58 protein-coding genes (1 of these 58 only partly in view) are annotated in these 54,459 nt (G+C 66.7%); 39 read left to right on the forward strand and 19 right to left on the reverse strand.

The genetic code is table 11. From position 1 onward, the window contains the following. The 4 genes from odhB to AC1DNF_RS25985 form a co-directional block, all read left to right on the forward strand. The coding region (gene odhB / locus AC1DNF_RS25970) for a 2-oxoglutarate dehydrogenase complex dihydrolipoyllysine-residue succinyltransferase (protein WP_478151528.1) at positions 1 to 986 on the forward strand (986 nt) is incomplete at its 5' end. A gap of 10 nt (positions 987 to 996) precedes the next feature. Further along, positions 997 to 2,427, forward strand: a complete 1,431-nt coding sequence (gene lpdA / locus AC1DNF_RS25975) for a dihydrolipoyl dehydrogenase (protein WP_478151529.1) — start codon at positions 997 to 999, stop codon at positions 2,425 to 2,427. A gap of 4 nt (positions 2,428 to 2,431) precedes the next feature. Next, on the forward strand, positions 2,432 to 3,529 hold the full coding sequence (zapE, locus tag AC1DNF_RS25980; RefSeq protein ID WP_478151530.1) for a cell division protein ZapE: 1,098 nt from the start codon (positions 2,432 to 2,434) through the stop codon (positions 3,527 to 3,529). Next, entirely contained in the window at positions 3,526 to 4,170 is a 645-nt protein-coding gene (locus tag AC1DNF_RS25985) for a hypothetical protein (RefSeq protein WP_478151531.1), read from the forward strand. Before zapE ends, AC1DNF_RS25985 begins: the two co-directional genes overlap by 4 nt. Positions 4,171 to 4,215: 45 nt before the next feature. On the opposite strand, the gene AC1DNF_RS25990 is transcribed toward AC1DNF_RS25985, so the two are convergent. Then, entirely contained in the window at positions 4,216 to 4,986 is a 771-nt protein-coding gene (locus AC1DNF_RS25990; protein WP_478151532.1) for a PP2C family protein-serine/threonine phosphatase, read from the reverse strand. Positions 4,987 to 5,111: 125 nt separating this feature from the next. Here AC1DNF_RS25990 and AC1DNF_RS25995 point away from each other — a divergent pair, with 125 nt between their 5' ends. Beyond that, on the forward strand, positions 5,112 to 5,315 hold the full coding sequence (locus tag AC1DNF_RS25995; RefSeq protein WP_478151533.1) for a DUF465 domain-containing protein: 204 nt from the start codon (positions 5,112 to 5,114) through the stop codon (positions 5,313 to 5,315). Then, positions 5,315 to 7,315, forward strand: a complete 2,001-nt coding sequence (locus AC1DNF_RS26000; protein ID WP_478151534.1) for an ATP-dependent DNA helicase — start codon at positions 5,315 to 5,317, stop codon at positions 7,313 to 7,315. Before AC1DNF_RS25995 ends, AC1DNF_RS26000 begins: the two co-directional genes overlap by 1 nt. A 23-nt stretch (positions 7,316 to 7,338) precedes the next feature. Here the strand turns inward: AC1DNF_RS26000 and AC1DNF_RS26005 are convergent, their stop codons facing one another. Beyond that, the gene (locus tag AC1DNF_RS26005; protein WP_478151535.1) at positions 7,339 to 8,148 is read right to left on the reverse strand and encodes an outer membrane protein assembly factor BamD; all 810 of its coding nucleotides are present in this window, start codon (positions 8,146 to 8,148) and stop codon (positions 7,339 to 7,341) included. 23 nt (positions 8,149 to 8,171) lie between these two features. Here AC1DNF_RS26005 and AC1DNF_RS26010 point away from each other — a divergent pair, with 23 nt between their 5' ends. The 22 genes from AC1DNF_RS26010 to AC1DNF_RS26115 all read left to right on the forward strand — a co-directional run bounded on the left by AC1DNF_RS26010 (position 8,172) and on the right by AC1DNF_RS26115 (position 30,244). Further along, a complete protein-coding gene (locus AC1DNF_RS26010; RefSeq protein ID WP_478151589.1) occupies positions 8,172 to 9,188 on the forward strand; it encodes an RluA family pseudouridine synthase in 1,017 nt (338 codons plus the stop codon). A gap of 126 nt (positions 9,189 to 9,314) precedes the next feature. After that, positions 9,315 to 10,127, forward strand: coding sequence for an SMC-Scp complex subunit ScpB (gene scpB, locus AC1DNF_RS26015; protein WP_478151536.1), 813 nt, complete (start codon positions 9,315 to 9,317; stop codon positions 10,125 to 10,127). Continuing rightward, complete coding sequence (locus AC1DNF_RS26020) at positions 10,124 to 11,863, forward strand: pseudouridine synthase (RefSeq protein ID WP_478151537.1); 1,740 nt, start codon at positions 10,124 to 10,126, stop codon at positions 11,861 to 11,863. The genes scpB and AC1DNF_RS26020 overlap by 4 nt, the downstream gene beginning before the upstream one ends. A gap of 150 nt (positions 11,864 to 12,013) precedes the next feature. Further along, entirely contained in the window at positions 12,014 to 12,439 is a 426-nt protein-coding gene (gene ndk, locus AC1DNF_RS26025; protein WP_478151538.1) for a nucleoside-diphosphate kinase, read from the forward strand. A gap of 19 nt (positions 12,440 to 12,458) precedes the next feature. Further along, entirely contained in the window at positions 12,459 to 13,607 is a 1,149-nt protein-coding gene (gene rlmN, locus AC1DNF_RS26030; RefSeq protein ID WP_478151539.1) for a dual-specificity RNA methyltransferase RlmN, read from the forward strand. A gap of 4 nt (positions 13,608 to 13,611) precedes the next feature. Then, positions 13,612 to 14,454 (forward strand): type IV pilus biogenesis/stability protein PilW, encoded by an 843-nt coding sequence (pilW, locus tag AC1DNF_RS26035; RefSeq protein ID WP_478151540.1) that lies wholly within the window; start codon positions 13,612 to 13,614, stop codon positions 14,452 to 14,454. Then, on the forward strand, positions 14,447 to 15,427 hold the full coding sequence (locus AC1DNF_RS26040) for a helix-turn-helix domain-containing protein (protein WP_478151541.1): 981 nt from the start codon (positions 14,447 to 14,449) through the stop codon (positions 15,425 to 15,427). The genes pilW and AC1DNF_RS26040 overlap by 8 nt, the downstream gene beginning before the upstream one ends. A gap of 14 nt (positions 15,428 to 15,441) precedes the next feature. Next, on the forward strand, positions 15,442 to 16,716 hold the full coding sequence (ispG, locus tag AC1DNF_RS26045) for a flavodoxin-dependent (E)-4-hydroxy-3-methylbut-2-enyl-diphosphate synthase (RefSeq protein WP_478151590.1): 1,275 nt from the start codon (positions 15,442 to 15,444) through the stop codon (positions 16,714 to 16,716). A gap of 11 nt (positions 16,717 to 16,727) precedes the next feature. After that, entirely contained in the window at positions 16,728 to 18,026 is a 1,299-nt protein-coding gene (hisS, locus tag AC1DNF_RS26050) for a histidine--tRNA ligase (RefSeq protein ID WP_478151542.1), read from the forward strand. 6 nt (positions 18,027 to 18,032) lie between these two features. After that, a complete protein-coding gene (locus tag AC1DNF_RS26055) occupies positions 18,033 to 18,728 on the forward strand; it encodes a YfgM family protein (RefSeq protein ID WP_478151543.1) in 696 nt (231 codons plus the stop codon). After that, positions 18,725 to 19,867, forward strand: coding sequence for an outer membrane protein assembly factor BamB (gene bamB, locus AC1DNF_RS26060; protein WP_478151544.1), 1,143 nt, complete (start codon positions 18,725 to 18,727; stop codon positions 19,865 to 19,867). Before AC1DNF_RS26055 ends, bamB begins: the two co-directional genes overlap by 4 nt. A 21-nt stretch (positions 19,868 to 19,888) precedes the next feature. Beyond that, the gene (der, locus tag AC1DNF_RS26065; protein ID WP_478151545.1) at positions 19,889 to 21,229 is read left to right on the forward strand and encodes a ribosome biogenesis GTPase Der; all 1,341 of its coding nucleotides are present in this window, start codon (positions 19,889 to 19,891) and stop codon (positions 21,227 to 21,229) included. Positions 21,230 to 21,422: 193 nt separating this feature from the next. Next, positions 21,423 to 21,668, forward strand: coding sequence for an RNA chaperone Hfq (hfq, locus tag AC1DNF_RS26070; RefSeq protein WP_478151546.1), 246 nt, complete (start codon positions 21,423 to 21,425; stop codon positions 21,666 to 21,668). A gap of 54 nt (positions 21,669 to 21,722) precedes the next feature. Beyond that, complete coding sequence (gene hflX / locus AC1DNF_RS26075; RefSeq protein ID WP_478151547.1) at positions 21,723 to 22,892, forward strand: GTPase HflX; 1,170 nt, start codon at positions 21,723 to 21,725, stop codon at positions 22,890 to 22,892. 74 nt (positions 22,893 to 22,966) lie between these two features. Continuing rightward, the gene (gene hflK, locus AC1DNF_RS26080) at positions 22,967 to 24,307 is read left to right on the forward strand and encodes an FtsH protease activity modulator HflK (RefSeq protein ID WP_478151591.1); all 1,341 of its coding nucleotides are present in this window, start codon (positions 22,967 to 22,969) and stop codon (positions 24,305 to 24,307) included. 93 nt (positions 24,308 to 24,400) lie between these two features. Then, complete coding sequence (gene hflC, locus AC1DNF_RS26085; RefSeq protein ID WP_478151548.1) at positions 24,401 to 25,306, forward strand: protease modulator HflC; 906 nt, start codon at positions 24,401 to 24,403, stop codon at positions 25,304 to 25,306. A 13-nt stretch (positions 25,307 to 25,319) separates the two neighbouring features. After that, complete coding sequence (locus AC1DNF_RS26090) at positions 25,320 to 25,508, forward strand: DUF2065 domain-containing protein (RefSeq protein WP_478151549.1); 189 nt, start codon at positions 25,320 to 25,322, stop codon at positions 25,506 to 25,508. Positions 25,509 to 25,552: 44 nt separating this feature from the next. Continuing rightward, positions 25,553 to 26,716 carry an ATP phosphoribosyltransferase regulatory subunit gene (locus tag AC1DNF_RS26095; RefSeq protein ID WP_478151550.1) on the forward strand — a complete coding sequence of 388 codons (1,164 nt, stop codon included), beginning with the start codon at positions 25,553 to 25,555 and terminating at the stop codon, positions 26,714 to 26,716. 20 nt (positions 26,717 to 26,736) lie between these two features. After that, positions 26,737 to 28,068 carry an adenylosuccinate synthase gene (locus AC1DNF_RS26100; protein ID WP_478151551.1) on the forward strand — a complete coding sequence of 444 codons (1,332 nt, stop codon included), beginning with the start codon at positions 26,737 to 26,739 and terminating at the stop codon, positions 28,066 to 28,068. 131 nt (positions 28,069 to 28,199) lie between these two features. Then, a complete protein-coding gene (locus tag AC1DNF_RS26105) occupies positions 28,200 to 28,724 on the forward strand; it encodes a phosphoribosyltransferase (RefSeq protein ID WP_478151552.1) in 525 nt (174 codons plus the stop codon). Between the two features lie 52 nt (positions 28,725 to 28,776). Next, a complete protein-coding gene (locus AC1DNF_RS26110; RefSeq protein ID WP_478151553.1) occupies positions 28,777 to 29,970 on the forward strand; it encodes a PLP-dependent transferase in 1,194 nt (397 codons plus the stop codon). A gap of 70 nt (positions 29,971 to 30,040) precedes the next feature. After that, on the forward strand, positions 30,041 to 30,244 hold the full coding sequence (locus AC1DNF_RS26115) for a hypothetical protein (protein ID WP_478151554.1): 204 nt from the start codon (positions 30,041 to 30,043) through the stop codon (positions 30,242 to 30,244). Positions 30,245 to 30,331: 87 nt separating this feature from the next. On the opposite strand, the gene AC1DNF_RS26120 is transcribed toward AC1DNF_RS26115, so the two are convergent. Beyond that, on the reverse strand, positions 30,332 to 30,982 hold the full coding sequence (locus AC1DNF_RS26120) for an arylesterase (RefSeq protein WP_478151555.1): 651 nt from the start codon (positions 30,980 to 30,982) through the stop codon (positions 30,332 to 30,334). 16 nt (positions 30,983 to 30,998) lie between these two features. On the opposite strand from AC1DNF_RS26120, the gene AC1DNF_RS26125 reads away from it, so the two are divergent. Together AC1DNF_RS26125 and rlmB are read left to right on the forward strand one after the other, a co-directional pair. After that, positions 30,999 to 31,709, forward strand: coding sequence for an ABC transporter ATP-binding protein (locus AC1DNF_RS26125; protein ID WP_478151556.1), 711 nt, complete (start codon positions 30,999 to 31,001; stop codon positions 31,707 to 31,709). A 21-nt stretch (positions 31,710 to 31,730) separates the two neighbouring features. Next, a complete protein-coding gene (gene rlmB / locus AC1DNF_RS26130; RefSeq protein ID WP_478151557.1) occupies positions 31,731 to 32,480 on the forward strand; it encodes a 23S rRNA (guanosine(2251)-2'-O)-methyltransferase RlmB in 750 nt (249 codons plus the stop codon). Between the two features lie 27 nt (positions 32,481 to 32,507). Here the strand turns inward: rlmB and AC1DNF_RS26135 are convergent, their stop codons facing one another. The 6 genes from AC1DNF_RS26135 to AC1DNF_RS26160 form a co-directional block, all read right to left on the reverse strand. After that, the gene (locus AC1DNF_RS26135; protein WP_478151558.1) at positions 32,508 to 32,810 is read right to left on the reverse strand and encodes a hypothetical protein; all 303 of its coding nucleotides are present in this window, start codon (positions 32,808 to 32,810) and stop codon (positions 32,508 to 32,510) included. A 37-nt stretch (positions 32,811 to 32,847) separates the two neighbouring features. Next, positions 32,848 to 33,324, reverse strand: coding sequence for a DUF3237 domain-containing protein (locus AC1DNF_RS26140; RefSeq protein WP_478151559.1), 477 nt, complete (start codon positions 33,322 to 33,324; stop codon positions 32,848 to 32,850). Between the two features lie 58 nt (positions 33,325 to 33,382). Beyond that, entirely contained in the window at positions 33,383 to 33,553 is a 171-nt protein-coding gene (locus tag AC1DNF_RS26145; protein WP_478151560.1) for a hypothetical protein, read from the reverse strand. A 91-nt stretch (positions 33,554 to 33,644) separates the two neighbouring features. After that, complete coding sequence (locus tag AC1DNF_RS26150) at positions 33,645 to 34,607, reverse strand: aldo/keto reductase (RefSeq protein ID WP_478151561.1); 963 nt, start codon at positions 34,605 to 34,607, stop codon at positions 33,645 to 33,647. 21 nt (positions 34,608 to 34,628) lie between these two features. Further along, positions 34,629 to 35,228: a chromate transporter gene (locus AC1DNF_RS26155; RefSeq protein WP_478151562.1), complete on the reverse strand. Its 600-nt coding sequence runs from the start codon at positions 35,226 to 35,228 to the stop codon at positions 34,629 to 34,631. Then, positions 35,225 to 35,815, reverse strand: a complete 591-nt coding sequence (locus tag AC1DNF_RS26160) for a chromate transporter (protein WP_478151563.1) — start codon at positions 35,813 to 35,815, stop codon at positions 35,225 to 35,227. Before AC1DNF_RS26160 ends, AC1DNF_RS26155 begins: the two co-directional genes overlap by 4 nt. 87 nt (positions 35,816 to 35,902) lie before the next feature. Here AC1DNF_RS26160 and AC1DNF_RS26165 point away from each other — a divergent pair, with 87 nt between their 5' ends. Then, positions 35,903 to 36,799 carry a YihY/virulence factor BrkB family protein gene (locus tag AC1DNF_RS26165; RefSeq protein WP_478151564.1) on the forward strand — a complete coding sequence of 299 codons (897 nt, stop codon included), beginning with the start codon at positions 35,903 to 35,905 and terminating at the stop codon, positions 36,797 to 36,799. Here the strand turns inward: AC1DNF_RS26165 and AC1DNF_RS26170 are convergent. Next, a complete protein-coding gene (locus AC1DNF_RS26170) occupies positions 36,750 to 38,189 on the reverse strand; it encodes a hypothetical protein (RefSeq protein ID WP_478151565.1) in 1,440 nt (479 codons plus the stop codon). The genes AC1DNF_RS26165 and AC1DNF_RS26170 overlap by 50 nt on opposite strands. 190 nt (positions 38,190 to 38,379) lie before the next feature. After that, positions 38,380 to 38,925 carry a DUF924 family protein gene (locus tag AC1DNF_RS26175; RefSeq protein ID WP_478151566.1) on the reverse strand — a complete coding sequence of 182 codons (546 nt, stop codon included), beginning with the start codon at positions 38,923 to 38,925 and terminating at the stop codon, positions 38,380 to 38,382. A 105-nt stretch (positions 38,926 to 39,030) separates the two neighbouring features. Here AC1DNF_RS26175 and AC1DNF_RS26180 point away from each other — a divergent pair, with 105 nt between their 5' ends. From AC1DNF_RS26180 to AC1DNF_RS26190, 3 genes are read left to right on the forward strand one after another with little or no spacing between them, the layout of a single operon-like run. Further along, entirely contained in the window at positions 39,031 to 39,480 is a 450-nt protein-coding gene (locus AC1DNF_RS26180; RefSeq protein ID WP_478151567.1) for a CHRD domain-containing protein, read from the forward strand. Positions 39,481 to 39,538: 58 nt separating this feature from the next. Next, on the forward strand, positions 39,539 to 40,774 hold the full coding sequence (locus AC1DNF_RS26185; RefSeq protein ID WP_478151568.1) for a patatin-like phospholipase family protein: 1,236 nt from the start codon (positions 39,539 to 39,541) through the stop codon (positions 40,772 to 40,774). A gap of 53 nt (positions 40,775 to 40,827) precedes the next feature. Further along, positions 40,828 to 41,610 carry a 3-hydroxybutyrate dehydrogenase gene (locus tag AC1DNF_RS26190; RefSeq protein ID WP_478151569.1) on the forward strand — a complete coding sequence of 261 codons (783 nt, stop codon included), beginning with the start codon at positions 40,828 to 40,830 and terminating at the stop codon, positions 41,608 to 41,610. A gap of 10 nt (positions 41,611 to 41,620) precedes the next feature. On the opposite strand, the gene AC1DNF_RS26195 is transcribed toward AC1DNF_RS26190, so the two are convergent. Further along, positions 41,621 to 42,565, reverse strand: a complete 945-nt coding sequence (locus tag AC1DNF_RS26195; protein WP_478151570.1) for a bifunctional helix-turn-helix transcriptional regulator/GNAT family N-acetyltransferase — start codon at positions 42,563 to 42,565, stop codon at positions 41,621 to 41,623. Between the two features lie 176 nt (positions 42,566 to 42,741). Here AC1DNF_RS26195 and AC1DNF_RS26200 point away from each other — a divergent pair, with 176 nt between their 5' ends. Further along, a complete protein-coding gene (locus AC1DNF_RS26200; protein ID WP_478151571.1) occupies positions 42,742 to 45,099 on the forward strand; it encodes a YgiQ family radical SAM protein in 2,358 nt (785 codons plus the stop codon). Positions 45,100 to 45,151: 52 nt separating this feature from the next. Then, complete coding sequence (locus AC1DNF_RS26205) at positions 45,152 to 46,093, forward strand: hypothetical protein (protein WP_478151572.1); 942 nt, start codon at positions 45,152 to 45,154, stop codon at positions 46,091 to 46,093. A gap of 4 nt (positions 46,094 to 46,097) precedes the next feature. Here the strand turns inward: AC1DNF_RS26205 and AC1DNF_RS26210 are convergent, their stop codons facing one another. Continuing rightward, entirely contained in the window at positions 46,098 to 46,544 is a 447-nt protein-coding gene (locus tag AC1DNF_RS26210; RefSeq protein ID WP_478151573.1) for a universal stress protein, read from the reverse strand. A gap of 253 nt (positions 46,545 to 46,797) precedes the next feature. Between AC1DNF_RS26210 and AC1DNF_RS26215 the strand changes: the two genes are divergently transcribed. Beyond that, on the forward strand, positions 46,798 to 47,547 hold the full coding sequence (locus AC1DNF_RS26215; RefSeq protein WP_478151574.1) for a hemerythrin domain-containing protein: 750 nt from the start codon (positions 46,798 to 46,800) through the stop codon (positions 47,545 to 47,547). Here the strand turns inward: AC1DNF_RS26215 and AC1DNF_RS26220 are convergent. The 4 genes from AC1DNF_RS26220 to AC1DNF_RS26235 all read right to left on the reverse strand — a co-directional run bounded on the left by AC1DNF_RS26220 (position 47,544) and on the right by AC1DNF_RS26235 (position 51,604). Beyond that, complete coding sequence (locus AC1DNF_RS26220; protein ID WP_478151575.1) at positions 47,544 to 48,905, reverse strand: GAF domain-containing protein; 1,362 nt, start codon at positions 48,903 to 48,905, stop codon at positions 47,544 to 47,546. The two genes, AC1DNF_RS26215 and AC1DNF_RS26220, sit on opposite strands and share 4 nt — an antisense overlap. A 10-nt stretch (positions 48,906 to 48,915) precedes the next feature. Then, on the reverse strand, positions 48,916 to 49,464 hold the full coding sequence (locus AC1DNF_RS26225) for a hypothetical protein (RefSeq protein WP_478151576.1): 549 nt from the start codon (positions 49,462 to 49,464) through the stop codon (positions 48,916 to 48,918). Positions 49,465 to 49,532: 68 nt separating this feature from the next. Beyond that, on the reverse strand, positions 49,533 to 50,507 hold the full coding sequence (locus AC1DNF_RS26230) for a LysR family transcriptional regulator (RefSeq protein WP_478151577.1): 975 nt from the start codon (positions 50,505 to 50,507) through the stop codon (positions 49,533 to 49,535). 215 nt (positions 50,508 to 50,722) lie between these two features. After that, positions 50,723 to 51,604, reverse strand: coding sequence for a CoA transferase (locus tag AC1DNF_RS26235; protein WP_478151578.1), 882 nt, complete (start codon positions 51,602 to 51,604; stop codon positions 50,723 to 50,725). 121 nt (positions 51,605 to 51,725) lie between these two features. Here AC1DNF_RS26235 and AC1DNF_RS26240 point away from each other — a divergent pair, with 121 nt between their 5' ends. Next, positions 51,726 to 52,628, forward strand: a complete 903-nt coding sequence (locus tag AC1DNF_RS26240; protein ID WP_478151579.1) for an SDR family oxidoreductase — start codon at positions 51,726 to 51,728, stop codon at positions 52,626 to 52,628. Between the two features lie 39 nt (positions 52,629 to 52,667). Here AC1DNF_RS26240 and AC1DNF_RS26245 read toward each other — a convergent pair whose 3' ends face one another. After that, the gene (locus AC1DNF_RS26245) at positions 52,668 to 53,057 is read right to left on the reverse strand and encodes a DUF488 domain-containing protein (protein ID WP_478151580.1); all 390 of its coding nucleotides are present in this window, start codon (positions 53,055 to 53,057) and stop codon (positions 52,668 to 52,670) included. A 29-nt stretch (positions 53,058 to 53,086) separates the two neighbouring features. Then, positions 53,087 to 54,124, reverse strand: coding sequence for a hypothetical protein (locus AC1DNF_RS26250; protein WP_478151581.1), 1,038 nt, complete (start codon positions 54,122 to 54,124; stop codon positions 53,087 to 53,089). A 77-nt stretch (positions 54,125 to 54,201) separates the two neighbouring features. Here AC1DNF_RS26250 and AC1DNF_RS26255 point away from each other — a divergent pair, with 77 nt between their 5' ends. Further along, positions 54,202 to 54,459, forward strand: the start of a protein-coding gene (locus AC1DNF_RS26255) for a crotonase/enoyl-CoA hydratase family protein (protein ID WP_478151582.1). 573 nt of this gene lie beyond the right edge of the window; only the first 258 of its 831 coding nucleotides appear in the window; the start codon lies at positions 54,202 to 54,204; its stop codon lies off the right edge, out of view.

Here is a 54,459-nt window from a genome sequence, read left to right on the forward strand (position 1 = left end):
CCCCCGCGGCTGCCGCGCCGGCCGCTGCCGCGGCGGCAACCGCCGGGGGGGCGAAGTCCGACGTCGCGATGCCCGCGGCGGCCAAGCTGCTCGCCGACAACAAGCTGACGACCGGCGACGTGGCCGGCACCGGCAAGGATGGCCGCGTGACCAAGGGCGATGTGCTGGGGGCGGTCGCCGCCGGCACGACGGCCAAGGTCGCAGCGCCTGTCGCCATCCCGACCGGCGCTCCCAAGGCGGCGCTGCCGCAGGTCGCCGCCTCGGCCGGCGCGCCGGATCTGGGCGAGCGCCCGGAGCAGCGCGTGCCGATGAGCCGCCTGCGCGCCCGCATCGCCGAGCGCCTGCTGCAGTCGCAGTCCACCAACGCCATCCTGACCACGTTCAACGAAGTGAACATGGCGCCCGTGATGGAAATGCGCAAGCGCTTCCAGGAGAAGTTCGAGAAGGAGCACGGCGTCAAGATCGGCTTCATGAGCTTCTTTGTGAAGGCCGCGGTGCATGCCCTCAAGAAGTACCCGGTGATCAACGCCTCGGTCGACGGCAATGACATCCTCTATCACGGCTACTTCGACATCGGCATCGCTGTCGGGTCGCCACGCGGCCTGGTCGTGCCGATCCTGCGCAATGCCGACCAGATGAGCTTCGCCGACATCGAGAAGAAGATCGCCGAATACGGCCAGAAGGCCAAGGACGGCAAGCTGGGCATCGAGGAAATGACCGGCGGCACGTTCTCGATCTCCAACGGCGGCGTGTTCGGCTCGATGCTGTCGACGCCCATCATCAACCCACCGCAGTCGGCGATCCTGGGCGTGCATGCGACCAAGGACCGTGCCGTGGTCGAGAACGGCCAGATCGTGATCCGTCCGATGAACTACCTCGCGATGTCCTACGACCACCGCATCATCGACGGCCGTGAAGCCGTGCTGGGCCTGGTCGCGATGAAGGAAGCGCTGGAAGATCCGGCACGCCTGCTGTTCGATATCTGAGGAGCAACGGATGTCCAACAAGCAATTCGACGTCATCGTCATCGGTGGCGGCCCCGGCGGGTATATCGCGGCAATTCGCGCGGCGCAGCTCGGCTTCAATGTGGCGTGCATCGACGAGTGGAAGAATGCCAAGGGCGGGCCCGCGCTGGGCGGCACCTGCACCAACATCGGCTGCATACCCTCGAAGGCGCTGCTGCAGTCCTCCGAGCACTACGACCACGCCGCGCATCACTTTGCCGAGCATGGCATCAAGGTCGAAGGCCTGGGCCTCGATCTCGCCAAGATGCTGGCGCGTAAGGATGCGGTCGTGAAGCAGAACAACGACGGCATCACCTATCTGTTCAAGAAGAACAAGATCACGTCCTTCCATGGACGCGGTTCGTTCGTGAAGGCGGCCGAGGGCGGCTACGAGATCAAGGTCGCCGGTGCCGCCGAGGAAAGCATCGTCGGCAAGCACATCGTCGTGGCGACCGGTTCGAACGCGCGCGCGCTGCCGGGCGCGGCCTTCGACGAGGAGAATATCCTCTCGAATGACGGCGCCCTGCGCATCCCCGGCGTGCCCAAGAAGATGGGCTTGATCGGCTCCGGTGTGATCGGACTGGAAATGGGTTCGGTCTGGCGCCGCCTCGGTGCCGAAGTCACGGTGCTCGAAGCCTTGCCGACCTTCCTCGGTGCTGTCGACGAGCAGATCGCCAAGGAGGCCTTCAAGGCCTTGACGAAGCAGGGCCTGAAGATCGAGCTAGGCGTGCAGGTGGGCGAAATCAAGTCGGGCAAGAAGGGCGTCAGCATCGCCTACACCGATGCCAAGGGCGGCGCGCAGACGCTCGAGGTCGACAAGCTGATCGTGTCGATCGGCCGCGTGCCCAACACCATCGGCCTGAATGCCGAGGCGGTGGGCCTCACGCTCGACGAGCGCGGTGCCATCGTGGTCGATGAAGACTGCAAGACCAGCCTGCCCAACGTGTGGGCGATCGGCGACGTGGTGCGCGGCCCGATGCTGGCGCACAAGGCCGAGGAAGAAGGCGTTGCCGTGGCCGAACGCATCGCGGGCCAGCACGGGCACGTGAACTTCAACACCATCCCGTGGGTGATCTACACCTCGCCCGAGATTGCCTGGGTGGGCCAGACCGAACAGCAGCTCAAGGCCAGCGGACGCGCCTACAAGACCGGAACCTTCCCATTTCTCGCCAACGGGCGCGCCCGCGCGCTCGGCGACACCACGGGCATGGTCAAGTTCGTGGCCGATGCGGCCACCGACGAGATCCTCGGCGTGCACATGGTCGGCCCGCAGGTGAGCGAGCTGATCTCGGAAGCGGTGGTCGCGATGGAGTTCAAGGCCAGCGCCGAGGACATTGCCCGCATCTGCCATGCGCACCCCTCCCTCTCGGAGGCGACCAAGGAAGCGGCCCTTGCTGTTGACAAGCGAACGCTCAACTTCTGACGTCTTGAGCGTCAGGCAGGCTTACGAGGCGGAGCTGGCTGCGCGGGGCTTCAAGAGCGACCCCGCGCAGCTGCGCGCCGTGGAAGCCCTCGACCGCTGCGCCGCCGAGTGGGCCGCCTACAAGGCGCAGCGCTCGAACGCCCTGAAGAAGTTCATCAACCGTCCGGAAATTCCGCGCGGCGTCTACATGTACGGCGGCGTCGGGCGCGGCAAGAGCTTCCTGATGGACTGCTTCTACAACGCGGTGCCGCTGCGGCGAAAGACGCGCTTGCACTTTCATGAGTTCATGCGCGAGGTGCATCGCGAGCTGGCCGATCTGCAGGGCACCGTCAATCCGCTGGACGAACTCGGGCTGCGGATTTCCAAGCGCTACAAGCTGATTTGTTTCGACGAGTTTCATGTCGCCGACATCACCGACGCGATGATCCTGCACCGGCTCCTGGCCGCGTTGTTCGAGAACGGCGTGGGTTTCGTCACGACTTCCAATTTCAAGCCGGACGATCTCTATCCGGGCGGCCTGCATCGCGATCGCATTCTTCCTGCCATCGCGCTGCTGAACGAGCGGCTGGAGGTGGTCAACGTCGACAACGGCACCGACTATCGGCGCCGTACCCTGGAGCAGATGCGGCTCTATCTCACGCCCAATGGCGCGGCCGCGGACAAGGAAATGCGCCATGCCTTCGAGCGCCTCGCGGAGAGCGCCGACGAGAATCCGGTGCTGCACATCGAGTCGCGCGAGATCCACGCCCGGCGCAAGGCCGGTGGCGTGGTGTGGTTCGACTTCAAGACACTGTGCGGCGGCCCGCGTTCGCAGAACGACTATCTGGAAATCGCGACGCAGTTTCACACGGTGCTCCTGTCGGACGTGCCGCACATGCCGGTGCGCATGGCCTCTGAAGCACGTCGTTTCACCTGGCTGGTCGACGTGCTCTACGATCGTCGGGTGAAACTGATCATGTCCGCCGAGGTTCCGCCCGAGGCGTTGTACACGGACGGGCCCCTGGCCCACGAATTTCCACGCACCGTATCGAGGCTCAATGAAATGCAGTCCGCCGAATTCCTCGCGCTCGAGCGCCGAGTGGTCGATACCCGTCTGACATGAAGAGAACCGTCCTCGCGCTGCTGATGGTCCTGGCCTCCCTGTCGTCGTGGGCGCAGACCATCGCCACGACCGGCACCCTGGATTTCGATGCCGAGCGGGCGCGCCTCGCGCAGGAGCGCAAGGCCGCCGAGGCGACCTTCCAGACCGAGCAGGCCGCCTGCTACAAGAAGTTCGCGGTGGAGTCCTGCCTGGAGGAAGGCCGGCGGCGCCGCCGCGTCGCCACCGATGCCATCAAGCGCCAGGAGGCGTCGCTGAACGACATCGAACGCAAGCGCCGCGCTGCTGCCGCGCTCGATCAGCTGGACGAGAAGAAGGCCACTCCCCGTGCGCAGGACACGCCTGCGCAGCAGGACCAGTCGCGCGAAGCGCAGCAAGGTCGCGAACAGCGCGCTGCGGAGCATGAGACGAGCCGCGCGCAGGCGGCTTCCGAGGCTGCGGAGCACCAACGCCAGTTCGGCGAGAAGCAGCGCGCCCATGCCGATGACCTTGCCAGGGCCGCCCGGCTTGCCGCCGAGGCGCCGGCCGAGCGCGCAGCCTACGAGCGCAAGCTGCAGCAGGCCGCGGAGCACCGCGCCAAGAACGAGCAAGACAGGGCCGCCAAGACGAAGCCCCGCTCGGCGCCCTTGCCGACGCCGCCCTGAAACGAATCGGCCGGATTGCCGTATCGCCGGGCATGGCCGGCGGGCTCATTCCGCTGGCGGCAGTTCCTCGAGCTTCAGGACGACGATCGAGATGTTGTCGCCTGTCCCGCGTGCGCGCTCCCTGGCTTCCCCCACGAGCATCTCGACGGCCGTGCGCGGCGGGTTCTGCGCCAGCACCTCGCCCAGTTCTTCATGCGAGAAGTAGTGCCACAGGCCGTCGCTGCAGGCCATCATCAGGTCGCCGGGCTCGAGGCGAGGGACGAGATGGACATCGACCGGCGGCGGCGTGGATTTCATACCCAGGCAGCCGAGCAGGATGTTGCCCTGGGGATGCGCGTTGGCGTCTTCCTCGCTGATTTCGCCGCGGTCCACCAGCACCTGCACGTACGAGTGGTCCTTGGTGCGCCTGACCAGACGGCCGTCGCGGAAGTGGTAGATGCGGGAGTCGCCGGCGTGGATCCAGGCGCAGTCGCCCTCCGGGTTCATCAGGAACGCTGCCAGCGTGCTGTGCGGCTCCTGCTCGCTGGAGATGGCGGTGAGCTTGATCACCGTATGCGCTTCCTCGAGTATTTGCCGCAGGGTGCCCGTGGGCTCGTCGCGCCCGGGTTTGTAGCGCGAGAAGAGCTGGCGTGCCGTCATCAGCACCTGATCGGAGGCCTTTCGCCCGCCGCTTCGCCCGCCCATGCCGTCGGCCACGACGCCCAGCACGCAGCCGGCCGTTCGCGGGTGGCTCATCATGAGTACCTGGTCTTGCTGGTAGGGGCGGTCTCCCTTGTGGAGACCCGTGGCAGCGGCGAGTCGGAAGCCTCGTGTCATGGGCGCATTTGCGCCGATGGCGCGCACTTTCATGTTGTTGTTCGGACTGGATGAAGACGTATTATCGAGTGAACACAAGCGGTGGCCGAATTGTCGCCGCCGCACCGCCCTCCGCATTGCGCCCGTTGGACTCCAATCTTCACTCCCACTCCCGCCAGCTCATCGAGCTCCGGATCGAACACGCCGATCTTGACGCGACCATCGACCGGCTGGGCGAAGTCGTGCCAAGGGACGAGCTCCTGCTGCGGCGTCTGAAGAAGAGGCGCCTCGCGCTGCGCGACGAGATCGCCCGCCTGGAGCGCGTGCTCGACCCGAGAGAACCCGCCTGATGTCGCTCGAACAGGACGTGCGCGACGCCTTCGCGCAGGATGGCGCGCTTTCGCACGCGGCCGAGCAGTTTCGCGAACGCGAAGGGCAGACACAGATGGCGCTCGCCGTGGCCCGCACCATCGACCAGGGCGGCGTGCTCGTGGTCGAGGCGGGGACCGGCGTGGGCAAGACCTTTTCCTATCTCGTGCCGGCACTCCTGAGCGGCGAGCGCGTGCTCCTGTCGACTGCCACCAAGACATTGCAGGACCAGTTGTTCGGCCGCGACCTGCCACGGCTGGTCGAGGCGCTGGGGCTGCCGGTGCGCACGGCGCTGCTCAAGGGGCGCGCCAGCTACCTGTGCCTGCACCGCCTCGACCTCGCTCGCCACGATCCCTCCTTGCCCGAGCGCGGCACGGTCCGTACGCTGGCGAAGATCGAGCAGTGGTCGAAGGCCACGCGCACCGGTGACCTGGCGGAGTTGCCGGGTCTCGACGAGCGTTCGCCGCTGATTCCGCTGGTGACTTCGACACGCGACAACTGCCTCGGCGCGCAGTGCCCGCAGTTCAAGCCCTGCCACGTCAACCTCGCCCGGCGCGAGGCGATGGCGGCGGACGTGGTCGTCATCAACCATCACCTCTTCTTCGCGGATCTCGCCGTGCGCGAGTCGGGCATGGCGGAGCTGTTGCCGAGCGTGCGGGTCGTGGTGTTCGACGAAGCGCACCAGCTCAACGAAACCGGGGTTCAGTTCCTCGGCGTGCAGCTCGGCAGCGGCCAGGCGCTGGATTTCGCTCGCGACATGCTGGCCGCGGGTCTCCAGCATGCCCGCGGGCTGGTCGACTGGCAGCAACTCGTGGCAGGCGTCGAACGCGGCGCCCGCGACTTGCGGCTGTCCGTGGGCAAGCAGTGGCCCGGCACGAAGCTGCGCTGGGCCGGCGCTTCGCCAGAAGGTGTGCCCGCCGATGCATGGCAACAGGCGCTGGACGCACTGAAGGTGGCTTTCGACGAAGCCGCGCGAGGGCTCGACATGGTGACCGAGCTGTCGCCCGATTTCGTTCGCTTGCATGACCGCGCGCAGCAACTGGCGGAGCGCGCGGGGCGGTTCGCCGACGCCTGCGCCAGCGAATCGGTGCGCTGGGTCGACGTCGGTACGCAGCTTCGGCTGGTGGAGTCGCCGCTCGATATCGCCGAAGCGGTGCGCACGCGCGTTCTCAAGACCGATGCGGCCGATCCCGAAACATCGGGGCGCGCCTGGGTCTTCACCTCCGCCACGCTGGGCGACGACCCCAAGCTGCGTTGGTTCACCGAGCCCTGCGGGCTCGATGGGGCGGAAGTCTTGCGGGTTCAGAGTCCATTCGACTATGCAAGCCAGGCCGCGCTCTACGTCCCGAGGGCCTTCCCCAAGCCGAATGATCCCGCGCACAGCGCACAAGTGGCGCAGCTGGCGGCCCGGGGCGCCGGCGTGCTTGGCGGGCGCACCCTCGTGCTCACCACGACGCTGCGCGCGCTGCGTGCCATCGGCGACGCCATGAAGCAGCAGTTCGAGCGGATGGACGCGACGCGCCGACCCGAGGTGCTGGTGCAGGGCGAGCTGCCCAAGCGGGTGCTGATGGACCGGTTTCGCGAAGGCGCCGCCGAGGGGCGGGTCGGTTGCGTGCTGGTGGCCTCGGCTTCGTTCTGGGAGGGCTTCGACGCGCCGGGCGATGCCCTCCAACTGGTGGTGATCGACAAGCTGCCGTTCCCGCCGCCCAATGATCCGTTGGTCGAGGCGCGTTCGCAGCGGCTCGAAGCGCAGGGGCGCAGCTCCTTCAGCGACTATTCATTGCCCGAAGCCGCGGTGGCGCTCAAGCAGGGTGCGGGCCGGTTGATTCGCCGGGAAAGCGACATGGGCGTGCTCGTGATCTGCGACACGCGCCTGGTGGCCATGGGCTACGGCCGGCGCTTGCTGGCGGCGTTGCCGCCCATGCGCAGGCTGGAGAGCGAATCCGAGTTCGATGCCGCGCTGCTCGAACTCGGCCACTGAGCGGGCTTCGAGCGCTCAGGTGGTCACCAGAGCTTCCACCAAGGGTCGTCCTTGCTCCGGAAGCCCCGCGACAGGTATTCGCTCTTCGGGTAGTTGGTCGTCAGGACCCGCTTGGCGTCGTCGCGCAGCTCGTTCAGCCCGAGCGCGTCGTACGACAGGACCATGATGTAGAGCGCCTCTTCGAGCGCGGGCACTTCACGGTAGTCGGACAGCGCCACCTGCGCGCGATTGATGGCCGCGAGGTAGGCGCCGCGCGAGTAGTAATAGCGCGCCACATGGACTTCATATTGGGCGAGCGAGTTGACGATGTAGTTCATGCGCAGCCGCGCATCGGGGGTGTAGCGCGACTCGGGAAAGCGGGTCACGAGTTCTTTGAACGCCTCGAACGATTCCTTGGCTGCCTTCTGGTCGCGCTCCGACAGGTCCTGGCGCGTCATGAAAGCGAACATGCCCAGGTCGTCGTTGAAGTTGATCACGCCCTTGAGATAGATGGCATAGTCGACCGCGGGGCTTGACGGATGCAGCTTCACGAAGCGGTCGAGCGTCGCGATGGCGGCGGGCTTTTCGCCGTTCTTGAACTGCGCGTAGGCCTTGTCGAGTTCCGCCTGCTGCGCGAGCGGCGTGCCGGCGGCACGGCCCTCGAGCTTTTCATACAGAGGCACGGCCTTGTCCCATGCGCCCGAATCGGCTTCGTCCTTGGCTTCCGAGTAGATCTTGTTGGGACTCCAGTTCGCGGTCTTGTCGACCGTGGTCGACGAGCAGCCGGCAATCAGCCATGCGGCCGTGCACACGGCCAGCCAGCCGGGGACGACCGATAATTTGGCGCGAAACATCACATAAGGCTTTCGTGAAACAGTTGCCCTCAATTATATCGACCGACCCCTCGGGCAATACCCACGAGGCCGTCGAGCATGACGAGGGTGCGGAGCTGTCCGATGCAAGTGAAATCCGAGCCTTCCTGATCGGCACGTCCCAGCATGGCGAGCGGCTGGACCGCGCGCTCGCTGCCCTGGTGCCCGAGTTCTCGCGCAGCTACCTCCAGCAGTTGATCGACGCTGGCATGGTGGAACTCCAGGGCCGCGTGCTGACCAAGGCGTCGGCCACGGTGCATGCGGGCGAGGCAGGGCGCATCGAGCTGCGGCCGACCCCGCAAAGTCAGGCGTTCCGGCCAGAGACGATGTCCATCACCGTGCTGCACGAGGACGAGCACTTGCGGATCATTGACAAGCCGGCCGGCCTGGTGGTGCATCCGGCGCCCGGGAACTGGAGCGGTACCCTGCTCAATGGGCTGCTGGCGCTCGACCCGAAGGCCTCACTGATGCCGCGCGCGGGCATCGTGCACCGTCTCGACCGCGACACCAGCGGCCTCATGGTGGTTGCGCGCACCCGCGCGACCATGGACGCGCTGGTCCAGCTGATCGCGGCGCGCGAGGTCAAGCGCCAGTACCTCGCCCTTGCGCATCGCGGCTGGCAGGGGGCCGCGGCCCGCCATGTCGACGCCCCCATCGGGCGCGACCCGCGCAACCGGCTGCGAATGGCGGTGGTCGATCTGGAGCGCCATTCCGGCAAGACCGCCCGCACGCTGATCGAGTTGCTCGACAGCAACGACGAAGGCTGCGCCGTTCGCTGCACGCTGGAAACCGGACGCACCCACCAGATCCGCGTGCACATGGCGTTTATCGGGCACCCACTGGTCGGCGACACTCTCTACGGCGGCGCTGCCGCGGCCGGTCTGACGCGGCAGGCGCTGCACGCGTTCAGGCTTGGATTCATCCATCCCGTGACCGGAGAGCCGATGGAGTTTCGCTCCGCGCCGCCCGCGGATCTTGCGCAGGGTTTGCAGGCCTGGGGGCTGGATTACAATCGCGCCTGACGGCCCCGAGGGCCGCGCCGGCGACCGATGCCGGCCTTGCGTTGCATTCGCCGCGTGCCGGCAACGCCTTCTTCCATCCTTCTGAACAAGCGTCCGCGAGGCGCCTTTTCCCGGATAACGCGAACCATGAATACGGCGGATGCCAAGCGCATTCTCGAAACCGCCTTGATCTGTTCGACCCAGCCTTTGCCGGTGCGCGAACTGCGCGTGCTGTTCGACGACGAACTGGGCGCGGACACCATCAAGTCGCTGTTGCTTGAACTGCAGGAAGACTGGTCGCAACGCGGCCTGGAACTCGTCAGCGTGGGCAGTGGATGGCGCTTCCAGAGCCGCCCCGACTTGCGCGACCACCTCGATCGCCTGCATCCGGAGAAGCCGCCGCGCTACACGCGCGCCGCGCTCGAGACTCTGGCCATCATTGCCTACCGCCAGCCGGTCACGCGCGGCGACATGGAGGACATCCGAGGCGTCACCATCAATTCGCTGATCCTCAAGCAGCTGGAAGATCGCAACTGGGTCGAGGTGATCGGCCACCGTGAGACTGTCGGGCGGCCCGCGCTGTATGCGACCACGCGCCAGTTTCTCGACGATCTGGGGCTGGAGTCGTTGGATCAGTTGCCCATGGTCCAGACGCCGGCGCAGCAAAGCGCCTTGCTGGATGCCCTCGGCCAGGCGGATGGAGACAGCCAACCGGCGCTGCCGATCGATGAGCCGCTGCCGCTGGGTGTCGACGCGGACGACGCGGCGGTCGAAGCCGTTGCCGCGCCCGTCAACGAGGCGCTCGCCGATGTCGAAGTCGAGCCGACGACCGATCTCGCGGCCGAAGTCGAAGCCGAGATCGAACCCGAACCCGAAATCCCGTCCTCTCCCATCGACGCCGCCGATGCTGCGCCCGATGAGGCCGATACCACCGTTGCACCCTCCGGAACCCGACCATGAGCCCCTCCGATCCCGATGACGCAGCGATGCTGCCGGCCGAAGCTGTTTCTGAAGAGCCATCGAAGGCTGTGCCAGCGCCTTCCGCGGAGGGCGACGTCGCCCCGGCGGCTGACGACGCAGGCGAGGCCCCGCGCAAGCGCCGCCCGCGCCGCCGCAAGCCGGCCGAGCAGGCCGAGCAGGCCGAGCAGGCCGAGCAGGCGGCACCCTCCGAAGCCGAGGCGGTGTCCGACGAGGCGGTCGCGACGCCTGTCGCGCAAGAGCCTGCGGCGCCCGTGACCGCGCAGCTCAAGTCGCCTGTCTCGGGCGATCCGGACGAGCGCAACGAACAGGACGAAGAGGAGGAGGAAGAAGAGCCGGACGAGGAAGAGGACGATCTCGATCGGGCCCGCCGCGCGGCCGAGCGCGAGCAGCGCAACGCGCCTCCGCCCGAGCCGATCCGTTTTTCCGATGTGGTTTCGGGCCAGTTCGACGCCGATGAGGAAAGTCCGGAAGTGCCTGCCCTCAAGCGCGTGCTCCTTCCCGAGGCCGATTCGCCCAAGCTGCACAAGGTGCTCGCCCAAGCCGGCCTCGGCTCCCGCCTCGAGATGGAGCAGCTCATTCTCCAGGGGCGAATCTCCGTCAACAACGAGCCAGCCCACATCGGCCAGCGAATTCAGTACGGCGATCAGGTCAAGATCAACGGGAAGCCCATCCGCTACCGGATCGCGCCGCCTCCGGCGCGCGTGATTGCGTATCACAAGCCGGTCGGCGAAGTCGTCACGCACGATGATCCGCAGAACCGGCCGACGGTGTTTCGCAAGCTGCCGCGCCTTCAGCAGGGCAAATGGCAGTCGGTGGGCCGGCTCGATTTGAACACCGAGGGCTTGCTGCTCTTCACGAGTTCAGGCGAGCTTGCCAACCAGTTGATGCACCCGCGTTTCGGCCTGGAGCGCGAGTACGCCGTCCGGGTGTTGGGCGCGCTCAGCGGCGAGGAAAAGAAGCGACTTCTCGAAGGCGTGCGGCTCGACGATGGCATGGCCCAGTTCGGAACAATCGAAGACGGCGGCGGCGAAGGGTCGAACTGCTGGTATCGCGTGACCATCTCCGAAGGCCGGAACCGCGAAGTGCGACGCCTTTTCGAATCCGTCGGCCATGCGGTCAGCCGTCTCATCCGTATTCGCTACGGCGCGATGGTGCTGCCACGAGGCCTCAAGCGCGGTGCGTGGATGGAACTTGACGAGCGCGACATCCAGGCGCTCTTCCAGGCCTCCGGTGGTGCCGGCGAGCGGCCGGCGCGGACCGGTCCCGGGCCGAGGGGGGCGGGTCAGGACGGGGGCGGCCGCAACAACCGCAACCGCAAGCGCCGTGGCAACCGCAATGGCGGCGCGGGCGGGCCGCAGGGGCAGGGCGACGAGCGCGAGATGCCCATCCCGAATCCGCTCGCGAGTGGGCCGGGCGCAAGGGCGGGTGGCGGTGGCGGTGGCGGTGGCGGTGGCAGGGGTCCTGCGCCGGGTCGGCGCAGCAACAATCGCGGTGACCGGCAAGGCCAGGGCCAGACGCAGGGGCGCAATCGGCAAGGCGAGGACCGTCCGCCCAGTGGCGCCAACCAGCCCGACCCGATGAAGACCTCGATCGGCTACATCGGAGCCGACAGCTTCTCGCGCCAGCGCAAGGACCAACGCCAGGGACCGCGGCGCGCCGGGCCGCCGGGCGGCAATTTCGGGGGGCAGGGCGGCGGACGCCGCCGCGGCCGCTGAAATCGCGCATGGGCCGCGGTCTTTCACCGGCTCGTCACGGGTTGGGGTGATCGCGCCGGTTAAAATCAGAGGCTTTGTCAAGGCCGTACAACCCAGCGTTGCGGCACTGACGGAACTCATCAAGATCAAAGTTATCAGGAATCTACTTCAATGGCCATCGAACGCACCCTCTCCATCATCAAGCCCGACGCCGTGGCGAAGAATGTCATCGGCAAGATCGTTTCCCGCTTCGAAGCCGCCGGCCTCAAGATCGTCGCCGCCAAGCTGGTGCACCTGTCGCGCAATGAAGCCGAGCAGTTCTACGCGGTGCACAAGGAACGCCCCTTCTTCAAGGATCTGGTCGAGTTCATGATCTCCGGCCCGGTATTCGTGCAGGTGCTCGAGGGCGAGGATGCCATCGCCAAGAACCGTGACCTGATGGGCGCCACCGACCCCAAGAAGGCAGCTCCGGGTACCATCCGCGCCGATTTTGCCGACAGCATCGACGCCAACGCAGTGCATGGCTCGGACGCGCCCGAGACCGCGAAGGCCGAGATTGCCTTCTTCTTCGCCGGTCTCAACGTCTACGCACGCTGAGGTCAAGCCGCCCTACGCAATGACGACCGCCAACCTGCTCGAGTTCGATCTGGAGGGATTGGCCGCGTTTTGCGAACGGCTGGGCGAAAAGCGTTTCCGCGCGACGCAGCTGTTCCGCTGGATCCACCAGCGGGGCGCCGGCGATTTCGCGCACATGACCGACCTGGCGAAATCGCTTCGCGAGAAGCTCGCCACCACGGCGCGCGTCGAGGCGTTGCCGATGATCTCGCAGCATGAATCCGCGGACGGCACCATCAAGTGGTTGTTCGACGTCGGCGACGGCAATGCGGTCGAGGCCGTGTTCATCCCGGAGGACGACCGCGGCACCTTGTGCGTGTCCTCGCAGGCCGGCTGTGCCGTGGGTTGCCGATTCTGCTCCACGGGACACCAGGGTTTCAGCCGCAACCTGACGACCGGTGAGATCGTGGCCCAGCTCTGGTTTGCCGAGCATTTCCTGCGCAAGCATCTGAAGCGTGGCGAGCGCGTGATTTCGAACGTCGTGATGATGGGCATGGGCGAGCCGCTCCAGAACTATTCGGCCCTGGTGCCGGCACTGCGCACCATGCTCGACGACAACGCGTATGGACTGTCACGCCGGCGCGTGACGGTGTCGACATCCGGCGTCGTGCCGATGATCGACCGGCTCGGTCTTGATTGCCCGGTCGCGCTGGCCGTCTCGCTGCATGCGCCGAACGACGCACTGCGCGACGACCTAGTGCCGCTCAACCGCAAGTATCCGATCGCCGAGCTTATCGAGGCTTGCAAGCGCTACCTCGAACACGCGCCGCGCGATTTCATCACCTTCGAGTACTGCATGCTCGACGGCGTGAACGACCAGCCCGAGCATGCGCGGCAACTGGTGGATCTGGTCCGTTCCCATCGAATTTCCTGCAAGTTCAACCTGATCCCTTTCAATCCTTTCCCGGCGTCAGGCCTGTTGCGCTCGCCGCAGCAGCGCGTGCTGGACTTCGCGAAGGTGCTGAGCGAAGCGGGGCTCGTGACGACGGTGCGCAAGACGCGTGGTGACGACATCGATGCGGCATGCGGTCAGCTGGCGGGCGACGTCAAGGACCGCACGCATGCGGCCGAGCGCATGGCGCAGCGGCGCACCATCGTTCTGCATCCGGCGCGCAAGGTTTCCACCCCATCCACTGCCCAGGAGCGATGAACCGATGAGCAAGGCCTTTTCGATGGCGACCGCGACGCCGCAGAAGCTGGTGATGCAGGTGCTCTTTGCACTTGCCGCGGCTTACCTGCTTGTGGGCTGCGCCACCAAGGACACCGGTGCGACGGGCAAGCCCGGCAGCGCGGCCAACATCATGACCGAGTCGGACGAGACCAACGCGCGCAAGCGTGCGCGGCTGCGCGTCGAGCTGGCGATCGGCTATTACGAGCAGGGGCAGACCACAGTGGCGCTGGACGAGCTCAAGCAGGCCGTTGCCAATGATCCGACCTTCGCCGACGCCTACAACCTGCGAGGGCTGGTCTACATGCGTCTTGACGATCCGGCTTCGGCGGAAGACAGCTTCCGCCGCGCGATCGCGATCGACCCGCGGGACCCCAATGTCCTGCACAACTACGGCTGGCTCCTGTGCCAGCAAGCGCGCTATGCCGACGCGCAGCAGCAGTTCTCGGCGGCGCTTGCCGTACCGACCTACACCGAGCGCGCCAAGACGCTCATGACGCAGGGCGTGTGTCAGGTCAGGGCAGGGCAGCGCGCGGAGGCGGAGAGGAGCCTGACCCAGGCGTATGAGATCGACGCCGGCAATCCGGTGATCGGCTTCAACCTGGCGTCGCTGCTGGCACAGCGCGAGGAATGGTCCCGCGCGCAGTTCTACATCCGCCGGGTCAACAACAGTCCCTCGGCCAATGCGGAGACGCTGTGGCTCGGAATCAAGATCGAACGCCGGCTCAACAACACCGAAGCGCTCGCCCAACTGGCCGGGCAGTTGCAGCGTCGCTTCCCCCAGTCGCGGGAGGCGATTGCGTACGAGCGCGGAAATTTCAATGATTGAGCGGGCGAGCGAGTTCGGCGCCTCGGCGGCGGTGCCGCTGGTCGTCGGCGACAACACACACAAGACCGCCGGCGACATGCTGCGCGAAGCGCGGGAAGCGCACGGCCTGCACATCGACATGGTTGCCGCGGCGCTGAAGGTGTCGACACAGAAGCTCGCGGCGCTGGAAGCCGATGACATCCAGGCCTTGCCCGATCCGGTGTTCGCGCGCGCGCTCGCCGCGAGCGTATGCCGCGCCTTGCGTATCGATCCGGTGCCGGTGCTTGCGAAGCTGCCGGGTGCGCAGCGCCCCGGACTCGCGGACGCCGATCGCACCATCAGCAAGAGCTTGAAATCGGCCGCGCCGCGCTCGGGCGCCGGTTCGAACTGGCTGCCGTCCCGCGCCTTGCTGGTGGTGGTGGTCCTGCTGCTGGCGGGTGCGGGCGTCTTGTTCTGGTTGCCGCAGTCGACCTTCGACCAGATCGGTGATTCGATCAACCGCCTGCTGGCGCGCGGTGCGACGAGCGAGCCGGCGCCCGACCCATCATCGCCCGCACCGGCCGGCACGGCCGTGGAACCGACTGCCCCTGTCGCACAAATGACCTTGCCTGCTGCGCCTGCGCCTGCGCCTGCTGCGCCCGCTGCGCCCGCTGCGCCCGCTGCGCCCGCTGCGCCCGCTGCGCCCGCTGCGCCCACGGTGGCTGCAGTTCCGGTGGTGGTGCCTCCAGCAGCGCCACCCGTGGCCGATGGCGACGATCTGATCGTCTTCGTCGCGCGTGAAGACTCCTGGGTCAACGTGAGCGAGCAGAGCGGAAAGTCCTTGTTGCGCCGCACGATCAAGGGTGGAGAAATTGTCGGACTGACGGGCACGCCGCCCCTGTCGGTGGTGGTCGGCCACGCTTCGGGTGTCGAGGTCCGGGTTCGCGGCAAGCGCTTCGACACGGCGCCGCTCGCGCGCGCCGACGGTGTTGCACGCTTCGAGGTCAAACCATGACGGATACCCTTACGATGACTTCCTGCCTGCCCATCGAGCGCTCCGCCCCCAAGGCTCGCCGCTCTCGCCAGGCCCAAGTGGTCTGGGGCGCGCGCACCGTGACCGTGGGTGGCGATGCCCCGGTACGCGTCCAGTCGATGACCAACACCGATACCGTGGACGCGATCGGCACCGCCATCCAGGTGAAGGAACTGGCGATCGCCGGCTCGGAGATGGTCCGCATCACCGTGAACACGCCTGAGGCGGCGGCCCAGGTCCCCTACATCCGCGAGCAGCTCGACCGCATGGGCATCGACGTGCCGCTGATTGGCGACTTCCATTACAACGGCCACCGCCTGCTGACCGACTACCCGGCCTGCGCCGAGGCGCTGAGCAAGTACCGCATCAATCCTGGCAACGTCGGCAAGGGCGACAAGCACGACCGCCAATTCGGCCAGATGATCGATGCGGCCATGCGGTGGAACAAGCCGGTGCGTATCGGCGTGAACTGGGGCAGCCTCGACCAGGAGCTGCTGGCCAGCCTGATGGACGTGAACAGCCGACGCGCAGAACCCTGGGACGCGAAGCAGGTGATGTACGAGGCCTTGGTGAGTTCCGCCATCGACTCCGCCAGGCTCGCCGAGTCGATGGGCATGAATGGCAACCAGATCATCCTGAGCTGCAAGGTCAGCGGGGTGCAGGACCTCATTTCGGTCTATCGCGAACTCGCGAGGCGCTGCGACTACACCCTGCACCTGGGTCTGACCGAAGCGGGGATGGGTACGAAGGGCACGGTGGCCTCGACCACCGCGCTCTCGATCCTGCTGCAGGAGGGCATCGGCGACACGATCCGCGTCTCGCTCACGCCGCAGCCCGGAGAGTCGCGTACGCAGGAAGTCCTGATCGCCAACGAGATCCTCCAGGCGCTGGGCCTGCGGGTATTCGTGCCCAGCGTGACGGCATGCCCTGGCTGCGGCCGCACGACCAGCACCACCTTCCAGGAACTCGCCAAGCAGATCGACGACTATCTGCGCATGCAGATGCCGGTGTGGCGCACGAAGTACCCCGGCGTCGAAACGATGAAGGTGGCCGTCATGGGCTGCATCGTCAACGGTCCCGGCGAGAGCAAGCATGCCGACATCGGCATCAGCCTGCCCGGTACCGGTGAGGCGCCCGCAGCACCGGTCTTCATCGATGGCGAAAAAGCACTAACTCTGCGCGGCGGCAACATCGCCAGCGAGTTCCACCAGTTGGTCGAAAACTACATAGAAAAGCGCTTCGGCAGCGAGTCCGCTGCACAAGTCGCCTGAGCATCTGATCCATGGCTGACAAACTGAGTGCCGTCAAAGGCATGAACGACATATTGCCGCCCGAATCGGCGCGCTGGGAGTGGCTCGAGGCCACCGTCCGCGAACTGATGGCGCGCTATGCCTACCGCAACATCCGAACGCCCATCCTCGAGCACACCGCGTTGTTCGTGCGTGGCATCGGCGAGGTCACCGACATCGTCGAGAAGGAGATGTACTCCTTCGATGACAAGCTCAACGGCGAGGCGCTGACCCTGCGGCCGGAGAACACCGCGAGTGTGGTGCGCGCCGTCACCGAGCATTCGCTGCTGTACGACGGTGGCAAGCGGCTCTGGTACATGGGCCCCATGTTTCGTCACGAGCGCCCGCAGCGCGGTCGCTACCGCCAGTTCCATCAGATCGGCGCCGAGGCCCTGGGCTTCGCGGGGCCGGACGTCGACGCCGAACTGATCCTGCTGGCCAGCGCGCTCTGGAAGTCGCTCGGCCTCACCGACGTGCGGCTCGAACTCAACAGCCTGGGCCAGCCCGCCGAGCGCGCGCAGCACCGCGCCCAGCTCATCGCCCACCTCGAAAAGCACGCCGACCTGCTCGACGAGGAGGCCAGGCGCCGCCTGCACAGCAACCCGCTGCGCATTCTCGACACCAAGAATCCGGCGATGAAGGATGTCGTCGAATCAGCACCCAGGCTGATCGATTTCCTCGGCGCCGAATCGATGGCCCATTTCGACGGCCTGCGGGCGATCCTCGACGCCAACGGCATCGGCTACACCATCAATCCTCGCCTCGTGCGCGGCCTCGACTACTACAACCTCACGGTGTTCGAGTTCGTGACCGACAGGCTCGGCGCCCAAGGCACCGTCTGCGCGGGTGGCCGCTACGACGACCTGATCGTGCAGATCGGCGGCAAGCCGGCGCCGGCGGTCGGCTGGGCGCTGGGCGTGGAGCGCGTGCTCGAGCTCGTCAAGGAGCAGGGCACCTCGATCCCGCTGCCGGTGCCCGACGTCTACGCCGTCGTGCCCGACGCCGCGGCGATGCCCGTGGCGCTGCGCACGCTCCAGGTGCTGCGCGATGCCGGCGTGCGGGTGCAGATGCACGCCGCCACGGCCGATGGCCTGGGCAGCTTCAAGTCGCAGTTCAAGAAGGCCGACGCCAGCGGCGCGGCGCACGCGCTGATCTTCGGTGCCGATGAACTCGCGCGCGGCGAAGTCACCGTCAAGGCCTTGCGCGACGGCCAGGGCGCGCAAACCGCCCGCCCACTGGCTGAACTCGCCGCCTGGGTCACCACCCTACAATCCTCGGCTCCCAACAACTGACAGCGCATGGCAACCCATCTCGATCTCGAAGAACAGGAACAGCTCGACCAGCTCAAGCATTTCTGGAACACCTACGGCAACCTGATCACGTGGGCGGTGTTGCTGGCGGCCGGCGCCTTCGTGGCCTGGAACGGCTGGCAGTATCTGCAGCGCAACAAGGCTGCGCAGGCTTCGGCCCTCTATGACGAGGTCGAGCGTAGCGCCCAGGCGGGCGACGCCACCCGCATCGAGCGCGCGCTGGCCGACATGAAGGACAGGTTCTCCGGCACCGTCTACGCCCAGCAGGCCGGCCTGCTGGCCGCCAAGACCCTGCACGACAAGGGCAATGCCGACGCCTCGCGCGCGGCGCTCGCATGGGTGGCCGAGCATGCCGTCGATCCCGGCTACCAGGCCGTGGCGAAGCTGCGGCTGGCGGCGGAACTGCTCGATTCCAAGTCCTATGACGAAGCGCTCAAGCAGCTCTCTGGCGAATTTCCCAAGGAATTCGAAGCGCTGGTGGCCGACCGCAGGGGTGACGTCTATCTGGCGCAGGGCAAGCGGGACGAGGCCAGGGCCGCATACCAGAAGGCCTGGGCGGCCTTCGAGCCGCGCACCGACTACCGTCGCCTGGTCGAGATCAAGCTCAACGCCGTCGGCGTCGATCCGCAGAGTCTGACGCCGGCAGCTGGCGTCACCGTATCCCCAGCCAAGACCACACCATGAACTTCATCCGCTTCGCGCCGTCATTTCCGGCCCTGCGGGCTGGCGCCGCACTGGTTCTGGTCGCCGCGCTCGCGGCCTGCTCGGGCACGCCCAAGCCGAAGCCGGCCGAACTGCCAGCCAATGAGGCGCTGCTCGGCGTCCGCCAGGCCTGGAGCATCCGCATTCCCAAGGTGAGCTTCCCGCTGACGACCAACGTCAGCGGCGACACGGTGGTCGTTGCGGGTACCGACGGAACGGTGGTCATGATCGACGCGCGCTCCGGGCAGGAAACCTGGCGTGCGAGCGCCGGTGCCCCCTTGGTGGCCGGTGTGGGCAGCGACGGGTCCCTGGTGGCGGTCGTCACGGCCAACAGCGAACTCGTCGCCCTGCAAGCCGGCAAGGTCCTGTGGAAGCAGCGGCTCACGGCGGAGACCTACACGGCGCCGCTGGTGGCCGGGCGCCGCGTATTCGTGCAGGCCGCGGACCGCACGACCGGCGCCTGGGACGGCCAGAGCGGTCGCCGGCTCTGGTCGCAGCAGCGCACCGCCGAAAACCTCGTGCTGAGGCGGCCGGGCGTGTTGATCGCAGTCGGTGACACGCTGGTCACCGGCGTGGGTGGCCGGCTTGTCGGCATCAATCCGGCCAACGGCAGCGCGCGCTGGGAGTCCCCGATCGCCGCGCCGCGCGGAACCAACGACGTCGAGCGTCTGGTCGACCTGACCGGCAGCGTGAGCCGCGTCGGTGACAGCGTTTGCGCCCGCGCCTACTACGCGACGGTCGGATGCGTGGACACCTCGCGCGGCACGCTGGTCTGGAGCAAGCCAGCTTCGGGTGCGGACGGCGTGAGCGGCGATGATCGCTTCGTCTATGGCACCGAATCCGATGGCAGCGTCATCGCCTGGCGCCGCGGCGACGGCGAACGCGCATGGCAGACCGACCGCTTCAAGTACCGCGACCTGACCGCGCCTCTGGCGGTCGGCCGCTCGCTGATCATTGGTGACGGCACCGGTCTGGTGCACCTGATCTCGCGCGACGACGGCTCGCCGTTGAACCGCCTCACGCCCGATGGCTCGGCCATCGCAGCCACACCGGTGCTTTCGGGCAACACAGTCGTGGTCGTCACCCGCAACGGCGGCGTGTTCGGCTATCGGCCTGAATAGAAACGTGAAAGGACGCCTTCCATGAAGCCAGTCATCGCGCTGGTCGGGCGTCCCAACGTCGGCAAGTCGACGTTGTTCAATCGCCTGACGCAGACCCGCGACGCCATCGTCGCCGACTTCGCCGGACTCACCCGCGACCGCCATTACGGCAATGGCCGCCAGGGCAAGCACGAGTTCATCGTGATCGACACCGGCGGCTTCGAGCCCGACGCGGGCAGCGGCATCTTCAAGGAGATGGCCAAGCAGACGCGCCAGGCCGTGGCCGAGGCCGATGTGGTGATCTTCGTGGTCGATGCGCGCGAGGGCCTCTCCGCCCAGGACCATGACATCGCCAATGAGTTGCGTCGGCTCGGCAAGCCTTGCGTGCTGGCGGCCAACAAGGCCGAAGGCATGCAGGATGGCACCCGCCTGGTGGACTTCTACGAACTCGGCTTCGGTGAGGTGCATGGCATTTCCGCCTCGCACGGGCAGGGCATCCGCGGCCTGGTCGAGCTCGCGCTCGCGCCGCTGAACCTGCCGGAACCGGAGGAGGACGAGGAAGAAGACCCCAACAAGCCGATCAAGCTGGCGGTCGCCGGGCGCCCCAATGTCGGCAAGTCGACGCTCATCAACACCTGGCTCGGCGAGGAGCGCCTGGTCGCCTTCGACCTGCCCGGCACCACGCGCGATGCCATCACGGTGCCCTTCGAGCGCAACGGCCAGCGCTTCGAACTCATCGACACGGCCGGCCTGCGGCGCAGGGGCAAGGTCTTCGAGGCCATCGAGAAGTTCTCGGTGGTGAAGACCCTCCAGGCCATCGAGTCAGCCAACGTCGTCCTGTTGCTGCTCGACGCGACTCAGGGCGTGACCGACCAGGACGCCCACATCGCCGGCTACATCCTGGAAAGCGGCCGGGCGGTGGTGATCGCGATCAATAAATGGGATGCCGTCGACAGCTACCAGCGTGAGCAGATCCAGCGCCAGATCGAGACGCGGCTACCCTTCCTCAAGTTTGCCTCGCTGCACTTCATCTCGGCCATCAAGCGGCAGGGGCTGGGACCGGTCTGGCAGGCCATCGCGCAAGCGCACAAATCTGCCACGCGCAAGATGTCGACGCCGGTCCTCACGCGGCTGCTGCTGGAGGCGGTGCAGTTCCAGGCGCCCAAGCGCTCCGGCATGTTCCGCCCCAAGATGCGCTATGCCCATCAAGGAGGCATGAACCCGCCGGTGATCGTCATCCATGGCAATTCGCTCGAGCACGTCACCGAGGCCTACAAACGATTCCTCGAGGGCCGCTTCCGCAAGGAGTTCGACCTCGTCGGCACGCCGTTGCGCATCGAGTTCAAGACATCGCACAATCCGTACGCGGAGAAGGACGGCTGAAGCGCCCCTTGGTGGGGCATTTTGCACCCGGCGGCTTGGGCACCGATGACCGCCGATGACCCTCGCGGTCGCCCGAAGTTCCTGCTTTTAGGTGCCGTTATTTTTCGAAGGCCATAGGGGTTTGTTGCCGAGGCGCGGAGGCGCTGTGTTAAGGTGACCAGTCCAACAACTACTCTTGAACACGGAGAATATCGTGAGCAATAAAGGGCAACTTCTGCAAGACCCCTTCCTCAACACCTTGCGTCGTGAGCACGTGCCGGTCTCGATCTATCTGGTCAACGGCATCAAGCTGCAAGGCCAGATCGAGTCCTTCGATCAGTACGTTGTGTTGCTTCGCAATACAGTGACTCAGATGGTTTACAAGCATGCCATCTCCACCATCGTGCCAGGGCGGGCCGTCAACTTCTCGGCCGCCGAGAGCGACGTCGCTCCCGCTTGAACGGCGCGGAGCGCGGCGGTTCTGCCGCCGCGCTTTTTCCAATTCTGAATCCGCTTGTCTGAACTGATTCCCCGCCAGGAAGGCGCCGTCGTTCTCGTCGGTGTCGATTTCGGGCTGCCCCATTTCGACGGTGAACTCGAGGAACTGGGCCTGCTCGCGCAGACCGCGGGCCTTGAGCCGGTCGCGCGCCTGGTGTGCAAGCGCAAGGCGCCCGATGCCGCGTTCTTCGTAGGAAGCGGCAAGGCCGACGAGATTCGCGAACTCGCTGAATTGCATCGCGCGAGCGAGGTGGTCTTCGACCAGTCGCTGAGCCCGGCGCAGCAGCGCAACCTCGAGCGGCAGCTCGGGGTTGCCGTGTACGACCGCACCTTCCTGATTCTCGAGATCTTCGCTCAGCGCGCCCGCTCGCATGAGGGCAAGTTGCAGGTCGAACTGGCCCGACTGCAGTACCTCAGCACCCGCCTCGTGCGGCGCTGGTCCCACCTGGAACGCCAGCGTGGCGGCATCGGCACGCGTGGCGGGCCCGGCGAAACACAGATCGAGCTCGATCGCCGGATGATCGGCGAATCCATCAAGCGTACGCGCGAGAGGCTTGCCAAGGTCCAGCGGCAGCGCGGCACGCAGCGGCGCCAGCGCGAGCGGCGTGACACCTTCAACATCTCGCTGGTCGGCTACACCAACGCCGGCAAGACCTCGTTGTTCAATGCGCTGGTCAAGGCGCGCGCGTATGCAGCCAACCAGTTGTTCGCGACGCTCGACACCACCACGCGGCATCTCTATCTCGGCGAGGCGAACCGCAAGGTCTCGATCTCCGACACGGTCGGCTTCATCCGCGACCTCCCGCACGGCCTCATCGATGCCTTCAAGGCCACCTTGCAGGAGGCGGTCGATGCCGATCTGCTGCTGCACGTGGTGGATGCGTCCAACCCTCACCATCCCGAGCAGATGGCCGAGGTTCAGGCGGTGCTGAAGGAGATCGGCGCGGACACCGTGCCCCAGCTTCTGGTCTTCAACAAGCTCGACGCCCTTGAAAGCGCGCAGCGGCCCCTGCATCTGCGCGACGAGATTGATGTCGACGGAACGCAGGTCGCCCGCATCTTCGTAAGTGCCCGGACGGGTGAGGGCATTGCGACCCTGCGGGCCGAACTCGCGCAGCGTGCCCGGGTGGCTGTCGAGGACATGACCCCAGAAGCCGCCATCGAATTGCACGATGCCGCCAACTGATTGGCACAATGCCTCCACTGACGAGAGAATAAAACCGAATGAATGCAAAGCCAGTGTGGAGACGTTTTCAAGGCGTGTTCAACCTGAACGACGGACGATGGGGCCGCGGCGACGATTCGTCGCCGAACAGCGATCGTCCTGCCGCGAACCGGCCCGACAGCGAGCCGCCACCGCCGCCGTCCGGCAACAACAACCGTCCGCGCGGCCAAGGTCCCAATCAGGGGCCGCCTGACCTCGACGAGCTCTGGCGTGATTTCAATCGCAAACTGGGCGGCCTGTTCGGCGGTGGCCGCGGTGGCGGCGACCGTCCGAACGGCGGCAACGGGGGCGGCGGTGGGCTCAAGCCCGACATGAAGAACGCGGGCTTCGGCCTGGGCGTGATCGCCGTGATCGCGGTCCTGATCTGGCTGGGAACCGGCTTCTTCATCGTCAACGAAGGCCAGCAGGCCGTGATTACCCAGTTCGGCCGCTACAAGGCCACTGTGGGCGCCGGCTTCAACTGGCGCTTGCCGTATCCCATCCAGCGCCACGAGCTTGTCGTCGTCACGCAGATCCGATCCACCGACGTGGGGCGCGACACCATCGTGCGCTCCACCGGCCTGCGCGAGTCCGCCATGCTGACCGAGGACGAGAACATCGTCGAGATCAAGTTCGCCGTGCAGTACCGCTTGAGCGACGCGCGCGCTTATCTCTACGAGAGCAAGACTCCCGCGGACACGGTTGTGCAGGTCGCCGAGACCGCCGTGCGCGAAGTGGTCGGTAAGATGAAGATGGACGCCGCGCTGGCCGAGGAGCGCGACCAGATCGCGCCGCGCGTGCGTGCGCTGATGCAGACCATCCTCGACCGCTACAAGGTGGGCGTCGAAGTCGTGGGCATCAACCTTCAGCAGGGTGGCGTGCGTCCGCCCGAGCAGGTCCAGGCTTCCTTCGACGACGTGCTGAAGGCCGGCCAGGAGCGCGAGCGCACCAAGAACGAGGCGCAGGCCTATGCCAACGACGTGGTGCCTCGCGCCACCGGCACGGCGTCGCGCCTCAAGGAAGAGTCCGATGCCTACAAGGCGCGGATCATCGCGCAGGCCCAGGGTGATGCGCAGCGCTTCTCTTCGGTCCTGGCCGAATACCAGAAGGCGCCGCAGGTCACGCGCGACCGCATGTATGTGGACGCCATGCAGCAGATCTACAGCAGCACGACGAAGGTGCTGGTCGATTCCAAGCAAGGTTCGAACCTGCTTTATCTGCCGCTCGACAAGCTGATGCAGATGACGGGCCAGAATGCGGCCGGTACGCCGGTCGATGCCGCAAGCCCCAGTGTCGCGGGTACCGCGCCTTCGCAGTCGTCGGTGATCCCGGTGGCACCCAACCCCGGCGACGCGCGTGCGCGCGATGGCCGTTCGCGCGACCGCGACGTGCGCTGAGGAAGAAGAACATGTACCCCCAAGCTCACATTCGTTCGCTGCCCTCCGAGAGGGTGCAGGCCTCCCTTGGGACGGCCCGGCGAGAGGCCTGATATGAACAGAATCGGATTCATCGCATCGTCGATCCTCGTGGTGCTTGCGCTGCTGAGCTCGACGCTTTTCGTGGTCGACCAGCGACAGTTCGGCGTGGTCTACGCGCTCGGGCAGATCAAGGAAGTGATCACCGAGCCGGGCTTGAACTTCAAGCTGCCGCCGCCTTTCCAGAACGTGTCCTACATCGACAAGCGCCTGCTCACGCTCTCCAGTCTCGATCCCGAGCCCATGCTCACGGCCGAGAAGCAGCGCGTCGTCGTCGACTGGTATGTGCGCTGGCGCATCAGCAATCCTTCGGAATACATTCGCAACGTCGGCCTCGACGAGAATGCGGGGGCCATGCAACTCAACCGCGTGGTGCGCAATGCGTTCCAGGAGAACGTGAACAAGCGGACGGTGCGCGATCTGATCTCGGTGCGGCGCGAGGCGCTCATGGCCGACGTCCAGCGGGAGGTGCTGTCCGTGGTGAAGGGAGCCAAGCCCTGGGGCGTCGATGTGGTCGATGTGCGCATCACGCGCGTCGATTACGTCGAGGCGATCACCGAATCGGTCTACCGGCGCATGGAGGCGGAGCGCAAGCGCGTCGCCAACGAGCTGCGTTCGACCGGCGTCGCCGAAGGCGAGAAGATCCGTGCCGATGCCGATCGCCAGCGCGAGGTGATCGTCGCCAACGCCTACCGCGATGCGCAGAAGATCAAGGGCGAGGGCGATGCGAGCGCGGCGTCGATCTATGCCGGCGCCTTCGGCCGCGACCCCCAGTTCGCGCTGTTCTATCGCAGCCTCGACGCCTATAAGCAGAGCTTCAACAAGAAGAGCGACGTGATGGTGCTCGATCCCTCGTCCGATTTCTTCCGCGCGATGCAAGGGTCGGGCTCCGCCCCGGCGACGGCACCTCCACGTCGGTGAGGCGTTTGACGGCGTGAGCGCAGACACCTTCTGGAGCGCCCTGGCGCTCGTCCTGGTCATCGAGGGGCTCCTGCCTTTCCTCTCGCCGAGCAACTGGCGACGAGGCTTCGGACAGCTCATGCAGCTGCGCGATGGGCAGCTGCGTTTCTTCGGCCTTTGTAGCATTCTTCTGGGCTTGGCACTTCTCTGGATCTTGGACTGACGCTGGCCCGGTAGAATCCCGGTTTAACCACGCCCCCGATCCCCATGTCCGCCTGGGTCCTCCCGGATCACATTGCCGATGTGCTGCCTTCCGAGGCGCGCCACATCGAAGAACTTCGACGTCAGCTGCTCGACACTGCCCGTGGCTACGGCTACGAGCTGGTGATGCCGCCGATGCTCGAGCACCTTGAATCCCTGCTTTCCGGCACCGGCGAGGCACTCGATCTGCAAACCTTCAAGCTGGTCGACCAGCTTTCGGGGCGCAGCATGGGCTTGCGCGCCGACACCACGCCGCAGGTGGCGCGCATCGATGCGCATCTTCTCAATCGCCAGGGGGTCGCTCGACTCTGCTACTGCGGCCCCGTGCTGCATACGCGGCCCGACCGGCCGCACGCGACGCGCGAGCCCCTCCAGTTCGGCGCCGAGATCTACGGTCACGCGGGGCTCGAAGCCGACATCGAGATCCTGCGCCTCGCGCTCGACTGCCTTCGTGCGGCCGGTGTGGCCGGGCAAGGGCGCGGCCCGGTCATCGTCGATCTCGCGGATGCCCGCATCGTGCGGTCGCTCTTCGCCGGCGTGCCCGCCGATGCCGCCATGCTCGCCCGCGTGCATGCCGCCCTGGTGGCCAAGGACGCCAGCACGCTGCGCGAACTCACTGTCGATTTCCCGGCGCCGTCCCGCGACGGCCTGCTTGCCCTCGTGCAGCTGTACGGCGACGCCTCGGTCCTCGACGAGGCCGCCAAGGCCTTGCCGGCCACCGAGGGCGTGCGCGCTGCGCTCGCGGGCCTGAAGCAGCTCGCCGCCCGGCTCGAAGGCGCCCGCGTCAGCTTTGACCTGGCCGACATGCGCGGCTACGCGTACTACAGCGGCATGCGCTTCGGCATCTACACCGACGGCGCCAGCGATGCATTGGTGCGCGGCGGCCGCTATGACGAAGTCGGGGCCATCTTTGGCCGCAATCGACCGGCGGTGGGCTTCAGTCTGGACGTGCGCGAACTGGTCGGCGTGCTGCCGGCAAGACCGCTGCGCGCTGCCATCCGGGCGCCCTGGAGCGATGACGAGGGCCTCAACAAGGCCATCGCCGAGCTGCGCGGCAAGGGCGAGACCGTGGTCTGCGTCCTGCCCGGCCACGACAGCGAAATCGACGAGTTCCATTGCGACCGTGAGCTCGTCGGGCACGGCAGCCAATGGCGCGTGCAAGCCATCTGAATCTTGAAAAGCGAAAAATCATGAGCGTTACCACCGGAAGAAACGTGGTCGTCGTCGGCACCCAATGGGGCGACGAAGGCAAGGGCAAACTGGTCGACTGGCTGACCGAGAGCGCGCAGGGCGTCGTGCGCTTCCAGGGCGGCCACAACGCGGGCCACACGCTGGTCATCAACGGCGTCAAGACCGCGCTGCACCTGATCCCCAGCGGCATCATGCGGCCTGGCGTCAAGTGCTACATCGGCAACGGTGTCGTGCTCTCCGCCGCCAAGTTGTTCGAGGAGATCGAAGGGCTGGAGAAGGCTGGCGTCGAAGTGCGTTCGCGCCTGCGCATCAGCGAGGCCTGCCCGCTGATCCTGCCCTTCCACGCCGCGCTCGACATCGCGCGCGAGACCTACCGCGAAAAGGGCGGGGTCGAGAAGATCGGCACCACCGGCCGCGGCATCGGCCCGGCCTACGAGGACAAGATCGCACGCCGCGCGCTGCGCGTGCAGGATCTGAAGCACCCCGATCGCTTCGCCACCAAGCTGCGCGTGCTGCTCGACCTGCACAACCATGTGCTCACGCAGGTGCTGAGCGCGCCGGCCATCGACTTCGACACCGTCTACGAAGAGGCGATGCGCCACGCCGAGCTGCTCAAGCCCATGATGGCCGATGTCTCGCGCGAGCTCAACGACGCGCATCGCGCCGGCGCCAATCTCTTGTTCGAAGGTGCGCAGGGCACCCTGCTCGACGTCGATCACGGCACCTATCCCTATGTGACTTCGAGCAACTGCGTGGCGGGGAACGCGGCCGCCGGTTCCGGCGTCGGCCCGGGCATGCTGCACTACGTGCTGGGGATCACCAAGGCCTACTGCACGCGGGTTGGCGGAGGGCCGTTCCCGACCGAACTCGATTGGGAGAAGCCCGGCACCGTCGGCTACCACCTGAGCACGGTCGGCGCCGAGAAGGGCGTCACCACGGGGCGCAGCCGCCGTTGCGGCTGGTTCGACGCCGCGCTCCTGAAGCGTTCGGCGCAGGTCAACGGCCTGAGCGGTCTTTGCATTACCAAGCTCGACGTGCTGGACGGTCTCGAGGAACTGCAGCTGTGCACCGGCTACCAGCTCGATGGCGAATACACCGACATCCTGCCCATGGGCGCCGACGAGATCGAGCGATGCACGCCGGTCTACGAGGTGCTCGCGGGATGGAGCGAGAGCACGGTGGGTGTCACGCAATATGACAAGCTGCCGGTCAATGCTCGGCTGTACCTGCAGCGTATCGAGCAGGTCACGGGCGTACCGATCCATATGGTTTCCACCAGCCCCGACCGCGACCATACGATCATGATGCGCCATCCGTATCTTGCCGAGTGACACCCGCGCTGGCCACACTTCGTGTGGCCGCCAACCGCCTTGCAGGGGGCAACACCGGCGGCCCGGCGCAGCCGGTTGCGCAGTGTTCCCCGCACAAGTCATCCATACCCTGAATTGACGGAGAAGAGCCCATGTTGACCGAAGACGGCAAACACCTCTACGTGAGCTACGACGAGTACCACAACCTGATCGAGAAGCTTGCGATCAAGGTCTACCAGTCGGGCTGGGAGTTCGACACCATCCTGTGCCTCGCGCGTGGCGGCATGCGGCCCGGCGATGTGCTGTCGCGCATCTTCAGCAAGCCCCTGGCGATCATGTCGACCAGTTCGTATCGCGCCGATGCCGGCACGATCCAGGGCCATCTCGACATCGCGCGCTTCATCACCACGCCCAAGGGCGAGATTGCGGGCAAGGTGCTCCTGGTCGACGACCTCGCCGATTCCGGCCATACGCTGCATGCCGTGGTCGAGATGCTCAAGAGCAACTACAAGCCCATTACAGAGCTGCGCAGCGCGGTCCTCTGGACCAAGGCGATGTCAACCTTCACGCCGGACTATTCGGTCGAGTTTCTGCCGACCAATCCGTGGATTCACCAGCCCTTCGAAGGGTACGACTCGATGGGCGCGGAACGGCTTCTCGAGAAGTGGTCCGTCTGACCGCCGGCCAGGCGATCCTGCGCCAGCGGCGAGGTCGACTAGCATTGGCGGCATGCGCAAGCCCATCACCGACCTGATCCACCATCCCTACGTTCCGCCCGCGCGCTTCGAGTCCCCGCAGCCGGGCGTGTTCAAGGCCTCCACGGTCTTCTTCGCCGACGTCGCCGCCATGCGCGCGCGCGACTGGAAAACCAAGGCAGGCTACACCTACGGCCTGCACGGCACGCCCACGACCTTCACGCTGGAGGAGCGGCTCGCCACGCTGGAAGGCGGCACCGAGTGCCTGCTCGTGCCCAGTGGACTGGCCGCGATCTCGCTGGTGTCCTTCGCGCTGCTCAAGACCGGCGACGAGGTCCTGATCCCCGACAACGCCTATGGGCCCAACAAGGCCCTCGCCACGGGCGAACTGGCGAATTTCGGCATCACCCACAAGCTGTACGACGCCATGAACCCGGCCGATCTCGCGGCCAAATTGTCCGACCGCACCAGGCTGGTCTGGGTGGAGGCGGCGGGCTCGGTCACCATGGAGTTCCCCGACCTGCCGGCGCTGGTGGGCCTGTGCCGCGCGCGCGGGATCCTCACCGCGCTCGACAACACCTGGGGCGCCGGCCTGGCCTTCGCGCCCTTCGATTTCAATGGAACGGGGCAGGGCGCCGACGTGTCCGTCCATGCGCTGACCAAGTACCCCAGCGGCGGCGGCGACGTGCTGATGGGGAGTGTGATCACGCGGGACGAGCGCCTGCACCGCGCGATCAAGCTCACGCACATGCGCATGGGCTTCGGCATCGGGATCGGCGACGTCGAGACCCTGCTGCGCTCGCTGCCCAGCATCGCGCTGCGCTACGCGGCGCACGACCGCAGCGCGCGCGAACTTGCCCGCTGGCTCGAAGGCTGCGAGGAGATCGCGCAGGTGCTGCATCCCGCGCTCGAAGGCTCGCCGGGCCACGCCAACTGGCTCCGGCTGTGCGGAGCGACCGATCTGGCCGCCGGCATTTTCTCTATCGTGTTCCATGCTCGTTACAGTGCGGAACAAGTCGATCGTTTCTGCGACAGCTTGACGCTCTTTCGCCTCGGCTACTCCTGGGGCGGGCCGATCAGCCTGGTCGTGCCCTATGACATCGGCCTGATGCGCGATCCGGCCGTCGCGCGATGGCCGCACAGGGGCACCCTGGTGCGTTTTTCCATCGGACTGGAGGATACGGAGGACCTGCGCGCGGACCTGCAACAGGCCCTTTCAACACTCTGAGCCCCCTCGGATATCGCGTACAGTCGAAGCACGCGCAGTCACCGGGACTGCCTCGCCTCAAGGAGAAGCAGTGGCAACACCAAATTACGGCTACGAGAAGCGCCAGAAAGAACTCGCAAAGAAGAAGAAGAAGGAAGAAAAGCTGCGGGAGAAAGCCCACCGCAAGCTGAGTCCCAGCAGTGACGGTCTTGCGCCGGGCGATCCGGAAACCGATGTGGCCTCGCTGGAACGCGATCCCCCCACGGTCCCCGAATTGCCGACCAAGAACGGCTGACCGATCCGGCACCGATCCGCAAGAAAGCCGCCGCAGGCCCCTGGCCCGCGGCGGCTTTCTTGCTCGTGGCATTCCGGGGTGTGCCGCCTACTTGGGCAGCAGCTTGCGCAATGCGGGCCACACGTTGTCCAGCATCCGTGGCTGGGCGGCGGCAATGGGATGGATGCGGTCGGCCTGGAACAGCGTCGCCGCATCGGGCGCATCCGCGATGCCCTTCAGCAGGAAGGGCACCACGGCGGCCTTCGCGGTCTCCGCTACCTTGGTGAAGACCGCTTCGAAGCGACGCGTGTAGTCGCCGCCGTAGTTGGGCGGCACCTGGATGCCGATGATCAGCACCTGCGCGCCAGCGGCCTGCGCGGCCCGGGTCATCTGCAGCAGGTTGTCCTCGGTGCTGGCGAGCGCAAGCCCGCGCAGCGCGTCGTTCGCGCCCAACTCGAGCACCACGTGGGTCGGCTTGTGCTGCGCAAGCAAGGCAGCGAGCCGGGAGCGGCCGCCAGCACTGGTGTCGCCGCTGATGCTGGCGTTGATCACCGTGGCCGGGATCTTCTGTTGCGCCAGCCGCTTCTCCAGAAGGGGTACCCATCCCTCGCCGCGCTTGAGGCCGTACTCGGCGGAAAGCGAATCGCCGACCACCAGGATCACGGGTGCCCTGGCCGCCGAAGCCTGTGCTTGTGCGACCACCCATGACCCCGCACTGCCGGCCAGCGCGCCGCTCAAGATAAAGTGGCGTCGATTCATCCCGCGAAACCTTTCAATGTCCTCAATCCGATCCGATGGCCCATCCACTGCAATTGTTGCTGTCGAGCATGTTTTCAAGTCAGTCACGGACTCCACCGGCACCCTGGACATTCTGCAGGACATCGATTTCACCCTGGGAGCGAAGGAGACCGCCGCGATCGTCGGCGCCTCGGGCTCGGGCAAGAGCACGCTGCTGTCGATCATCGCGGGCCTGGACACGCCCACGCGCGGCACGGTGAAGCTCGCGGGCCAGGACCTGTTCGCGCTCGACGAGGATGATCGCGCGGCATTGCGCGCCCAGAAGGTCGGCTTTGTGTTCCAGAGCTTCCAGTTGCTCGGCAACCTGAGCGCGCTCGAGAACGTGATGCTGCCGCTGGAACTGGCCGATCGCAGGGATGCGCGCAAGTCGGCCACCGAGATGCTCGGCCGCGTCGGTCTAGGCCAGCGGCTCGGCCATTATCCCAAGGTGCTCTCGGGCGGCGAGCAGCAGCGCGTGGCGCTCGCGCGCGCTTTCGTCGTCCAGCCGGCGCTGCTCCTGGCGGACGAGCCCACGGGCAGCCTCGACTTCGCGACCGGCGAGCAGGTGATGAAGCTGATGTTCGACCTGAACCGTGAGCTCGGCACGACGCTCGTGCTGGTGACCCACGACCGTGGCATTGCGTCGCGGTGCGAGCATCGGATCACGATCGAAGCCGGCCGCCTGGTACCCGCCGGGCCGGGCGCATGAACAGGGCTCGATAATCCCCGCATGTCTTCCCCCAAAGTGATCTTCGGCTTTCACGCCGTGGGCGTGCGAATCAAGACCGCGCCGAAATCCGTGCTCGAGGTGCTCTACGATCCCGCCCGACGCGATGCGCGCATGCGGCAGTTCATCGCGCGTGCGCAGGATGCAGGCGTCCGCCTGGTGGAAGCCGACGGCCTTCGCCTGGCCAAGCTCAGCGGAGGCCACGGCCACCAGGGCGTCGCGGCGCGGGTGGAGCCCATCGCACAGACCCATTCGCTCGACGAGCTGCTGGAAGGCCTCGAGGCCGCCGGCACGGTGCCGCTGCTGCTGGTGCTCGACGGTGTCACCGATCCGCACAACCTGGGTGCCTGCCTGCGTGTGGCCGACGGCGCGGGCGCGCATGCGGTGATCGCACCGAAAGACCATGCGGCTGGGATCAACGCCACGGTGGCCAAGGTGGCCAGCGGCGCGGCCGACACGGTGCCGTACTTCATGGTGACCAATCTCGCGCGCACCATGGGCGAACTCAAGGAACGCAACATCTGGTGCGTGGGCACGAGCGACGATGCACCTCGCACGCTCTACCAGAGCGACCTGAGGCGTCCGCTGGCATTGGTGCTGGGCGCGGAAGGCGAAGGGATGCGGCAACTCACGCGCAAGACCTGCGATGAGTTGGTGAGCATTCCGATGGCGGGCGCGGTCGAGAGCCTCAATGTGTCGGTCGCGAGCGGCGTATGCCTCTACGAGGCGATGCGGCAACGCATCGCCGGCTGAGGTGCGCGCGGCGCTTGCAGCCGGGGGCTAGAGGTCCGCAAAATCGGTCTGGCCCGTGTGGTCGCGGGAGTGCCAGTCGTCCACCCACGCCCGGGCCTTGCGCTCCAGCGCATCGCAGGCCTGCACCTCGTCCGCGTAACGGCCGGACAATGCGACCCGGCACTTGTGGACCGCGTCGCGCCAGAGGTCGGCATGACCACCGGCATGGTCGCCGACCGACGGCGTCAGGCAGATGCGGATCTCCCATCCTTGGTAGACGAAGCGCCTGACCTCGCCATCCTCTTCCATGTTGCGCTCCTTGATTGCGCTGGCAATGTCATCGATCGACATCCATTGACTTTCTTGCGAGCGCAATCGTTCCCGGCGGTTACAGCAGCGCGAAGAAGCGCATGACGACCTGCGATGGATGCCGCACGCCGACACCGATGAACATGCGCTCGCCGATCCAGCGCAGGGCCGGCGAGGCGGTCTCGAATCGCGGGGTGCAGCGGAAGTAGATCTGCGCAGGATCCACCGGCTCGCCGCGCAGCAATTTCGCCATGATCGCCGCGGGCGCAGCGCGAACCGCGTGGTTCTGGACGTAGATCAGGTCTCCGGCGTCGGTCTCCAGTCCGTAGCGGGCATCCAGTTCGGACAGCGTGTCGCTGACGATCAGCTGGAAATCGGTGCCGCCTGGCAGCACGCGTGCCGTCCAGCCGTCGCCGCGCGCCTCTCCTCCGGTGATCGGCACCAGCCGGCGCAGGCCGCGTGGGCCCTGGCTCAGCACTTGGGGAAGGCCGACCTCCACCTTGAGATCGGCGAAATAGGCGAGTTCGGGTGGGGCCAGGGGATCTGTCGGGTTCATGCGGCAAGCGTACAGCCTGAATGGCCTGCGAGGCCTCGCAGGCGGCGCCCCTGAGCCCTTATGAGGGATCCTTGCTGCGCGTGCGTCCCACGGCGCTGAAGATGCCCACGCCCAACAGGATCAGCGCGCCGATGCCGATATAGAGCGTCGGCACGCCCGCGACCGAGGCACCCCAGCCCACACCGGCCAGGAAGATCAGGAATCCGATCATATAAAGCGCAAAAGACATGGTTCTCTCTCCGAATTTTGGATGGACCCAGTCTCTGCGCATCCACGCGCCGGCACGGCGGCGACAGTCGCCAATGCGTGTGGGAGCGTGCCTACCGCTGTGCGGTCTCTGCGCTCGCCGCGTCGAGCGCCGCGATGGTTTCCGCGTCGAGCTTCAGGCTCGCGGCAACGACGAGTTCGTCGAGCTGCTGGATCGAGGTCGCGCTTGCGATCGGCGCCGTGATCGAGGGCCGAGCAATCTGCCATGCGATGGCGATCTGCCCCGGCGTCGCGCCGTACGTCTTGGCGGCTGCGTCGAGCGCTGAAAGAATGTGCAGCCCCCGTGCATTGAGGTACTTCTTCGTTGTGTTGGCGCCGCGGGCGCTCTTGCGGACATCCGCCTCGCTGCGGTACTTGCCCGTGAGGAAACCGGCCGCCAGCGCATAGAAGTTGATCACGCCGATGCCGCGTTCGACGCACAGCGGCTCCAGTGCGTCCTCGAAAACGGCGCGGTCGTACAGGTTGTAGAGCGGCTGCAGGCTTTCGTAGCGCGGGAGGCCCAGGCGAGCGGAAACATCGAGCGCTTCCGCCAGGCGCGGGGCTGTGTAGTTCGACGCACCGATCGCGCGCACCTTGCCCGCCTTGATCAGCTCCGCGAAAGTGCCGAGGGTGTCTTCGAGCGGCGTATCCGGGTCGTCCTGGTGCGACTGGTACAGGTCGATGCGGTCGGTCTGCAGGCGCCGCAACGACGCGTCCACTGCTTCGCGGATGTAGGCCGGCGAAAGGCCCTTCTTGTCGCCCATCGGCATCCCGACCTTGGTCGCCAGCACCACGCTGTTGCGCTTGCCGCCGCGCTTGAGCCATTTGCCGATGATGGTCTCGGATTCGCCGCCGACATGGCCCGGCGCCCAGCTCGAATAGACGTCCGCGGTGTCGATGAAGTTGAAGCCGGCGTCGAGCCAGGCGTCGAGCAGGCGGAACGAGAGTGCCTCGTCCACGGTCCAGCCGAACACATTGCCGCCGAAGGCCAGCGGCGAGACCTGAAGGCCGGAGCGGCCGAGAGAACGCAGTTCCATGGATGTTTCCCCGTGAGTGGATCAAACAAAGCCAAGCGCGCCGAGCAGTGCACCCACCGCCAGCAGCCGCAGCAGATGAAGACGCGTTCGCCAGACGATAAGCGCCGCGACACCGGTCAGCAGCCAGAGGTGCCATGCAGGCGCGCTGCCGGCATGGTTACCTGAAGAAAGTATCCAGCCAGTGGCGATCAACAGGCCGACGACGACCGGCGCCATGCCTTGCTTGAAGGCGCGAACACCGCGCCGCTGGCGGTTGCGGTGGCCCCAGCGGGTCGCGAAGTAGGTCAGCGTGGTGCTGGGCAGCATGATGCCGACCATCGTGATGGCCAGCCCGAACAGCCCCAGCAGCCACGCCTGCGGCCCGGCACCGATGCCGCCCCCCGCATTGAGCCCCACGTTCCAGCCCATCAGCGCGACGAAGAGCACATTGGGCCCCGGCGCCGCCTGGGCGATGGCCACCGAGGAGCTGAACTGCGCTTCCGTCAGCCAGCCATGCTGGGCCACCAGGTAACGCTGCATGTCGGGGACCGTGGTGATGGCGCCGCTGATCGAGAACAGCGAAAGCATCAGGTATTGCGCGAACAGGGACAGCCAGTCGTGCCAGTGCATCACGATGGTCATGGCTCGATCTTCCACCAGGTCCATGCGCAGGTGAGCCCGCCGACGACCAGCAGGACCCAGCCGAGCGGGACACGCGCGATGGCAACCGCCGAGAAGACCAACGCCACGAAGGCGAGGCAGGTGACGAAGCCGAGCGGGTGCTTGCGCAGCTGCGGGATCAGCTTGATGCCGGTGGCGGCAATCAAACCGCCCGCCACGGCGCCCATGCCGCGCAAGGCGCCCGCGACCTGGGGATTGGCGGCGAACTGCGCATAGAGCACGGCCAGCACCAGGATCACCCCGAGGGGCACTGTCAGCATGCCCGCCACGGCGGCCAGCGCGCCGCGCAGGCCGAAGTAGCGGTCGCCGAGCATCAGGCCGAGGTTGATCACGTTAGGCCCCGGCAGCACCTGGGCTACCGCCCAGTCTTCCAGGAACTCGTCGGGCGTGAGCCAGCGCTTCTTCTCGACCATCTCGCGCTGCACGATGGCGAGAACGCCGCCGAAGCCCTGCAACGCAAGCCAGGTGAAGGAAACGAACAGGTCGCGCGGAGATTGGGGTTGCGGGCGATCGGGTGTCGATGCCGCGGGAGGGGGGGCCGGATGCATTGGCGGCGATTATCGTTGCGCACGCGACAACGTGCTGGCGGAACTTGTCCGACTTGCCATCGGCGCACGGGCTGCGACACTGGACGCATGAAAGCAAGCGCGCTGGCAGTCTTCCACCTGTTCCGGGAGGCCTTCGCCTCATGGAAGGCCGACTACGCGCCGAGCATGGGCGCGGCCCTGGCCTACTACACGGTGTTCTCGGTGGCGCCGCTGTTGTTGATCGTGATCTCGGTCGCCGGGCTGGTGTTCGGCGAGAACGCGGCGCGCGGCGAGATCTTCGCGCAACTCTCGGGCCTCATGGGCGACGATGGCGCGCGTGCGGTGCAGGGCATGCTGCGGTCCGTCAACAAGCCGGCGGAGGGCATCGTCGCCACGGTGATCGGGTTTGTCTTGCTGGTGCTTGGCGCCACCACGGTCTTCGGCGAATTGCAGGACGCGCTCGATCGCATTTGGCGCGCCCCGGCACGGGAAGCCAGCACCAGTCTCCTGAACCTGGTGCGCGTGCGTCTCCTGTCCTTCAGCATGATCATGAGCATCGGCTTTCTGCTGATGGTGTCGCTGGTGGCCAGCGCCGCGCTGGCGGCCCTCGGCAAGTGGTGGTCGCCTGTGTTCGGCAACTGGGAGGCGCTGGCGCAGGGCGTCAACTTCGTCTTCAGCTTCGCGATGGTCACGGTGGGCTTCGCGATGATCTACAAGATCATGCCGCGCGTGCGGGTGCAGTGGCGCGACGTCTGGGTGGGCGCCGCGGTCACCGCGCTCCTGTTCACGCTGGGCAAGCACCTGATCGGGCTGTATATCGGCAAGAGCAGTGTGGCTTCGGGCTACGGCGCGGCCGGGTCGCTGGTCGTGGTGCTGGTATGGGTCTATTACTCGGCGCAGATCTTTCTGCTGGGCGTCGAGTTCACCTGGGTCTACGCGCATACCTATGGATCGCTCAAGCACACCGTGCGGCCGGGCGCGAAAGGGCCGTGCTCCCCTGGATGATCGAAATCCCTATTTCTTCTCGACCATGGTTCGCAACTGCTCCCAGGAAAATACCTCGGTGGAGAGGTTTCTTCTCGATGTGCTGCTGGTTGGCTTTGATCAGATCGGCAAACGAAGATTCGTCAATTTTCCGAAGCTTGTCCCGCAGGAACTTCACGGTCTCGGGACTGAATTCATCGCTTGGCGCGCCCTCGCGCGCCGCCAGGTTGGATATGGCAAGCGCAGGCAGCAGGGAAGTTTCCATGTAGTTGGGCGCGCTGGAGTCCTCAAGGTGCCTGATCTCATTGGCAGTGAGCGCCCGTGGGTCTTTTTCCTTGAGATGGTTGTGCAGGGCGTCGCGCAAGGAAATCAATTGCAGGAACGCGACCTTGCTGTGCAGAGAGGCGATGAATTCCTGGGGAGATGCTGACTGTTCCTGCGGCACGGAGTTGAGATTTTCACTTGTGCGATATGTGAAAGAACTATCCGTTACAGGCTTCGCGGTATGTGCCAGGGTCATGCCCGTACCCGTGTGTTGACTGAGATCGACGACGCTGTGAGGCAGCGCAATCGGGAAATGCCGAACCTGTCCCTCATGAAATAACGTGTCGCGGGTGATCCGCATGCCAACGGGCCCCTCATGGAGCATCGACCGGCTCGACGCACCCGCCGGCGCCGGCCCAAGTCTGTATTTGTGCAGTTTTTCGTCCGCTGTTGCTTCGGAATCAGGGATTTCACGAAAATTTCTATTGTCGTACCCGCCTTTAAGCAATTTGGAGGCGAGGGTCCATCGATGATAGTGCGGCATTTCCTCCTCCCCTTGTGCCTTGCCTCCCGGGGCGAATTGATGAAGCCGCAGATTCCAGCCCTGCTCCTTGCTCTCCATGAGATAGATTTTTTCGAAGAGAGGGGAAATGGCTGATTTTCTGGCGGCGTCGAGTCTGCGGTCATCGTTGGCAGCGATATGCCGGAGGATGGAAACAAGGTCTCCAATTTTGACGTCCGCAATATCTCCGGTAACGCCTGCCATCCCCTCGTGTCCTGTTTCCGTGGCTTGTGAAAACGACTTGTATCGCTCCTGAATGGCATTGAAAACCGTCTTGTAGGTGACGGCATCGGCGCGAGCACGTGCCATATTGATTTCTTCTTGCGTGATGGGTCTTGCTGTCACGCGCTGTGCCGCACTCTTGAACATCTCCCGGGCTGATGCGGTGCCCGAAGGCCGAGGGTCCGGTGCGTTTTCTTCAACCCGTTGACGGCGCTTCGGAAGGCCTTCAACGAGCTGATTGGCGGGGAGAGAGGCGATTGTCTGAGCCGCTTGCCCGGGCGCGCTCGAGAAAGGATGTTTTTCGGAAGAATTATGTTCTTCAGCATATGTAGTGGGGGCGAACTGTTTGCTGATCTTAGGCATGGACTCAATCAAAAAATAATTGCGCCGCTAATTTTCTGAAGATTGATTGATGTCCCGCCACTGAAGATGCGAAGATTGTCTGCGGCGTGCGAACAAATGTCACTTGAGTGTTTGCAATGTGCGCAGAATTGGCGAGAATCGCCGCCGTTCGAAATTGACTTGTCTTTGCAGGAAATGACTGGCGAAGGACTTAGCCGGAGAACCCGCCCTCATCGAGAAATTTCTTTTCGTCCGACGTCGTGTCGCGACCCAGCACGCTGTTGCGGTGGGGGAAGCGTCCGAAGCGCGCAATGATGTCGCGGTGCATCACCGCATAGCGCAGCGTGTTCTTGTCGAGTGCCGCGTTGAGGGTGATCGAGAGCTCCTGGTCCGCCAGGCTTTCCGAATGCATGAATGGCAGATAGAAGAACGGCCGCAGCGCCTGCTCCACCTTGCGGTCGAGGCCGGCGTCGATCGCGCCGCGTGCGATCGCCAGCGCCTTGCCATCGGTCGCGAACATGTGCCCGCTGTTGCGCCAGGCATTGCGCGGGAACTGGTCCAGCAGTACCAGCAGGGCCAGTGCGCCTTCGGCCTCGCTGGCCCAATGGTCCAGCGCGCCGGTCGCCGCGGCATGGTGGGCGGATTCGAAGCGCGATTTGAAGTCGGCATCGAAGGCTTCATTCTTGGCGAACCACCGCCGGGGGCCGGCTTGTCGCCAGAAGTCCGCGACATCGTGAGCGCAGGGGAGGGCATCCATCCGGCGGATGATGCCATCGGCGATGCAAGACGGGCTCGTGGCCGACACGGCGCGCGCCCGGCCGTGTCTATGCTGGCCAGTTCAGAAACAGATGGAGATTCGCACATGACTCGATACGGCACCCTTTTGCGCATGGCCCTCGTGGCAGGCGCCGCAACCGCAGTACTCGCGGGTTGCGGAATGATGTCGAAGTCCAACACCGCGAGCTTCAGCGGGACGATGAATGCGGCCAGCGAGGTTCCCCCCAACATGACCCGTGGCAGCGGCCTCGCCGAAGCCTGGCTGGACAAGGACAGCAACGTCCTGAAGTACAAGATCACCTACAGCGGCCTGAGCGGTCCGGCCACCGCCGCGCACTTCCACGGCCCGGCCGCCGCCGGCGCCAACGCCGCTGTCGTGCTGCCGTTCGCGAGCCCGGCCAGCCCGATCGAAGGGCAGGCCACGCTCACCCCGGCCCAGGCCGCCGACCTTATGGCCGGGCGCTGGTATGCCAATGTCCACACGGCGGCCAACCCGGGTGGCGAGATCCGCGGCCAGATGCTGCCGAAGATGTAATGCAGGCCCGACCGGGCGGGTCAGGCGAGATGCGGTTCGACTGGTGTCCAATGGCGGCATGAAAAAGCCGACGCTCTCCTCTTCCGCAATACCCTCCCGGCCACCAGCCGTCTCTCGCATTGATATCAACAGCGCCAGGAAGGCGCTCGTGCTGCAGGGCGGTGGTGCCCTCGGCGCGTACCAGGCCGGCGTGTATGCGGGCCTCATCGAAAAACGCAAGGTGCTCGACTGGGTGGCCGGCGTGTCGATCGGCGCCATCAATGCCGCGCTGATCGCCGGCAATCCACCCGAGCGGCGCGTCGACCGCTTGCGCGAGGTCTGGGATCTTCTGTCCTCCGGCCCGGGCCAGAGCCTGACGCCCGCGTGGGGGGACCGGACATGGTTCAACCAGTGGAGCGCCCTCTCCGCGGCGGCCTTCGGTATCCCGGGCTTCTTCAAGCCCCGCCACAGCCCGGCACTCCTGATGGGCGGCGCCGCGCCGGTGCTGAGCTACTACGACACCGATCCGCTTCGGGCGACGCTCGAACGGCTGGTTGACTTCGACCGCATCAACGAATGCGGCACCCGCTTCAGCGTGGGCGCGGTCAACGTGCGCACGGGCAACTCGATCTATTTCGACAACACGGTCGAGCGCATCGGGCCCGAGCACATCATGGCCAGCGGCGCCTTGCCGCCCGGCTTCGCCCCGGTGCACATCGACGGCGAGGACTACTGGGACGGCGGTATCGTCTCCAACACCCCCCTGCAGTACGTGCTCGACATGCATCCGCGTACCGAGCCCCTCATGGTGCTGCAGGTCGACCTCTTCAGCGCCCGCGGCGCGATGCCCCGGACGCTCTCCGAGACCATGGAGCGTCAGAAGGACATCACCTATTCGAGCCGGACCCGCATGAACACCGACGCCCTGGCGTCGAACATGAACCTGCAGCAGGCCGTGGCCGACCTGATCGGCAAGCTGCCCGCCGCCTTGCGCAAGGACCCCAGCGTGGTGGCGGTGTGCGCGCAGCTGTCGCACAAGCCGATCGAGATCGTTCACCTCATCTACCGCGACAAGCCCTACGAGCTGGACTCGAAGGACTACGAGTTCTCCCGTGCCTCGGTCGACGAACACTGGGAAGCCGGCCAGCGGGATATCCGCAACACGTTCGAGCATCCGGAATGGCTGCAGGCCGCATCGCAGGGCAGTGGCGTGACCACCTTTGACCTGACCGAACCCAACATGCCGCGCGTTCGCCACCCGATGAAGGTGCCGGAGATCCGCACATCGCACGCTCAGGTCACGAGCGCGCGGTAGATTCCCCCCATCCCCTCAACCTCCCTCGACTTCGATCAAGCAAAGGAAACCCCATGCAACTCAAGGACAAGGTCGCCTTCATCACCGGCTCGGCCAGCGGCATCGGCAAGGAGATCGCCATCCTCTTCGCGCAGGAAGGCGCGAAGGTCGTGATCGCCGACCTCAACAAGCAGGCCGCCGATGCCACCGCCGCCGAACTCGTTGCCACCGGTGCGAGCGCCATCGGCGTCGGCGTCGATGTCACCAGCGAAGACCAGGTCGATGCGGCGGTCGAGGATGCGGCCAAGGCCTTCGGCGGCATCGACATCCTGATCAGCAATGCCGGCATCCAGATCGTGCATCCGGTGGAAGAATTCAGCTTCGCCGACTGGAAGAAGATGCTGGCCATCCATCTCGACGGCGCCTTCCTCACCACCAAGGCGTGCCTCAAGCATATGTACGCGCAGGGCCGCGGCGGCAGCGTGATCTACATGGGCTCGGTGCATTCGAAGGAGGCTTCGGTCCTCAAGGCGCCCTACGTGACCGCGAAGCACGGCCTGATCGGGCTGGCCAAGACGGTCGCGAAGGAGGGGGCCAAGCATGGCGTGCGCGCCAACGTGATCTGCCCCGGCTTCGTGCGCACGCCGCTGGTCGAGAAGCAGATTCCCGAACAGGCCAGGACCCTGGGCATCACCGAGGAACAGGTGGTCAAGAACGTCATGCTCAAGGAGACGGTGGACGGCGAGTTCACCACCACCGAGGACGTCGCCCGCGTGGCGCTCCTGTTCGCCGCCTTCCCGACCAACGCGCTGACCGGCCAGTCGCTGGTCGTGAGCCACGGCTGGTTCATGCAGTAAGGCGCTGGCGCTACAGCTTCAGCTCCCAGGTCTCGCCGACCAGCTGCTGGCCGAAGCCCTCGTAGGGCTCGGACTTGACCCGCTTGAACCCGCGCGCGGCATAGATGCCGCGTGCGGCGCTCAAGCAACTGTTGGTCCACAACACCATCTTCCGGTAGCCCTTGTTGCGCGCGAAAGCGATGCATTCGTCGGTGAGCCTTGCGCCCAGGCCGAGCCCGCGCGCCTGGGGCGCGAGGATCAGCATCCGCAACTGCGCGACAGTGGGCGACTTGCGCACCACGAAGACGGCGCCCACCCGTTCCCCGTTCAGCTCCGCGATCCAGCAGCGCTCCCACGCCGGCTGGAACTTGCGCAGGAACTGGCTGGCGATGTCGGCGACGAGCGCCTCGAAGTCGCTGTTCCAGCCGTACTCGCGCGCATAGATCTCGCCGTGCTGCTGCACCACCCAGCCGATGTCGCCGGGGCCCGGCTCGCGCAGCACGACCGTCGTCGGCGTGGCCGGCGCGCTGGCCGTGGGTTCGATCAATGCCTCGATCGTGCGCATGGCGTCGATCAGCTGGCGCTGCCGCGGGGCCGGCAGCCGGGCGAGCAGGGCACGAGCCTCGTCGCGCGACTTCTGCTGGAGCGGTGCGAAAGCCGCGTGCCCCGCTTCGGTCAGGCGCAGCAGGCTTTGGCGCGCGTCCCGCGGATTCGGCTCGCGGGTCAGCCAGCCGGCACTTTCGAAGCGGCGCAGGATGCGACTCAGGTAGCCGCCGTCGAGCCCGAGGTCCTTGCCGATTTCGCTCGCCACCGCCGATTCGCGGTGCGCCAGCTCGTACAGCACACGCACATCGGTGAGCGACATGTCGCTGCCGAGGTAGGGATCGAGCACGCCGATGCGGCGCGTGTAGAAGCGATTGAACTGACGGACGGCCTTGACGGCGGCCACGTCGGGAGATGCATTGGACTCTGGCATGCTTGCCATTGTCAGTCGATTGCTTGACAAAAGCAACTAAATGAGCCGGGTCGCAGCGGCCGGACATCTCCCTGCGGGGCGACAAGGAGGGAGGAAAACCCTAAAATGCCCAGTTGCCCGCCACGGGCCCACCCGGTCCCCCACGGCCCACACGGCGCTTTCCGCCGTCCCCCCTGATGAACGCCCCCGTCGACGTCTCCTTCTTCACGCGCGCCGCCAAGCCGCTGACCAGCTACCGCAAGTACTGGGCGGCGCGTTTCGGCACGGCCAGGTTCCTGCCGACCACGCGCTCCGAAATGGAGGCATTGGGCTGGGACAGCTGCGACATCATCGTCGTCACCGGCGATGCCTATGTCGACCATCCGAGCTTCGGCATGGCCGTGATCGGGCGCATGCTGGAGGCGCAGGGTTTCCGTGTCGGTATCATCGCGCAGCCCGACTGGCAGAGCGCCGATCCCTTCAAGGTGCTGGGCAAGCCGAACCTGTTCTTCGGCGTGACCGCGGGCAACATGGACTCGATGATCAACCGCTACACGGCGGACCGCAAGATCCGCAGCGACGACGCCTACACCCCTGGCGACATCGGCGGCAAGCGGCCGGACCGCGCGGCCATCGTGTATTCGCAGCGCTGCAAGGAAGCCTGGAGCGACGTGCCGATCGTGCTGGGCGGCATCGAAGGCTCGCTGCGCCGCATCGCCCACTACGACTACTGGCAGGACAAGGTACGCCGCTCGATCGTGGTGGACGCCAAGTGCGACCTGCTGCTCTATGGCAACGCCGAGCGCGCCATCGTCGAGATTGCCCATCGCCTGGCCGCGCGCGAGCCCGTGCACCGGATCACCGACGTGCGCGGCACCGCCTTCGTGCGGCGCGAGACGCCCGAGGGCTGGTTCGAGATCGATTCGACCAGCGTCGACGAGCCCGGGCGGGTCGAGGCGCATGTCAATCCGTACCTGATGGTGTCGGAACAGGCGAAGGCGAATGGCGAGACCTGCGCGCGGGAGGACGAGGCCGAGGCTGTTGCCGCCGCCGCGCAGGCGGGCGCTTCGGCCGGCCCGGCCGTCAAGCCCTTGACCTTCGTGCCCAATCCTGCCCTCCAGAGTCGCTCTCGCATCAAGGTGCCGCCGCGCGATCGCTCCGTGATCCGCCTGCCTTCCTACGAGCAGGTCCGTGCCGACCCGGTGCTCTATGCCCATGCCAACCGCGTGCTGCATCTCGAGACCAACCCCGGCAACGCGCGTGCCCTGGTGCAGGCCCACGGCGAAGGCGCGACCGCGCGCGACGTCTGGATCAACCCGCCGCCCATTCCGCTCACCACGGCCGAGATGGACCACGTCTTCGACCTGCCGTATGCGCGCAGCCCCCATCCGCGCTATGCCGACGAGAACGGCAGCCACGACGGCGCGACCAAGATCCCCGCGTGGGAAATGATCCGCTTCAGCGTGAACATCATGCGCGGCTGCTTCGGCGGGTGCACCTTCTGCTCCATCACCGAGCACGAGGGGCGCATCATCCAGAGCCGCTCCGAAGAGTCGATCATCAAGGAGGTCGAGTCCATTCGCGACAGCGTCAAGGGCTTCACCGGCACCATCTCCGACCTCGGCGGCCCGACCGCCAACATGTACCGCATCGGCTGCAAGTCGCCCGAGATCGAATCGGCGTGCCGCAAGCCCAGCTGCGTGTACCCCGGCATCTGCCCGAACCTCAACACCAACCACGATCCGCTCATCAAGATCTACCGCCGCGCGCGTGCGCTCAAGGGCATCAAGAAGATCCTGATCGGCTCCGGCCTGCGCTACGACCTGGCCGTGCAGTCGCCCGAATACGTGAAGGAGCTGGTGCAGCACCACGTCGGGGGCTATCTCAAGATCGCGCCCGAGCACACCGAGCAGGGCCCGCTCACAAAGATGATGAAGCCCGGCATCGGCAGCTATGACAAGTTCAAGCAGATGTTCGAGAAGTTCAGCGCCGAGGCGGGCAAGAAGCAGTACCTCATTCCGTACTTCATCGCCGCGCATCCGGGCACCAGCGACGAGGACATGATGAACCTCGCCATCTGGCTGAAGAAGAACGGCTTTCGCGCCGACCAGGTCCAGACCTTCTACCCGTCGCCGATGGCCACCGCGACGACGATGTATCACACCAACAAGAATCCGCTGCGCAAGATCACGCGCGAGAGCGAGACGGTCGATATCGTGCGCGGCGACAAGCGCCGCCGGCTGCACAAGGCCTTTCTGCGCTACCACGACGCCAACAACTGGCCGCTGCTGCGCGAGGCGCTCAAGTCCATGGGGCGCGCCGACCTCATCGGCAACGGCAAGCATCACCTGATACCGACCTGGCAGCCGCTCACCGACGGCAGCTACCAGAGCGCGCGCCGCAAGAACTCGACCGCCGTGCCGCCCAAGGCCGTGGCGCCCGTGAAGCCGGTCAAGGGCCGTATCCTCACGCAGCACACCGGCCTGCCGCCGCGCGACAACGGGGCGGGGCGGCCGAAGGCCCTGGCCGGCAAGCCGGGGCGCCCGGCGCGCTGAGGCGCGGGCACGCCGCCAACGGTGCGAGCCGGGCCGTTGTATCGTGCGGGACATGGAAAGCCATTGGGTCATGTCGCCGCACCGCCGATCCGGCCGTCTCGGCCATTTCGGCCGAATCGCACTATGGCTCGCACTGGCCCTGCTGGCGCCCGGTGCCCGTGCCGCCACCCCCGTCCTGGAAACCGGGTCGGCGCCGGCCTTGCAGGAGATGCAGCGCAAGCTCGCGGAACCGCTTGCCAACAGCCCCCTGCACCGCCCCGTGGTCCTGGTCTCCGCGGAAACGCCGGGTGGGCTGGAAGGTGATGTCTATGCCGTTGTCGACCATCCGATCGACGTCGTGCGCAGCGCGCTCCAGAACCCGGCGCAGTGGTGCGACATGCTGGTGCTGCACATCAACAATCGGCGCTGCCGCGTCGCGCGCGGGCCGGGCGTCGACACGGTCACGCTGAGCGTCGTGGTTCGCTACGACAAGCCGATCGAGCAGGCCTTCGAGCTTCCCTTCGTGCACCGTGTCACCAGCGCCACGCACGACTATCTCGCGGTCGATCTTTCCGCGGAGACCGGGCCGATGGGGACCAGCCACTACCGCGTCGCCCTCGAAGCCGTGCCGATGGGCGAGCGCCAGAGCTTCGTGCATTTCGGCTATGCCTACAGGCACAACATCATGGCGAAGTTCGCCACCATGGCCTACCTCTCGACCTTCGGCAGCCACAAGGTCGGCTTCACGGTGATCGGCAGGACGCCGGGCGGCCAGCCTGAGTACATCCGGGGGCTGCGTGGCCTGATGGAGCGCAATGCCATGCGCTACTTCCTCACGCTCGACACCTATCTCGCGGGCGCGAGCATGTCCCCGCCCGACCCGCTCGACAAGCGCCTGAGGCGCTGGTTCGACGCCGTCGAGCAGTACCCGCCTCAATTGCACGAGATCGAACTGCCGACCTACCTTGCCATCAAGCACGAGGACCGCGACCGCGAGGCGGCGAGCGTGCGCTGAGCGCTCAGCGCAGTATCAGCACAGGCGTGTGCGAGTGCGTCAGGACGTGCAGGGTTTCGCTGCCCATCAGCAGGCGCCGGATGCCGCTGCGTCCGTGCGAGGCCATCACGATCAGGTCGCACTTGTGCGCCCTCGCGGCCTCGATGATGGCCTCGGACACCAGCTCGGATTGCATGACGATCGCGTAGGCGGTCGGAACGCCCTGGGCCATCGCCTTCTCCCTGGCCGTGTCGACCACCCGCTGGGCTTCGGCCACGGCCTGTTCCTGCAGGCGCGTGATCTCGGGCTGGTCCAGGAGCATGGCGCCTTCGAAATAACCCGTCGTGTGGTGCCTGACCACCTTGACGGCGTAGAGCTCCGCATGGGCCAGGACGGCCAGATCGATCGCGCTGGTCACGGCCTGTTCCGACAGCGCGGAGCCATCGGTGGCGACGAGGATGCGTTGATACATGACGGCTCTCCCGGGCGGGAGACGCCCGCCCCGCATTCAGAGTAACGGGCCGACGTGTGGCCCGCAAGCCGCCACCTCCGGTCTAGGCCGGACTGCCTAGCGGCCATGCGGCCTAGAACCGAATTTAAGCTTCGGTGAGGGATTGCTTAAGCATTTCTTAGCGGCGCCGCGAGGCTCGGATTTCTAGACTTCTTCCCCAGCAGGCCAGCGCACTGGGTGCTGTCCGCTCCACGGAAAGAAGAGGAATCGCCGAATGAACATCGATCAGCGCGAAATTCGCCAAGTCGCCGGCGTGGCCGAATCGGCCGAAGCGGCGGCGCCCCGTTTCGACATGTACGGCAGCATCCACAAGGCGCTGCGCGCCCTCATGGCCGACACCCTGCTGGCGCTCGGGCGCATGGACAGCGAGGACGCGCTCGAGCTTGCCCAGGGCACGCAGCGCGTGCTGCAACTGCTCGACTTCTGCCGCTCGCACCTGCGGCACGAAAACGAGTTCGTGCACCCCGCCCTGGAGGCCCGCGCCCCCGGTGCCAGCGGTCAGATCGCGCACGAACACGCCGAGCACGAGGAAGCGATCGCCGCCCTCGCAAGCCAGACGACCGCGCTGCTGAACTGCGAGCCGGCCCGCCGCGCCGCCGGCACGCTGGCGCTCTACCGCGCGCTCGCGCTCTTCATCGCGCACAACTTCGAGCACATGCACGTGGAGGAAACCGCGCACAACGCCGTGCTGTGGGCGCGCTACACCGACGCCGAGCTGGTCGAGATCCACGACGCGCTGGTCGCATCGATTCCGCCCGAGGACATGATGTTCGTGCTGCGCTGGATGGTGCCGTTCATGAACCCGGCCGAGCGCGCCGCGATGATGGCCGAGATGCGCGCGCATGCGCCGGCGCCGGCCTTCGCTGCCGCCCTCGATCTGGTGCGGCCGCACCTGAGCGAGCGCGAATGGACCAAGCTCAGGACCCGCCTGGACCTGCCGGCCAGGCCGGGCCTGCCTGCCTAGCCGCTGATCTCGTCCAGGGTTACCGGCCGCTCGACGCGCAGCCGGAAGCGGCCGCGCCCGGTCTTCTCGATGCGGATGTCCGGCGAGTTCTCGACCAGGCGCCGCTGCAGCAGCACCAGGCGCGCCTCCAGGTTGTCCGACAGGTCGGGCAAGCGCAGGGCGGGGTCGAGCCGCAGCTCGCGGTTGGTGAACTCGCTGCGGCCCTCCCGCGTGTGTTCGCGCAGCAGCTTGCACAGGATGGCGCCGGCCACGCCCTTGATCATGTAGCGGTCGCCGACGAAGACGCTGTTGTTGGCGAGATAGTGGCGCACCAGCAGTGGCGCGCCCGTGGCCGACGGCGGCTCGGCCCTGGCGGGCTCTTCGGCGGACGGCGCCGGCTCGTCCACGGCGCGAAGGAGTTCCAGCGCGGCGCCGAGCTGGCCCGCGATGGCGACCAGCGCATCCTCGTCCTCGAAGCCGAAACGCATGTCCTGCGGGCTCTCGACGAAGAGGGCACCCAGCAGCCGGCCGGCCGACACGATGGGCACGGCCAACTGGCTGTGCGGCTCGGCCAGGCCCGGGAAGGGAATCTCGGTGTCGAGCGCGAGCCCGGGCTCGATCTCTCGCATGCTGCTGCGCACCGCATGGCTGTAGGCGGCGGCGCTCGTCATGTGGCTGATGCGCACCGGCGTGCGTTCGCGCGCGGCCACGCCGATGACCCCGTGGCCGATCTCGATCTCCGAGCCCACGCCGGAGGTCGCATAGCCGCAGCTCGCCACCGTGTAGAGGCGCTGCGTGGCCGCATCGAGCATGAGCACCATCGCATGCCGCACGCCCAGGTGGTCGTTCAGCGCCGCGAGGGTGGCCTGCAGCAACTCGTCTGTCGCGCAACAGGCGGCCAGCCGCTCGGCCGTGCGCCGCACACCGGCCAGCAGGCCGAGCCCGGGCGGCGCCGCCGGCAGGCGCGCGCCTTCCACGCTCTCGATGGACTCGACCTCGTACACGTCCGAGCCCTGCAGGCGGAACACGCCGGCCATGCCCGAGTGCGACGCGATGCCCGCGAGTTGTGCCTTCATGCCCTCGAACAGCGGCCCTTCGGTTTCCGTGCGCAGATAGCGCATCTGGAGCCGGTAGAAGGCGGCCGTGACCGGGTCCATCAGCAGCACGTTGGCGTAGGGGTTGGCCAGGATGTTCTGCCGCGTCTTGTTGAAGAACTGGAACGACAGCGCGACGTGCCGTTCATCCGCGTAGTAGACCTGCGAGATATAGGCCACGTTGGGCGTGCCGTCCTCGGCGCAGGTCGCCATGATGGCCGGGATCGCGCCTTCGAAGCAGGCCCGGATGGCGTGCAGCGACAGGGGTGGGGCGGAGGTGGGCATGGCGCGCGATTCAGGAGCCGGGCAGTGCGCTGCCGGCGCGCGGGCCCGGCGTCTGGTCGAAGGCCTGCTCCGGACTGAACTCGATGGCCACCAGGTCCTCGAGCCGGAAGGCGAGCATGGCGCGGACGAATGCCGGTTCGGCACCCACGGCGCCCACTTCGATCTCCATCGAGGCCAGGTAGCGGCGCAGCAGCGGCAGGTCGCTCTCGTCGGCGGCGCGGAGTTCGGCCCGGCTGGCCTTGAGCTGCACCGTGCGGTGGCTCATCGGCTCGCTGAACACCACCGCGATCCGGCCGGTGGCCGCGATGTCCTGCAGCAACTGGCGCGACTGGCTTCGCGCGACGTACACGGTCAGCTCCATGCCGTCCGGTGAAATACCGGTGCCGAGCGCGCGCATCAGGCTCGGCCGGTGGGCGGCATTGCGCGAGGCGACGATGGCGGAAACGCCCTTGCCGATCATCGCGATGTGCTCGGGGCTCAGCAGGGGGCGGGGCGCGTCGACGGGCATGGGCAACGGGGTGGCGGGCATGGGCAACGGGGTGGCGGGCAAGAGGCGCATTTTGATTCAAACCTGCCCGCCGGCGAAGTCGCCAATCCCTTATTCGGGGCGCCCGGCGCCGAACGCCTTCAGGCGAACTGGCCGGCGAAACGGCGCAGGGGCGGCGAGACGCGCAGGTGCCGCGTGGCCCCCGCGGTGCGCACCACCGCCGACAGCAGCGAGCGGAACCACACATGCCCCGGCGCATGCTGGGTGCGGCCATCCCACAACTGGTAGAAGCGCATCGGCGGAAAGTCGATCGGCGAGGCCACCACAGTCAGCGGCAGCACGCTCGCGAAGTGCTGCGCGAAATGCCTGCTGGTCGTGAAGATCAGGTCGGTGCCCGGCAACAGGTGCGGCGCCATCGCGAAGTAGGGCACGGTCACGGTCGGGGTGCGCAGCATGCGGTGCGCGGCCAGATGCGCTTCGACGACGCCGCGCCGGGCTGTGTCCTGGAGCAGGGGTACCACGTGCGACCCGCGCAGGTAGTCCGCCACGGTGAGCCCGCCCGCGCAAGGGTGGTCGCGGTCGAGCAGGCAGACGATCTCGTCTTCCAGCAGCAGCGTAGCGCGCAGGTGCTCGGGCGGCTGGGGCCGGTTGCCGATCACGACGTCGAGTTCGCCCTCGGCCAGCGCGCTATCGAAATCGTCGCTGCCGCCGAGCGGCTGCAGCAGGACGCGCGCACCGGGCGCGGCCGTGCGCATGTAGTGGACCATTGCGGCCATGAGCGGCGGCGCCAGGCAGTCGGGCGTACCGACGCGGAAGGTCTGGCGCGTCGTGGCGGGCTCGAAGCTGTCGCCGGGCGAGAGCAGCGTGTCGATTTCGCCGAGCACTACCCGGACCGACGTCTCCAGTTGCAGCGCACGCTCGGTGGGCACCATGCGCTGATGGTCGCGCAGCAGCAGCGGGTCGTCGAAGATCTCCCGCAGACGCCGGAGCGCGGTACTCACGGCCGGCTGCGACTGGTTGAGCCGCGCGGCCGTGCGCGAGACGCTGCGCTCCGCCATGAGGATCGCGAAGACGCGCAGCAGGTGGCGGTCGAAGGGGTCGTTGGAGCGTGACATGGCCGGATTGCCGCACGGCTTTGGTGCCGATGACGCCATTTGCCATGCCGCTGATGCCGTGCAAGCGATTGGCGTGCCAGGGCTTGCTCACCCCCAGGCTTCGCGCACTTCGTGTCGCTTCGCCTTCCCCCTCACCGGGGGCAACACCAGCGGACCGGCGGAGCCGGTTCCGCGGTGTTTCTGGCGCTCGCGAGGGGCTGTCGGGCGCGGCGTGGTCAGTCGGGCAGGGTGAGCAATGGGACGTCGCGTTCGCGCGCCATGGCTTCCAGCTCTGCGCGGGTGCGGGCGGCGAGCCAGTCGGCGATGGCTTCATGGGTGGCCGGGGCGAACATGTCGCGTGACGCCACGCCGGCGGCTTCGCACAGGCGAGCAGCGAAATGGGGCTCCAGCGCGGCGACGGCGACACGGCCGTCGGCGCAGCCATAGACGCGGTAGCCCGCATGCGCACCGCCCACGGCACCGGAAGGCGTCGTCAGTCCCCAGGTGCGGGGGAGGGCAAGCCAATCGGCGGCGGCATTCAGCGCGACCTCCAGGTAAACGCCGGCTGCGTCCGGGGCGCCGGGACGCAAGACCGTCTTCAACACCGCCTCGCTCGCGAGCAGGGCACCACCCATGTCCGCGTAGAGCGTCGGCGGCAGGGCCGTGCCGGCGATCAGGCCGCTTTCGGCCAGGTAGGTCAGGTCATGGCCCGGTTCCTCGGCGCGCGCGCCAGGCGCGCCCACGATCGCTACCTGCGAGAGCCGGGGATGACGCGCATGCAGCGCTTCCCAGCCCAGGCCCAGCTTGTGCAGCGCCGACGGCCTGAAAGAACTCAGCAGGACATCGGTCTCGTCGAGCATGCGATGCAGCAACTGCTGCCCGGCCTCGGCCTTGAGATCGGCGGCCTTCACCTCCACACCCTCGTGCAGCGCGGCGTAGGCGACCGGGTTGTAGTGGCCCATCGGGTCGCCCGAGGGCGGCTCGAGCTTCACGCAGACCGCACCCATCGCGCGGCAGCGCAACAGAGCGGCGGGGCCCGGGAGGTTGAGCGCGAGGCTCAGCACACGCACACCGGAAAGCGGTGCGAAGAGGGTGTCGGCAGCGGGGGAAGTCGTCATGGGCGGGATCCTTGGCGGTGTCACCTGTGCAGCTTAGCGGCCTTACGGGCGCGGGCTCGCGGTTCTACGATGCGCCTTGCCCCGCCCCCGTTTCAAATCGACGACAAAGAAGGAGACCCTCATGTTCCAAACCGATCTCATGGCCGGCCAGCGCATCCTCGTGACCGGCGGCGGCACCGGCCTCGGCCGCGCGATGGCCGAGCGCTTCCTGGGCCTGGGCGCCGACGTCGCCATCTGCGGCCGGCGCCAGGCGGTCTGCGAAGAAACCGCCGCCGAATGGCGCCAGCAGTTTCCGGCCCGCCGCGTCGACGCCTTCGGCGTGGACATCCGCAACGCGCAGGCCGTGGACGAGATGGTCGAGAGCCTCTGGCAGTCCGGCGGACTCACCGGGCTTATCAACAACGCCGCCGGCAATTTCGTCGCGCCGACAGAGAGCCTCTCGCCGCGCGCCTTCGACGCTGTCGCCAACATCGTCTTTCACGGCAGCTTCTACGTTACGCAGGCGGTCGGCAAGCGCTGGGTCGCCGAGGCGAAGGAAGGCAAGTGGAAATCCGGCGATCCCTACCGCAGCGTGATGAGCATCATCGTGACCTGGGTCGACAACGGCAGCCCCTATGTGGTGCCCTCGGCGATGAGCAAGGCGGGCGTGGAGGTGATGACCAAGTCGCTCGCGATCGAGTGGGCGCGCTACGGCATCCGGCTCAACGCCGTGGGGCCGGGCGAGATCCCGACCGAAGGCATGAGCAAGCGGCTGAACCCCGGCGAGGAGCCCGGCGCGCGCAGCAAGCTGAGCAACCCCATGGCGCGCACCGGGATGATGAGCGAGCTGCAGAACCTCGCGACCTTCCTCATGGCCCGCGGCCAGTGCGACTGGCTCACGGGGCAGAGCATCATGATGGATGGGGGGAACGCGATGGCCACCGGCGGCAACTTCTACGAACTGCGGCAGTGGAGCGACGCGGACTGGATGGCGGCGCGCGAGCGCATCGAGGCGCAGAACCAGAAGGACAAGGCGCAGAGGTAGGCGCCCCGCCGGCATCCCCGCCACGGCGGGATGAGCCCCTCAGTCGGCGATCTCGGCGCCGCGCTCCTTCAGCAGGGCGCGCAGGAACGAGCGATGGCAGTGCGATTCATCTTCGCAATAGCAGCCGATCGAGAACGCGGTCTGGTGCGACAGCGCCGCCAGCAGATTCAGGCTGCGGCTCGCGTCAGGCTCGGCCATCTCGCTCCTGAATTTCCTGCCGAAGGCTGCCCATTGCGCCGGTGTTTCGGCCGCCTGCGCGATCTTCATGGTCTCGACCGAGGGCGCGAGGTTGGGATACCAGACATCGTACCAGTTCTGCGACGCGAACTCGGTCTTCGGCACGCCGCGCGGCGGGCGGCGCACCGTGCCGATGCGCAGGCCCTCGTGGGGCGCTCGCTCGCTGCCGAGACGGACAATGCGGATGGGCATGGGCTTGCTCCTTGGGGTTCTCGATGTTGTCAGCTGCCGACGATACCGCGAGCGCGATCGGCGACGCTTCCCGCCAGCGCCAGTTCGACGCGCTCGATGGCGGCCAGCACCGCCCGCCGCAGCGATGCTTCGCCGGGAAACTTCCTCATCGTCAGGCGCAGGCCGTGGCGCATGTTCATGAGTTCGATCACGCCCGTGGGCTGGCGCGCCAGCTCCTCCAGGCGCTGGAGGTCGCTCGCCAGGCGCAGCGTGACGGCGTCCTGGGTCTTGCCCGGTTCCATGCCGGGTTTCATGCAGGAAGGCTCGACGGCGCGGCGGGCGGGTTGATCGCGCGCGTTGACGAAGCCGGTGCGCGGCGAGCGCAGGTCGCCGCGCCGGGCCATCGCCTGCCGCAGGTTCATCTCGCCGAGGGCGAGGTACTTCCGCTGGAGCGCATCGCGTTCCGGCTCGCGCCAGGGCCGGCCCTCGCGAGTCGTGCCGGCCGAATGGCCCATGAGGCCCAGGATGCGTTCCATATCCTGCCCTGAAAGAACGGGCCGGTCGCCGATCGTTCGCATTGCCAGCGCACCCAGGATCTCCAGGAGCGTGCTCACATCCAGGCGATCCGGAAACTCGAGGTGATAGTGGTTCGCCCGCCCTCCCGACTGCATCGGCAGTCCGAGGGTGTGGTAGTAGTCGATGTCGGCTTCGTTCTCTGCCTGTGTGCTGCCATTCCTGTGGTTCAGGTGCAGCGTCACCGCAACCGGGCCTGACATCGGAATCGCGCTGGCAATGGCATGTTGGATATCCTGCTGCCGCCCCCGTACATGAGGCGGGCGCTCCTCGGCGGCGACGATGGTGAAGATGCCGCGCCCCCGGTGAAACTCCACCTTGTCGATCAATGAATCCTTATCGCATCGCACAGTCCGCCAGGCGCCGGGTGACGAACTCGCCCTCATCAGCAGGCCCGCCATGGCGTCATGCCGAACCGTGTCCGCGTGCGCGGCGTAGCGGACGCCCGGCGCTTCGGGCCAACCGGAAGGCTCGACATCGGCAAGCGACGCACTGTGGCTCCTCGAAATTCTCATGCTCGGCTCCTTTGCATCGCGCCCATCGTCGAGCCCCGATACTGGAGCCTGGTGCAAACAAGCGAAGGAGACCGCACATGAACGAACGCATCGAATCGATTCGCCACCCCGATGGCGTGGTCGAGCTTCACCTGGCGCGCGCCGACAAGATGAACGCGCTGGACCCCGCCATGTTCGACGCCCTGATCGACGCCGGCAGCCGGCTGCGCGATGACGCCGGCGTCCGCGCGGTGGTGCTGGCGGGCCGCGGCAAGGCCTTCTGCGCCGGCCTCGACATGCAATCCTTCCAGCGCATGGGGCAGGGCGGCCCCGGCGAGATCCTGGGCGCTGGCGCG

This window comes from Variovorax sp. 01T432 (assembly GCF_056398605.1).

Excerpts from the sequence above, each read along its gene's own strand:
- AC1DNF_RS26005 (WP_478151535.1), bottom strand. The coding sequence starts at position 8,148 with ATGTTTCGCGCCAAATTATCGGTCGTCCCCGGCTGGCTGGCCGTGTGC.
- AC1DNF_RS26040 (WP_478151541.1), top strand. The coding sequence starts at position 14,447 with ATGATTGAGCGGGCGAGCGAGTTCGGCGCCTCGGCGGCGGTGCCGCTG.
- AC1DNF_RS26205 (WP_478151572.1), top strand. The coding sequence starts at position 45,152 with ATGGAAAGCCATTGGGTCATGTCGCCGCACCGCCGATCCGGCCGTCTC.
- AC1DNF_RS26120 (WP_478151555.1), bottom strand. The coding sequence starts at position 30,982 with ATGAATCGACGCCACTTTATCTTGAGCGGCGCGCTGGCCGGCAGTGCG.
- rlmB (WP_478151557.1), top strand. The coding sequence starts at position 31,731 with ATGTCTTCCCCCAAAGTGATCTTCGGCTTTCACGCCGTGGGCGTGCGA.
- pilW (WP_478151540.1), top strand. The coding sequence starts at position 13,612 with ATGAGCAAGGCCTTTTCGATGGCGACCGCGACGCCGCAGAAGCTGGTG.
- AC1DNF_RS26195 (WP_478151570.1), bottom strand. The coding sequence starts at position 42,565 with ATGCCAGAGTCCAATGCATCTCCCGACGTGGCCGCCGTCAAGGCCGTC.
- AC1DNF_RS26245 (WP_478151580.1), bottom strand. The coding sequence starts at position 53,057 with ATGCCCATCCGCATTGTCCGTCTCGGCAGCGAGCGAGCGCCCCACGAG.
- AC1DNF_RS26220 (WP_478151575.1), bottom strand. The coding sequence starts at position 48,905 with ATGCCCACCTCCGCCCCACCCCTGTCGCTGCACGCCATCCGGGCCTGC.
- AC1DNF_RS26180 (WP_478151567.1), top strand. The coding sequence starts at position 39,031 with ATGACTCGATACGGCACCCTTTTGCGCATGGCCCTCGTGGCAGGCGCC.
- AC1DNF_RS26100 (WP_478151551.1), top strand. The coding sequence starts at position 26,737 with ATGAGCGTTACCACCGGAAGAAACGTGGTCGTCGTCGGCACCCAATGG.
- AC1DNF_RS26175 (WP_478151566.1), bottom strand. The coding sequence starts at position 38,925 with ATGGATGCCCTCCCCTGCGCTCACGATGTCGCGGACTTCTGGCGACAA.
- AC1DNF_RS25990 (WP_478151532.1), bottom strand. The coding sequence starts at position 4,986 with ATGACACGAGGCTTCCGACTCGCCGCTGCCACGGGTCTCCACAAGGGA.
- AC1DNF_RS26150 (WP_478151561.1), bottom strand. The coding sequence starts at position 34,607 with ATGGAACTGCGTTCTCTCGGCCGCTCCGGCCTTCAGGTCTCGCCGCTG.
- AC1DNF_RS26185 (WP_478151568.1), top strand. The coding sequence starts at position 39,539 with ATGAAAAAGCCGACGCTCTCCTCTTCCGCAATACCCTCCCGGCCACCA.
- AC1DNF_RS26055 (WP_478151543.1), top strand. The coding sequence starts at position 18,033 with ATGGCAACCCATCTCGATCTCGAAGAACAGGAACAGCTCGACCAGCTC.
- AC1DNF_RS26000 (WP_478151534.1), top strand. The coding sequence starts at position 5,315 with ATGTCGCTCGAACAGGACGTGCGCGACGCCTTCGCGCAGGATGGCGCG.
- AC1DNF_RS26140 (WP_478151559.1), bottom strand. The coding sequence starts at position 33,324 with ATGAACCCGACAGATCCCCTGGCCCCACCCGAACTCGCCTATTTCGCC.
- AC1DNF_RS26210 (WP_478151573.1), bottom strand. The coding sequence starts at position 46,544 with ATGTATCAACGCATCCTCGTCGCCACCGATGGCTCCGCGCTGTCGGAA.
- AC1DNF_RS26190 (WP_478151569.1), top strand. The coding sequence starts at position 40,828 with ATGCAACTCAAGGACAAGGTCGCCTTCATCACCGGCTCGGCCAGCGGC.
- AC1DNF_RS26145 (WP_478151560.1), bottom strand. The coding sequence starts at position 33,553 with ATGTCTTTTGCGCTTTATATGATCGGATTCCTGATCTTCCTGGCCGGT.
- AC1DNF_RS26170 (WP_478151565.1), bottom strand. The coding sequence starts at position 38,189 with ATGCCTAAGATCAGCAAACAGTTCGCCCCCACTACATATGCTGAAGAA.
- AC1DNF_RS25985 (WP_478151531.1), top strand. The coding sequence starts at position 3,526 with ATGAAGAGAACCGTCCTCGCGCTGCTGATGGTCCTGGCCTCCCTGTCG.
- AC1DNF_RS26125 (WP_478151556.1), top strand. The coding sequence starts at position 30,999 with ATGTCCTCAATCCGATCCGATGGCCCATCCACTGCAATTGTTGCTGTC.
- AC1DNF_RS26105 (WP_478151552.1), top strand. The coding sequence starts at position 28,200 with ATGTTGACCGAAGACGGCAAACACCTCTACGTGAGCTACGACGAGTAC.
- AC1DNF_RS26110 (WP_478151553.1), top strand. The coding sequence starts at position 28,777 with ATGCGCAAGCCCATCACCGACCTGATCCACCATCCCTACGTTCCGCCC.
- AC1DNF_RS26215 (WP_478151574.1), top strand. The coding sequence starts at position 46,798 with ATGAACATCGATCAGCGCGAAATTCGCCAAGTCGCCGGCGTGGCCGAA.
- AC1DNF_RS26240 (WP_478151579.1), top strand. The coding sequence starts at position 51,726 with ATGTTCCAAACCGATCTCATGGCCGGCCAGCGCATCCTCGTGACCGGC.
- AC1DNF_RS26155 (WP_478151562.1), bottom strand. The coding sequence starts at position 35,228 with ATGACCATCGTGATGCACTGGCACGACTGGCTGTCCCTGTTCGCGCAA.
- der (WP_478151545.1), top strand. The coding sequence starts at position 19,889 with ATGAAGCCAGTCATCGCGCTGGTCGGGCGTCCCAACGTCGGCAAGTCG.
- AC1DNF_RS26020 (WP_478151537.1), top strand. The coding sequence starts at position 10,124 with ATGAGCCCCTCCGATCCCGATGACGCAGCGATGCTGCCGGCCGAAGCT.
- AC1DNF_RS26135 (WP_478151558.1), bottom strand. The coding sequence starts at position 32,810 with ATGTCGATCGATGACATTGCCAGCGCAATCAAGGAGCGCAACATGGAA.
- AC1DNF_RS26235 (WP_478151578.1), bottom strand. The coding sequence starts at position 51,604 with ATGACGACTTCCCCCGCTGCCGACACCCTCTTCGCACCGCTTTCCGGT.
- AC1DNF_RS26095 (WP_478151550.1), top strand. The coding sequence starts at position 25,553 with ATGTCCGCCTGGGTCCTCCCGGATCACATTGCCGATGTGCTGCCTTCC.
- hisS (WP_478151542.1), top strand. The coding sequence starts at position 16,728 with ATGGCTGACAAACTGAGTGCCGTCAAAGGCATGAACGACATATTGCCG.
- AC1DNF_RS26230 (WP_478151577.1), bottom strand. The coding sequence starts at position 50,507 with ATGTCACGCTCCAACGACCCCTTCGACCGCCACCTGCTGCGCGTCTTC.
- rlmN (WP_478151539.1), top strand. The coding sequence starts at position 12,459 with ATGACGACCGCCAACCTGCTCGAGTTCGATCTGGAGGGATTGGCCGCG.
- ispG (WP_478151590.1), top strand. The coding sequence starts at position 15,442 with ATGACTTCCTGCCTGCCCATCGAGCGCTCCGCCCCCAAGGCTCGCCGC.
- scpB (WP_478151536.1), top strand. The coding sequence starts at position 9,315 with ATGAATACGGCGGATGCCAAGCGCATTCTCGAAACCGCCTTGATCTGT.
- AC1DNF_RS26160 (WP_478151563.1), bottom strand. The coding sequence starts at position 35,815 with ATGCATCCGGCCCCCCCTCCCGCGGCATCGACACCCGATCGCCCGCAA.
- bamB (WP_478151544.1), top strand. The coding sequence starts at position 18,725 with ATGAACTTCATCCGCTTCGCGCCGTCATTTCCGGCCCTGCGGGCTGGC.
- hflC (WP_478151548.1), top strand. The coding sequence starts at position 24,401 with ATGAACAGAATCGGATTCATCGCATCGTCGATCCTCGTGGTGCTTGCG.
- AC1DNF_RS26200 (WP_478151571.1), top strand. The coding sequence starts at position 42,742 with ATGAACGCCCCCGTCGACGTCTCCTTCTTCACGCGCGCCGCCAAGCCG.
- lpdA (WP_478151529.1), top strand. The coding sequence starts at position 997 with ATGTCCAACAAGCAATTCGACGTCATCGTCATCGGTGGCGGCCCCGGC.
- AC1DNF_RS26165 (WP_478151564.1), top strand. The coding sequence starts at position 35,903 with ATGAAAGCAAGCGCGCTGGCAGTCTTCCACCTGTTCCGGGAGGCCTTC.
- AC1DNF_RS26250 (WP_478151581.1), bottom strand. The coding sequence starts at position 54,124 with ATGAGAATTTCGAGGAGCCACAGTGCGTCGCTTGCCGATGTCGAGCCT.
- AC1DNF_RS26225 (WP_478151576.1), bottom strand. The coding sequence starts at position 49,464 with ATGCGCCTCTTGCCCGCCACCCCGTTGCCCATGCCCGCCACCCCGTTG.
- ndk (WP_478151538.1), top strand. The coding sequence starts at position 12,014 with ATGGCCATCGAACGCACCCTCTCCATCATCAAGCCCGACGCCGTGGCG.